Genomic DNA, 57671 nt, shown 5'->3' with positions numbered 1-57671 from the left:
CAAAATCCGCGTACCGGAAAAGGTGGCGGGCGTCCGGCGTCTTCTCGTGCAGACGGTGGCCGTCGCCCCGCCCGCGATGACAGAAATAACCGCGGTGATGACCGCAAACGTGATGACCGCAAGCGTGACGATCGTAAACGCGATGATTTCTCGCGCGAGGGTTCATCCCCCTGGCGTACCGTTTCTCGTGCCCCTGGTGAAGAGGCGCCTGAAAAAGCCGATCACGGTGGTATCAGCGGGAAAAGCTTTATTGACCCGGAAGTGCTGCGCCGTCAGCGTGCAGAAGAGACCCGAGTCTATGGCGAGAATGCCTGCCAGGCGCTGTTCCAGAGCCGTCCTGAGTGCATCGTTCGCGCATGGTTTCTCCAGAGCGTAACCCCGCGCTTTAAAGAAGCGCTGCGCTGGATGGCGGCAAACCGTAAAGCCTACCATGTGGTGGATGACGCTGAGCTGACGAAAGCATCAGGCACTGAACACCACGGTGGCGTGTGCTTCCTGATCAAAAAACGTAACGGGACTACCGTACAGCAGTGGGTTAGCCAGGCGGAAGCCGATGACTGCGTGCTGGCACTTGAAGATGTGGGCAACCCGCATAATCTGGGTGCAATGATGCGTAGCTGCGCGCACTTTGGCGTGAAAGGCGTGCTGTTACAGGATGCCGCGCTGCTGGAATCGGGTGCCGCGATCCGTACCGCAGAGGGCGGGGCAGAGCATGTTCAGCCGATCACCGGCGACAGCGTTCTGGATGCTATTGAGCAGTTCCGTAATGCGGGATATGCCATCGTCACAACCTCCAGCCATGCCGCTACGCCGCTGTTTAAAGCGACACTGCCGCGTAAAATGGTGCTGGTGCTGGGTCAGGAGCGTGATGGCCTGTCGGATGCTGCGCTTTCCAGCGCGGATCTGAGCGTCTCTATCGACGGTACAGGCAATGTTGAAAGTCTGAACGTTTCCGTTGCGACTGGCGTACTGCTGGCGGAATGGTGGCGTCAGAATAAAGCATAAGACTGTGCATCGGGTGTGCCCGCTAAAACGGGCACATTCGCTGCGTTACTCACTCTCAGCCGGTAACACTGGCAGCCAGTCAATTGGCGTTTCGCCACGTTTTTCCAGCCACTCGTTCGCCAGAACAAAATGATTACAACCAAAGAAACCACGATGCGCTGACAGCGGTGACGGATGCGGTGCCTTCAGGACATGATGACGCTGCCTGTCGATAATCGCCCCTTTCTTCTGCGCGTGGGAACCCCACAGTAAAAACACCACCCCTTCACGATGCTCGTTGATAAGGCTGATGACTTTATCGGTAAAGGTTTCCCAGCCCAGGCTGGCGTGAGAATGTGCCTGACCGGCACGTACGGTGAGTACCGTATTCAGTAACAGCACGCCCTGGCGCGCCCAGCTTTCCAAATAACCATGAGTGGGCCGGGTAAACCCGGGCACGGTCTTTTCGAGTTCTTTGTACATGTTCAGAAGCGAAGGGGGGATAGCAACCCCAGGACGTACAGAGAAAGCAAGCCCGTGAGCCTGTCCCGGTCCGTGGTAAGGATCCTGACCGAGGATAACAACTTTTACATCGCTGAGTTCGGTATAGCGAAACGCGTTGAAAACATCTTTTTGTGGCGGATAAATCGTCTGGCCAGACTGCCGCTCTGCCGCAACGGTGCTGAGGGTGTTAATAAAATAGGGCTGCTGTTTCTCTTCTGCCAGCACATCGTGCCAGGTCAACGGTGTCGTCATCTCGCTCTCCTGCGAATCACATTCTGCGCCTAGCTTAACCGCTAAAACCCGGGGTGCAAAATCCCAGGCATAAAATCACCGTAAGTCATTCAATTTATTTTGAATAGATGCGAAAGGAGTTGAGCTGGCAAAGCAATGAAATTGATCTGGAACAATAAAATCAAACCACACTCTTTGTGTGGTTGGTGTTTTTGTTGATTTAAATCAATAAATGACCGGGGTGCGAGTGATATATATACACACAAGAAACAATGGTTTTACCAATTGGCCGCGCGAGGCCGACACCAGTTAATGTAGCCTAAGGGAGGCAACACATGATTACAGGTATCCAGATTACTAAAGCTGCAAATGACGACCTGCTCAACTCTTTCTGGCTGCTGGACAGCGAGAAAAATGAAGCGCGCTGTGTAGTAGCGAAAGCGGGTTTTGCTGAAGATGAAATCGTTCCGGTGAACAAACTGGGCGAAATCGAATACCGTGAAATCCCAATGGAAGTAAAACCGGAAGTGCGCGTTGAAGGTGGTCAGCACCTGAACGTGAACGTGCTGCGCCGTGAAACGCTGGAAGATGCGGTTAAGCACCCGGAAAAATACCCACAGCTGACCATTCGTGTATCAGGTTATGCAGTACGTTTTAACTCTCTGACCCCGGAACAGCAGCGCGACGTTATTGCGCGTACCTTTACTGAAAGCCTGTAAGGTTTCAGTCTCGGGGGTGGAATAAAAAAGCCGGGTTTTTCCCCGGCTTTTTTTACTCTTCAGTTTTCGTCTCTGGTGCGGAAGAGCTTGGTTTACGGCGTTTACCAATATTCTTGGTATCGCGGTGGCGCTGCTTCACGCGCGGCTTCTCTTTTTCTTTCTCTTTTTTCTCAGCACGTTTTGCGAGCGCTTTTTTAGACGGTTTGCCCGTCATTTTTTCACTCGGTGCACGTGTGGTCGGGCGAAGCTCATCAATAACGCGTGCTTTCAGTGGCTCATCAACGTAGCGGCCAATTTTCTGCAGCAGCAGGTAGTCATGCGCTTCGACCAGAGAGATCGCGATACCTTTGCGTCCGGCACGGCCGGTACGGCCAATGCGGTGCAGATAGGTGTCGCCGCTGCGTGGCATATCGAAGTTAATGACGTGACTGACGTCCGGAATGTCGATCCCGCGTGCAGCAACGTCTGTTGCGACCAGCACGTTCACGCGACCATCAGTCAGACGTTTAATCCCTTCGGTACGCTTAACCTGCGCCATCTCGCCTTCGAGATAGCAGTTATTGATTCCGGCATTACGCAGCATTTCAGCCAGTTCATGCACACGCTCGCGCTTACGCACAAAGACGATGGTACGGGTGGCATCGTCCTGCTTCAGCAGGTGCTTAAGTAACTCAACCTTGTGTTCAAGGTTATCTGCACGGTAATACCACTGGTGGATCTTCTTGCGCTCGCGCGTGGACGGCGTCGCGGAAACTTCCACCGGATCTTCCAGCAGGCGCTCTGCGAAGTCTTTGATCGCGTCCCCTTCAAGGGTGGCAGAGAACAGCATCGTCTGGTTACGCCAGCGTGTCTCACCCGCGATATGTTCGATATCCTGCGCGAAGCCCATGTCCAGCATGCGGTCAGCTTCATCCAGAATCAGTGTTTCTACCGCGCGGCAGTCGAAGTTCTCTTCTTTAATGTACTGCAGCAGGCGACCGGTCGTCGCAACGACGATGTCCTGGTTTTCGCTGAACACTTCGGCGTGGTTCATATACGCAACGCCGCCAGTGATCGTGGCGATATCCAGATGGGTATTGGCCGCCAGCTCGCGGGCGTGATCGGCAACCTGCATCGCCAGCTCGCGCGTCGGCGTCAGGATCAAAATACGCGGCGGGCCTGATTTTTTACGTGGAAAATCGAGCAGATGCTGCAACACAGGCAGCAAGTAAGCTGCTGTCTTCCCCGTGCCGGTTGGCGCAGAACCGAGCACATCGCGGCCCTCAAGCGCAGGCGGAATGGCCGCTGCCTGAATGGCGGTCGGGCGTGTAAAGCCTTTGCTCTCAAGTGCATTGAGCAGGCTTTCATCGAGTTCAAGTTCGGAAAAAGTCGTTACAGTCATGTTCTACCTCTGTGTGGGGCGCTGATTATAGACGTTACGGCTGTAATCTTCATCTGTTTGTATGGATATCGCTTTGCGGCCACTTCGCTTTCCCCTATGCTACTCCAGTTTCACTTAGAAGGTTGCCCTGACATGTCTCAACTCAAAGCGCAGTTGCGCCGCGATGGTTTTACGTTTAAACAATTTTTTGTCGCTCACGATCGCTGTGCCATGAAAGTCGGTACAGACGGTATTTTACTGGGTGCCTGGGCACCTGTCGCAGGTGTAAAGCGTATTCTGGATATTGGGACGGGCAGCGGGCTGTTGGCGCTGATGCTGGCGCAACGTACCGAAGCACATGTCACCATAGATGCGGTGGAGCTGGATGCGCAGGCGGCAGAGCAGGCGAGTGAAAATGCGGCTGAATCTCCGTGGGCCGCCCGGATTAACGTTGGATGTGCAGATGTGCTCGACTGGACGCCGGAGCAAACCGCGCGTTACGACCTGATTGTCAGCAATCCTCCCTACTACGCGCCCGGAGTTGAGTGCGGAACGCCTGAGCGTGAACAGGCCCGTTATACCGGCTCCCTCGACCATAAGGCGCTGCTGATCAGTGCCGCAGAGCTTATTTCAGAAGAGGGGTTTTTCTGCGTGGTTCTGCCAGAAAGCACCGGCAATGCGTTTATTGGCATAGCGCAAGAGATTGGCTGGAAATTACGTTTACGCACCGATATTGCAGATACCGAAGGGCGATTGCCGCACCGTGTGCTGCTGGCGCTCTCACCCAAAGAAGGTGAATGCTTTAACGACCGAATGGTGATCCGTGGGCCAGACCAGCGTTATTCCGAAGATTACACCGCTCTGACCCAGGCGTTTTATCTGTTTATGTGAACCTGTGGGGAGAGGATCGACGGGCCGGACTCGGCCAGCTGATCGGGGTAGTCGAGGGTATAATGCAAACCGCGGCTCTCTTTGCGCATCATCGCGCAGCGAACAATCAATTCAGCAACCTGAACCAGATTGCGCAGCTCCAGCAGATTATTGGATACGCGGAAATTGGCATAATATTCATCGATTTCCTGCTGTAACATCGTGATACGGCGTAATGCGCGTTCAAGACGTTTCGTGGTCCGCACAATCCCGACGTAGTCCCACATAAACAGCCGCAGTTCGTGCCAGTTATGCTGAATAACGACCAGCTCATCCGGGTTCTCCACGCGGCTTTCATCCCAGGCAGGCAGGTTTTCAGTCTGACGGGCGTAAGGCATGCGCTTCGTGATATCTTCCGCGGCAGACCAGCCGTAAACCAGACACTCCAGCAGTGAGTTCGACGCCATCCGGTTCGCGCCATGAAGCCCGGTATAACTTACTTCACCGATAGCATACAGGCCATCCACGTCGGTGCGACCATGATCGTCAACCATTACGCCCCCGCAGGTATAGTGGGCGGCAGGCACGATGGGCACCGAATCGCGGGTTAAATCAATCCCCAGACCCAGCAGCTTTTCGTAGATCATCGGGAAATGCTGGCGGATAAACTCTGCCGGCTTATGGCTGATGTCCAGATACATGCAGTCTACGCCAAGACGCTTCATTTCATGGTCGATGGCGCGGGCAACGATATCACGCGGTGCCAGCTCGCCTCTGGGGTCAAAGTCCGGCATAAAGCGGGAGCCGTCAGGGCGTTTCAGGTATGCGCCTTCACCGCGCAGAGCTTCCGTCAGCAGGAAATTACGCGCCTGAGGATGGAACAGGGCGGTCGGGTGAAACTGGTTGAATTCAAGGTTTGCCACGCGACAACCGGCGCGCCAGGCCATGGCGATCCCGTCTCCGGAGGCAATATCGGGGTTGGTGGTATATTGATACACTTTGGATGCACCGCCAGTCGCCAGTACCACGGCCTTCGCCTGACAGGTCTCAACCTTTTCTTTATTGCGATTCCAGACCCAGGCACCCACGACACGACGCGTACCCGGAAGGCCAATCTTGTCGGAAATAATCAGGTCAACGGCATTGCTGCGCTCAAGGACCCGAATGTTAGGATGGCTGAGGGCTTTGCTGACCAGCGTGGTTTCGACTTCTTTACCGGTAGCGTCTGCGGCATGCAGGATACGGCGGTGGCTATGCCCGCCTTCGCGGGTCAGGTGGTAGCTCTCTTCACCGTTTGGCTGCACCTGTGTATCAAATAATACGCCCTGATCGATCAACCACTGCACGCAATGACGGGCATTACTGGCCACAAACTCTGCGGCATGCGCATCCACGATCCCGGCCCCGGCAATCAGCGTATCGTCGACATGCGACGCAATGCTGTCTGTCTCATCAAACACGGCGGCAATACCGCCCTGGGCATAAAACGTAGAACCTTCACTTATCGGCCCTTTGCTCAGAACGATCACGCTCTGATGTTCGGCCAGACGCAGTGCCAGGGAGAGACCGGCAGCGCCGCTACCGATGATCAGTACATCACAATGCAGTTCAGGTGTTGTGTTCATGATTTTTGTTTAATTTACTAAACAGTGTTTGGTCAGAATAGCATCCGAATGCGAGATATCGCACGTTTTTTTTGATGTGAGTTGTAACCGCTAAACTCGAGGCGGAGGATTAAAACCACGTAAAAGAAAGAAAATATTTTGCGAAGCAGATCGTTAGCGTCAGATTTTGTGGTGAAATAAAGACTGGGTTGCGTTACTCTTCTGGCGGGAAAAGAGATGTTTCTTGTCATAAAGTGGTGCGTATCGTGAACAGACTTATAATGAGAGAAAATGAACAGTCTGCGGCGCGATGAACAAAAACAAAGGCGTTACGGAACTTATTGAAGATCAGACACTCTAATTCGGTGCTTGCTCAAAGTGCGGTTTTTTAAGAGTGGCGTTTCGATAACGCGTGGAATTTAGGTTTGGGGAGACATTACCTCGGATGAGCGAGCAGTTAACGGACCAGGTCCTGGTTGAACGGGTCCAGAAGGGAGATCAGAAAGCCTTTAACTTACTGGTGGTGCGCTACCAGCATAAGGTGGCGAGCCTGGTTTCCCGCTATGTACCGTCAGGCGATGTGCCTGATGTAGTACAAGAGTCTTTTATTAAGGCCTATCGCGCGCTGGATTCATTCCGGGGAGATAGTGCTTTTTATACCTGGCTGTACCGTATTGCGGTCAATACGGCAAAGAATTATCTGGTCGCTCAGGGCCGCCGTCCGCCTTCAAGTGATGTGGACGCAATCGACGCCGAAAACTTCGAAAGTGGCGGTGCGCTGAAAGAAATTTCGAACCCTGAGAACTTAATGTTGTCAGAAGAACTGAGACAAATCGTTTTTCGCACGATCGAGTCGCTCCCGGAAGATTTACGCATGGCAATTACGTTACGGGAGTTGGATGGTCTGAGCTATGAAGAGATAGCCGCCATCATGGATTGTCCGGTCGGCACGGTACGTTCACGTATTTTCCGTGCGCGAGAAGCAATTGATAATAAAGTTCAACCGCTTATCAGGCGTTGACGATAGCGGGATACTGGAAAAGGTATTAGGCATGCAGAAAGAAAAACTTTCCGCTTTAATGGATGGTGAAACGCTGGATAGTGAGCTGCTCAACGAGCTGTCTCATTCTCCCGAAATGCAAGAGACCTGGGAGAGTTACCATCTCATCCGTGACACCCTTCGCGGTGACACCGGCGAGGTTCTCCATTTCGATATCTCAGCTCGCGTGATGGCGGCCATTGAAAATGAGCCTGTCCGTCAGACCACTCCGCTGATTCCTGAAGCTCAACCTGCGCCTCACCAGTGGCAGAAAATGCCGTTCTGGCACAAGGTGCGTCCGTGGGCCAGCCAGCTCACCCAAATGGGTGTGGCTGCATGCGTATCGCTTGCAGTTATCGTTGGCGTCCAGCACTATAATACTCAGTCTGAAACTAATCAGCAGCCAGAAGCGCCAGTGTTCAACACACTGCCGATGATGGGCAAAGCCAGCCCGGTAAGTTTGGGTGTTCCGGCTGATGCATCCGCCAGCGGCGGCCAGCAACAGCAGGTTCAGGAGCAACGCCGTCGCATTAATGCGATGTTGCAGGATTACGAGTTGCAGCGTCGTCTGCACTCTGAACAGCTTCAGTTTGAGCAGGCACAAACCCAGCAAGCGGCTGTGCAGGTGCCCGGAAACCAAACTTTAGGAACGCAATCGCAGTAATGAAGCAACTTTGGTTCGCCATGTCTCTGATGGCGGGTAGCCTGTTCTTCTCTGCCAACGCCTCGGCTGATGTTTCATCCGGGGCGTTGTTGCAGCAAATGAATCTGGCCAGCCAGTCACTCAATTACGAGTTGGCATTTATCAGTATCAATAAGCAGGGCGTCGAGTCGTTACGATACCGCCATGCCCGTCTTGATAACCAGCCGCTCGCCCAGCTTTTACAGATGGATGGCCCGCGTCGGGAAGTTGTCCAGCGTGGTAACGAAATCAGTTATTTCGAACCCGGTCTGGAGCCTTTCACGCTGAATGGCGATTATATCGTCGATTCTCTGCCATCGCTTATCTACACCGACTTCAAACGTCTTGCGCCTTACTATGATTTCATTTCAGTAGGGCGTACGCGCATTGCGGACAGACTGTGTGAGGTGATCCGCGTTGTTGCCCGTGACGGAACGCGCTACAGCTATATCGTCTGGATTGACGCCGAAACCAAGCTGCCAATGCGTGTAGACCTGCTGGACCGTGATGGTGAAACGCTGGAGCAGTTCCGCGTTATCTCCTTTAGCGTGAACAATCAGGTGGGTAATAGCATGCAGAATCTGGCGAAAGCCAGCCTGCCGCCGCTGCTTTCGGTACCGGCGGGTGATTCCGTCAACTTCAACTGGGTTCCTTCCTGGATCCCGCAAGGGTTTAGCGAAGTCTCCAGCAGCCGTCGACAACTGCCAACCATTGAAACACCGGTTGAATCGCGTCTTTATTCCGATGGTTTGTTCAGTTTCTCGGTGAACATTAACCGCGCATCGGCAAACAGTTCTGAACAAATGCTTCGTACCGGACGCAGGACGGTCAGCACCACGGTTCGCGATAACGCAGAGATCACCATTGTGGGTGAATTACCGCCACAAACGGCGAAGCGTATTTCCGACAGCATTAAATTCAGGGCTGCACAATGATTAAAGAGTGGGCTACGGTCGTATCGTGGCAGAATGGCATTGCGCTGGTGAGCTGTGATGTTAAGGCCTCATGCAATAGCTGTGCTTCCAGAGCCGGTTGCGGTAGCCGCGTGCTGAACAAGCTCGGGCCGCAAACCTCGCATACCATTTCCGTGCCAAGCGATCGGCCGCTGATGGTGGGGCAAAAGGTGGAGCTGGGAATTGCAGAAGGTAGCCTGCTCACGTCCGCCATGCTGGTTTATCTCTCTCCGCTGGTGGGGCTGTTTGTTATGGGCGGCGTATTCCAGATGCTGTTTGGTACCGATGTGGCCGCCATGTGTGGTGCGGCATTGGGCGGCGTAGGGGGATTCTGGCTGGCCAAAGCTCTTTCCCCGAAGCTTGCCGCACGCGAAGAGTGGCAGCCTGTTATTCTCAGCGTAGGGCTGGCACCCGACCAGCTTCGTGTTGAGACGCTCTCTTCTGAGGCCCGATGATCCATCGGGCTTTGTCCTTTTTTACGTCCTAAAATAGAAAACGTCATTTCTTCACGCTATACCTGGCGCTAAGTACATTTCCAGGTAACGGGGATGTAGTGTAGAATGCGGCGTTTTCGCACTGAAAAACGTCAGGCTAAGAACAGCGGCCTCCAGGAATTCGTAAGGCATAATTATTTAACTATATGAAGAACATACGTAACTTTTCGATCATTGCTCACATTGACCACGGTAAGTCGACGCTGTCTGACCGTATTATCCAGATTTGCGGTGGCCTGTCTGATCGTGAAATGGAAGCCCAGGTTCTGGACTCCATGGACCTGGAACGCGAACGCGGTATCACCATCAAAGCGCAGAGCGTTACGCTTGATTACAAAGCGGCTGATGGCGAAATCTACCAGCTGAACTTTATCGACACCCCAGGCCACGTTGACTTCTCCTATGAAGTTTCACGCTCGCTGGCGGCCTGTGAAGGCGCGCTGCTGGTTGTGGATGCCGGGCAGGGCGTTGAAGCCCAGACCCTGGCAAACTGCTATACCGCGATGGAAATGGATCTCGAGGTTGTGCCGGTTCTGAACAAAATTGACCTGCCAGCTGCCGATCCTGAGCGCGTAGCGGAAGAGATTGAAGATATTGTCGGCATCGACGCGACCGATGCGGTGCGCTGCTCCGCTAAAACGGGTGTGGGCGTAACCGACGTGCTGGAACGCCTGGTGCGTGATATCCCGGCACCAGAAGGTGACCCGGATGCCCCGCTGCAGGCGCTGATCATCGACTCCTGGTTTGATAACTACCTGGGCGTTGTCTCGCTGGTGCGTATTAAAAACGGCACCATGCGTAAAGGCGACAAAATCAAGGTAATGAGTACTGGCCAGGTTTACAACGCTGACCGTCTGGGTATCTTCACGCCAAAACAGGTTGACCGTACCGAGCTGAAATGTGGCGAAGTAGGCTGGCTGGTCTGCGCCATTAAAGACATCCTCGGCGCGCCAGTGGGCGATACCCTGACCGGTGCACGTAACCCGGCAGACAAAGCGCTGCCAGGCTTTAAAAAGGTTAAACCGCAGGTTTACGCGGGTCTGTTCCCGGTCAGCTCTGACGACTATGAAAACTTCCGTGATGCGCTCGGCAAGCTGAGCCTCAACGATGCTTCCCTGTTCTATGAACCAGAAAGCTCTACGGCGCTGGGCTTCGGCTTCCGCTGCGGCTTCCTTGGTCTGCTGCACATGGAGATCATCCAGGAGCGTCTGGAGCGTGAATACGATCTGGATCTGATCACCACGGCACCGACCGTTGTGTACGAAGTGCAGACCACCAACAAAGAGATCGTCTACGTCGATAGCCCGTCCAAGCTGCCACCGCTGAACAATATCGAAGAACTGCGCGAGCCCATTGCAGAGTGTCATATGCTGCTGCCGCAGGAGTTCCTGGGTAACGTTATTACGCTGTGTATTGAGAAGCGTGGCGTACAGACCAACATGGTCTACCACGGTAATCAGGTTGCGCTGACGTACGAAATCCCTATGGCGGAAGTGGTCCTCGACTTCTTCGATCGTCTGAAGTCTACCTCTCGTGGCTATGCGTCACTGGATTACAACTTCAAACGCTTCCAGGCGTCTAATATGGTGCGTGTGGACGTGCTGATCAATGGCGAGCGTGTGGATGCGCTGGCACTCATCACTCACAACGACAATGCGCCATACCGTGGCCGTGAGCTGGTTGAGAAGATGAAAGAGCTGATCCCGCGTCAGCAGTTTGATATCGCGATTCAGGCCGCCATCGGTAACCACATTATTGCCCGTTCTACTGTGAAACAGCTGCGTAAAAACGTTCTGGCGAAATGCTACGGCGGTGACGTCAGCCGTAAGAAAAAGCTGCTGCAGAAACAGAAAGAAGGTAAGAAGCGTATGAAGCAGGTCGGTAACGTCGAACTGCCGCAGGAAGCATTCCTTGCCATCCTTCATGTTGGTAAAGACGGCAAATAACCCTAAGGAGTTGGCATGGCGAACATGTTTGCCCTGATTCTGGTCATTGCTACCCTGGTGACAGGTTTGTTGTGGTGTCTGGATAAGTTTATTTTCGCCCCAAAACGCCATGAACGTCAGGCTGCCGCACAGGCAGCCACTGGCGATGGGCTGGACGCGAAAACCCTGAAGAAAGTCGGCCCGAAACCGGGCTGGCTGGAAACCGGGGCATCGGTATTTCCGGTGCTGGCGATTGTGCTGGTTGTCCGCTCGTTTATTTACGAGCCGTTCCAGATCCCGTCTGGTTCAATGATGCCAACGCTGCTGATTGGCGATTTTATTCTGGTTGAGAAGTTTGCCTACGGGATTAAAGATCCGATCTACCAGAAAACGCTGATCGAAACCGGTCATCCAAAACGTGGCGACATCGTGGTGTTTAAATACCCGGAAGATCCGCGTCTGGATTACATCAAGCGTGCAGTGGGTCTGCCGGGTGACAAAGTCACCTACGATCCGGTGGCGAAAGAAGTTACCGTTCAGCCTGGCTGCAGCTCCGGTACCGCGTGTGAAAACGCGCTGCCAATCACTTACTCAAACGTTGAGCCAAGTGATTTTGTGCAGACCTTTGCTCGCCGTAACGGCGGTGAAGCGACCAGCGGTTTCTTCCAGGTGCCCAAAGGCGAGACCAAAGAGGACGGTATTCGCCTGGTTGAACGTAAAGAGACGCTGGGTGATGTGACCCACCGTATCCTCACCGTGCCAATCGCGCAGGATCAAGTGGGGATGTACTACCGGCAGCCAGGCCAACAGCTGGCCAGCTGGATCGTACCACCGGGACACTACTTCATGATGGGTGATAACCGCGATAATTCCGCGGACAGCCGTTACTGGGGCTTTGTGCCGGAAGCGAATCTGGTAGGTAAAGCGACCGCTATCTGGATGAGTTTTGAGAAGCAGGAAGGCGAATGGCCGACCGGCGTTCGCCTGAATCGTATCGGCGGGATCCATTAATTCTCATTAAATGAACGCGTAGCCGCGTTAATTAGCGGCTACGTGAATTATTTCAGCGATAAATCTCTTTGGACTAACGACATCCCCTGTCGTTGTGTATAGAATATTCCCCCGAAGTTTAAGGTTGGCCCTGCAAGGGTGCCACGGCACACGAAACCGCGTTGGTCTTCTCAGGTCGGTTTCGTGTGCTGCATTTTTGACGCATTCATTTACTGGTATCGCATGAACCCCATCGTAATTAATCGGCTTCAACGGAAGCTGGGCTACACTTTTCATCATCAGGAGTTGTTGCAACAGGCATTAACCCACCGCAGTGCCAGCAGCAAGCATAATGAGCGCCTCGAGTTCCTGGGTGACTCTATTTTAAGTTTCGTGATCGCGAATGCGCTTTATCATCGTTTCCCACGTGTGGACGAAGGTGATATGAGCCGCATGCGCGCGACGCTGGTTCGGGGTAATACCCTGGCGGAAATCGCTCGTGAATTTGAACTGGGCGAATGTCTGCGACTTGGGCCGGGTGAACTGAAAAGCGGCGGCTTCCGTCGTGAATCTATTCTTGCCGACACGGTCGAAGCATTAATTGGTGGTGTGTTCCTGGACAGCGATATTCAGACCGTAGAAAAGCTGATCCTTAACTGGTATCAAACCCGTCTGGACGAAATCAGTCCGGGCGATAAACAAAAAGATCCGAAAACGCGTCTGCAGGAATATTTGCAGGGTCGCCACCTCCCGCTGCCATCCTATCTGGTGGTGCAGGTGCGGGGCGAAGCGCACGATCAGGAATTTACCATCCATTGCCAGGTCAGTGGCCTGAGTGAACCGGTGGTCGGCACAGGTTCTAGCCGTCGTAAGGCTGAACAGGCTGCCGCCGAACAGGCGTTAAAAATGCTGGAGCTGGAATGAGCCAAGAAAAAACGTATTGCGGGTTTATTGCCATCGTCGGACGTCCGAACGTTGGCAAATCTACCCTGTTGAATAATCTGCTTGGGCAGAAAATTTCCATTACTTCCCGTAAGGCGCAGACCACGCGTCACCGCATCGTCGGTATCCACACGGAAGGCGCCTATCAGGCGATCTACGTTGATACCCCGGGCCTGCACATGGAAGAGAAGCGCGCCATCAACCGCCTGATGAACAAGGCTGCGAGCAGCTCGATTGGCGACGTAGAGCTGGTGATTTTCGTGGTGGAAGGCACCCGCTGGACGCCTGACGACGAAATGGTGCTGAACAAACTGCGCGACGGTAAAACGCCGGTGATCCTTGCGGTCAACAAAGTGGACAACGTGCAGGAAAAAGCCGATCTGCTGCCGCACCTGCAGTGGCTGGGAAGCCAGATGAACTTCCTTGATATCGTCCCGCTGTCTGCCGAGACCGGTCTGAACGTCGATACCATCGCAGGCATCGTGCGCAAACATCTGCCGGAAGCGATTCATCACTTCCCGGAAGATTACATCACCGATCGTTCTCAGCGCTTTATGGCCTCTGAGATCATCCGTGAAAAACTGATGCGTTTCCTTGGCGCGGAACTGCCGTACTCCGTAACGGTTGAGATTGAACGTTTTCAGACCAACGAACGCGGCGGCTATGACATCAACGGCCTGATCCTCGTTGAGCGCGAAGGGCAGAAGAAGATGGTGATCGGCAACAAAGGTGCCAAGATCAAAACCATCGGCATTGAAGCGCGCAGAGACATGCAGGACATGTTTGAAGCCCCGGTTCACCTTGAACTGTGGGTGAAGGTGAAATCAGGCTGGGCCGATGATGAGCGTGCATTGCGCAGCCTCGGTTACGGCGACGACGTCTAAGACTGAACATCGTGGATGGATGGCAGCGTGCCTTTGTCCTCCATAGCCGTCCGTGGAGCGAGACCAGCCTTATGCTGGACGTTTTCACGGAAGAGTCGGGCCGTGTGCGCCTTGTTGCTAAAGGCGCACGTTCCAAACGCTCCGGCCTGAAGGGCGCCTTACAGCCTTTCACTCCGCTGCTGGTACGCTTCGGCGGGCGTGGGGAAGTCAAAACCCTGCGCAGTGCCGAAGCCGTCTCTCTGGCGCTCCCCCTTTCTGGTATCACGCTGTACAGCGGTCTCTATGTCAACGAACTCATCTCACGTGTTCTGGAGCATGAGACTCGCTTCTCTGAACTTTTCTTTGATTACCTGCACTGTATCCAGGCGCTGGCCGGCGCAACCGGTACGCCCGAACCTGCCCTGCGTCGTTTTGAGCTGGCGCTGCTTGGACACCTGGGCTACGGGGTCGATTTTTTGCATTGTGCAGGGAGCGGAGACGAGGTAGAGGATGCGATGACCTATCGCTACCGTGAAGAAAAAGGCTTTATCGCCAGCGTCGTGATAGATAACAGCACCTTTACCGGGCGACAGCTTAGAGCGCTGTATGCGCGCGAGTTTCCCGATCAGGATACCCTTCGCGCAGCAAAACGCTTTACCCGGATTGCGCTCAAGCCGTATCTTGGCGGCAAGCCCTTAAAGAGCCGCGAATTGTTCAGGCAGTTTATGCCGAAACGTTAACGTATCAGACCCTCGCTCCAGCCCTCTCATTGAGGGAGAGGGAGGCAGGGACACGAACTAAAATACCGAGGATTGTCATGGCTGAATTACTGTTAGGCGTCAACATTGATCACATCGCCACGCTGCGTAATGCACGCGGCACGGCTTATCCCGATCCGGTTCAGGCGGCGTTCATCGCTGAGCAGGCTGGCGCCGATGGCATTACCGTTCACCTGCGTGAAGACCGCCGTCATATTACCGACCGCGATGTGCGCATTTTGCGTCAGACGCTGGACACCCGCATGAACCTGGAGATGGCGGTCACGGAAGAGATGCTGACGATTGCCTGCGAGACGAAGCCGCATTTCTGCTGCCTGGTACCGGAAAAACGTCAGGAAGTGACCACCGAAGGGGGCCTGGACGTGGCGGGTCAACGCGACAAAATGCGTGATGCCTGCAAGCGTCTGGCTGAGGCAGGTATCCTGGTCTCTCTGTTCATCGACGCCGATGTAGCACAGATCAAAGCGGCTGCCGAAGTGGGCGCGCCCTATATTGAAATTCATACCGGCTGTTACGCTGATGCGAAAGACGAAACTACGCAGGCCAAAGAGCTGGAGCGTATCGCCAATGCGGCCACCTATGCCGCGAGCCTGGGTCTGAAAGTTAACGCCGGGCATGGCCTGACCTACCATAACGTCAAGGCTATTGCAGCCCTGCCAGAAATGCATGAGCTGAATATCGGCCACGCTATTATTGGCCGTGCGGTAATGAGTGGCCTGAAAGAGGCGGTCTCAGAAATGAAACGCCTGATGCTGGAAGCGCGTCAGTAATGGCTATTCTGGGCTTAGGCACCGATATCGTTGAAATAGCCCGCATTGAAGCGGTGATCGCCCGTAGCGGCGATCGTCTGGCACGACGCGTGTTGAGCGATAACGAATGGGCCATCTGGGAGACGCATCAGCAGCCGGTACGTTTTCTGGCCAAGCGCTTTGCCGTCAAAGAGGCGGCAGCCAAAGCCTTCGGCACCGGTATTCGTAACGGTCTGGCGTTTAACCAGTTTGAAGTGTTTAACGATGAGCTGGGTAAACCGCGCCTGCGTTTATGGGGTGAGGCGCAAACGCTGGCAGAGAAACTCGGCGTAAATCACATGCATGTTACGCTCGCCGATGAACGCCACTACGCCTGCGCGACGGTGATTATCGAAAGTTAAAGTTTGTCCGCGTGATGCAGCAGGACAAATTTATCCCAAAGCTGCTCTTCGCTCTCGACGTGTGCCGGATCTTTCAGGATGGTATTGGGGATTGGGCACACTTTCTGACAGGTCGGCGTTTCGTAGTGGCCGATGCATTCAGTGCAGCGGTCGCTGTTAATCTCATAAATGCTCTCGCCCATCGAAATCGCCTGGTTCGGGCATTCCGGTTCGCACATATCGCAATTGATGCATTTTTTGGTGATTAACAGCGCCATCAGGAAATTCTCAGAAACAACACAAACAGGGCGGGCATTATACGCTCATTACCTGTTCAAACCAGTTTTTTTACCAGCTCTTCACTGTGCCGGATACGCTCTGGCGCGTGTTCCAGATCCTGTTGCACCAGGGCCATAAACAGCAGGTCGGTCAACATCATTTGCGCACTTGTCGAGGAGATCGCCGCGCTGCGCGTGGCCTGCTCTTCCGCGATAGTATATAAACAGCGCGTAGCCCGCTGCTGCAGCGCGTTGGGAGTAAACCCGGTGATGGCCAGAATCTTACCGCCTACGCGTAAGGCTTCATCGGTAGCCATATTGATCTCGCGGCGTTCGCCGGAATAGGAGATCGCCAGCAGCAGATCGTTAGCATCCATCGCCTGCACGGTCGCCAGCAGGGCGTGCATATCCTGCTCGACAATGGCGTTGTAACCTATTTTTGTCAGCTTCCAGCCAAAGTTACGTGCCACCAGTCCGGACGCTCCTATCCCGGTCAAAATAATACGTCGCGCTGCACGCAACATCGCCACGCTTTCCAGTAATTTTTCTTCGGTATTCACATCAAGGGTGGCATGCATGGCCGCGACATTCTCTTTGATGAGCTTCTCTCCCACCAGACGCATCGGGTCATCGCCACGAATCTGATTATGCACCGGCATCGACTGCGGGTTGGGGTTACTCACCAGGGCTTCGCTAATCGCCAGCTTGAGAGCCGGGAAGCCTTTAAAGCCAATCTTCTGGGCAAATTTCACCACGCTCGACTGACTCACTCCGGCCTCACTCGCCAGCTGCTGCGAGCTGAGATGGCGGGCATGGTCGGGCTGAGAGAGCAGAAAATCCGCCAGCTTTTTATCGCTTTGAGCAAAGCCTGCATAACGCTGGCGAATGCGAATTAAACAGTTCATAGGTTCTCCTGGCGAAATTGTGATTGTCTGCGCAAATACGAATTTTGCTCGCCTGAATGAATTTTATATTCCATTATAGTGAGATTATTATGAATTAAAAATTCTTGAGGTACAAAAGATGAATCTTGGCTCACTTGTTTCTGAAACGCGTAACCCACAAACCATGGATCTGGATGCGCTCAGCACCCTGGAGCTGGTTAACCGTTTTAATCAACAGGATACGCTGGTCGCGCAGGCAGTGAAAGAGACATTACCGGAGGTGGCGAAAGCCGTCGATGCGGCGGCGGAAGCACTGAAGGCCGGTGGTCGCATTATCTACATGGGCGCCGGAACCAGCGGGCGTCTTGGTGTGCTGGATGCCTCTGAATGTCCGCCAACGTTTGGTGTGCCGCACGGTCTGGTGGTCGGGTTGATTGCTGGCGGCCCTGGCGCGCTGCTGAAAGCCGTGGAAGGGGCGGAAGACAACAAACAGCTCGGCGAGGATGACCTGAAGGGGCTAAATCTGACCGCTCAGGATCTGGTTGTTGGGCTGGCGGCATCCGGGCGCACGCCGTACGTTATCGGCGGTCTGGAGTATGCCAACAAGACGGGCTGCACCACGGTGGCGATTTCCTGCAATCCTGGCTCGCCGATTGCGCAGGTTGCTGCTATCGCTATCTCTCCGGTTGTCGGCCCGGAAGCGTTAACCGGCTCTACGCGCCTGAAATCCGGCACCGCGCAAAAGCTGGTGCTCAACATGATCTCCACTGGCGCGATGGTGAAGTTTGGCAAGGTTTATCAGAACCTGATGGTGGATATGCAAGCGACCAACGTCAAGCTGGTGGACAGAGCCTGCCGTATGGTCATGGAGGCGACGGGAGCAAGCCGCGAAGAGGCGGAAGCGGTACTGAAACAAACCGATCACGATGTTAAACCGGCCATTCTGATGATCCTGAGCGGACTGGACGCTGCGGCCGCCAGAGCAAGGCTCAATGCCCATAACGGGTTCTTACGGGCGGCATTAGAAAACTAACAGAGGCGTGTATGGACAAAACAGCAGCGCTCGCCAGCGATATCCTGCAGGGGATCGGTGGGGAAAAAAATATTCAGCGTCTGGAAAACTGCATGACGCGCGTGCGCGTCGAGGTACATAACGACGAGCAGCTTGATGTGCCGCGTCTGAAGCAGCTTTCCGGCGTGAGTGGTTACGTTAAACAGGGGCAACAGCACCAGCTGATTGTCGGGCCGGGAAAGGCGGCGCAGGTTGTGGATGCCATGCGTGCGCTGATGGTCGGCGGCGAAAGCGTGGCGATCGATGACGTCGAACGTACGAAGGCGCAGGCAAAGGCCCGATACAAAGCCCCCATGAGCGATGCGCTGCGACAACTGGCCAACGTCTTTATTCCGCTGATCCCGGCGTTTATTGCCTCTGGCTTAATCACCGGGATCATCAATATTCTTAAGCGTCCGGATATCGTAGGGGACTTCGCGACCCAGTATCCTAATTTATTAGGCATTCTCGGGATTTTCGGCAGCGCCGTGTTTGCCATTATGAACATTCTGGTGGGGGTCAACACCGCGAAGGTCTTTGGCGGCTCGCTGGCCATGGGCGGGGTGATGGCAGGTATTCTGTCCAGCCCACAACTGGCGCAGATAACCCTGTTTGGTGAGGCGCTCCAGCCTGGCCGCGGCGGGGTGATTGCCGTGCTGCTGGTGGTCATCCTGATGTGCTGGTTCGAGAAGAAACTGCGCACCCTCCTGCCTGGATCAATTGAGCTGATCCTCAATCCACTGTTAACGACGTTGATCACCGGCAGCGTGGCTATTGTGGCGTTGCAACCGCTAGGTGGCTGGATCTCTGAGGCCATCGCCCATGGCGCATCGCTGGCTATCGATCGCGGCGGTCTGTTAGTGGGTGCCGTGCTGTCAGGCACCTTCTTGCCGCTGGTACTGACCGGTCTGCATCAGGGGCTGGTGCCGATCCACGTCGAGCTGGTGCAGGCGCACGGTTACAACGCGCTGCTGCCCATCCTGTCGATGGCTGGCGTGGGGCAGGTCGGGGCGGCGATTGCCGTACTGATGAAAACCCGCAACGCGCGGCTGAAAAAAGTGATCAAAGGTGCGCTCCCGGTCGGATTACTCGGAATTGGCGAGCCGCTGATTTTCGGCGTCACGCTGCCGCTGGGGAAACCGTTCCTCGGTGCTTGCCTGGGAGGGGCGGTAGGCGGAGCGCTGATTAGCTACTGGAAAGTGGCAACGGTGATCACCTTCGGGATCTCCGGGCTGCCGCTGGCGCTCACCATCGTGACCGGAAAAGTTATGCTCTATCTGTTAGGCTATCTGGTAGCGGTGATCGCCGGGTTCCTGTTTACCTGGCTGTTAGGATTCAACGATCCAGAGGAGTAAGGTTTGGCAAATCACGAGCGTCGCGTTGTTTTTTTCGACCTGGACGGTACGCTGCATCAGCAGGATATGTTTGGTACGTTTATGCGCTACCTGCTGCGGCGTCAGCCTTTGAATGCGCTGCTCGTATTACCTCTCTTACCCGTAATTGGCATTGCGCTGCTGCTAAAAGGCCGGGCAGCGCGCTGGCCAATGAGCCTGTTGCTCTGGGGCTGTACCTTTGGACGCAGCGAAGCGCGGCTTAAACAGCTTCAGCAGGATTTTGTGCACTGGTTTCGCGGGCATGTGACCGCGTTTCCGGTTGTTCAGGCAAGGCTCACCAGCTATCTCGACGCGAACGATGCCGACATCTGGTTGATTACCGGATCCCCGCAAGCGCTGGTGGAACAGGTCTATTATGATACCCCGTGGCTGCCGCGGGTGAATCTTATCGCCACGCAAATTACCCGCGGGTACGGCGGATGGGTACTGACCATGCGCTGCCTGGGACATGAAAAGGTGGTGCAACTGGAGAAGCGAATCGGTACGCCACTGCGTCTTTACAGCGGCTACAGCGACAGCAAGCAGGACAACCCGCTGCTCTATTTTTGCCAGCATCGCTGGCGCGTCACGCCCGCAGGCGAACTTCAGCAACTCGAATAGTCTTATCTATAGCGGGTGTGTATAATGCCGCCCGCTTTTAGACTGGAGTATCAACCGTTGTGCAACCCTGAACGCGATCATGAATACTGGATGCGCCATGCGCTTACGCTTGCCCAGCGCGCCTGGGACGAGGGGGAAGTGCCCGTGGGTGCTGTGCTTGTTCACAATAACCAGGTGATAGGGGAAGGGTGGAACCGCCCGATTGGCCGTCACGATCCGACTGCGCACGCTGAAATCATGGCCCTTCGTCAGGGCGGAATGGTGCTGCAAAACTATCGTCTGCTTGATACCACACTGTATGTCACGCTTGAGCCGTGCGTTATGTGTTCCGGCGCGATGGTGCATAGCCGTATCGGCACGCTGGTCTTTGGCGCGCGGGATGAAAAAACCGGAGCGGCCGGTTCGCTGATGGACGTACTGGGACACCCGGGTATGAACCACCAGGTGCAGACTATCGGTGGGGTACTTGCACCAGAGTGTGCGGGGCTATTAAGTGATTTCTTTCGAATGCGCCGTCAGCAGAAAAAGCAACAAAAGGCAGAATTGAAGTTGTCGGGCGAGTAAGTTCGTCCGGTGCCACCACCGGATAACTCTGGGCCAGCTGATTTGCCTCTGCCGCCTCTTTTTCCTTCTCCAGCAGATAACCCACCAGGCTAATCTGATATTTACGGATATTTTCCACGTAGGCGTAGGCTTCATGCCCGCGCGCGTAACCGTAGGTCAGCTTGTTGTACCACGGCTTCTGGCTCAGCAGCGGCAGGCGCTGTTTTACGTCTGACCAGCTGTCCGGGTTACCTTTCGTTTTCGCCGTCAGCGCGCGCGCGTCAAGCATGTGCGCGTAACCCATGTTGTAGGCTGCCAGCGCAAACCAGATCCGTTCCTCTTCAGGCACCGTCTCCGGCACTTTGCCCATCATATCCTGCAGATACCGTGCGCCGCCGCTGATGCTCTGTTCTGCATCGGTGCGGTCGGTCAGCCCAAGGCTCTGAGCGGTATTTTTAGTGAGCATCATTAAGCCGCGAACGCCAGTGGGCGAGGTGGCCTGAGTATCCCAGTGGGATTCCTGATAAGAGATCGCTGCCAGTAATCGCCAGTCGATCTCCTGGGCATACTTCTCAAATAACGGCTGCAGGTCTGGCAGCACGCTATCGACCGCGCGCAAGAAGCTTCGGGTGTCGACGTAATCAAAATCGTCACCGTGGCCGAGGTATTTCTCTTCCAGACGCGCCAGCGTACCGTCTTCATTGATGGTGTTGAAGAAATCGAGCATCGCCGCAGAGAGGGTCTGATCGTCATCAAGCTGGCTAAACCAGGTCACCGGCTGTTCGTCTGTCACGTCCAGCGCCACCGCGATTTCGGGGTGCACGCGCTGGAAAAGGCTGATCGCGACCGAATCAGCGATGGTGTAGGGCAGTTTTTTATCTTTTACCTGGTCCAGCAGCTCAGTCGTACCGAGCTTAGGATCAACGGTCCAGCTCAGGTCCGGGAATTTCTTCTCCTTGAGCTCACGCAGATCGTCAATCACGACGTGACCCGGGGCGATGGTCAGCTGTTGTGCATTAATCGCGGCCAGCGTTCGCGGGCGCAGGCTCCCGACCCGGTAGACCAGCTGTTGCGAAACGGAGTAGTAGGTTGGGCCTGGCTGATAGTTCTTGCTGCGCTCGCTGTTGTACACCAGCCCGGCCGCAAGGATATCGGCATCGTTGTTATCCAGGTCATCAAACAGCTGGCTGATATTCTGACGGACGGTAATTTTGAGCTTCACGCCAAGATAGTCGGCAAACTGCTGCGCCAGTTCATAATCCAGGCCAATCGTTTTGCCGTTAATGTCGCTGTAAATCAGCGGCGAGTTGAGGGTACTGACGCGCAATTCCCCCCGCTCCTGTATGGCGGCGATACGGTTTTCGGCTTTACCGAACCAGGGGATGGAAGGCCAGAGGGCCACTGCCAGCAGCAACGTTACAATGCCGATGAGCAGATAATTAATCTTTAATTTTTTCAATTAGTTAATTCTCTGCGACGCCGGGTGCCTCAGTATGCTGTAGCCATGTTAAGAATAAGGTTTGCCATTGAATGAGCGGCATTTTGCGTAAAGTTACGCCACTTGGCAACAAATTAGAGAGAGAGGTCACATCTATTGTTAAACGTAAACGTTGATTTTATTTCGACGCAAACGGTTTCGTCGACGCTCAGGATTCTCTATAATGACGCCCGTTTTCCCCCCTTGCGCACACTGTAAGCGCCCCGGCGCTTCGAAGACGAGAGACTTATGATGGAAATTCTGCGTGGTTCGCCTGCACTGTCTGCCTTCCGTATCAATAAACTGCTGGCACGTTTTCAGGCAGCCGACCTTCCGGTAAGCAATATTTACGCTGAGTATGTCCATTTTGCTGACCTGAATGCACCCCTGAATGCAGAGGAGCGAGTACAGCTGGAACGCCTGCTCAAATATGGTCCAAGCCTGAGCAGCCATACGCCAACCGGCAAACTGATCCTTGCGACGCCTCGTCCAGGCACCATCTCCCCCTGGTCTTCCAAAGCCACCGACATCGCCCACAACTGTGGTCTGAACCAGATTAACCGTCTGGAGCGCGGCGTGGCGTACTACGTTGAAGCCTCTACCCTGACCGATGCGCAGTGGCAAACCGTTGCCGCTGAGCTGCACGACCGCATGATGGAGAGTGTCTTTGCCTCTCTGGACGATGCGCAGAAACTCTTCTCCCACCATCAGCCTGCGCCGGTACAGAGCGTCGATTTGCTGGGGCAGGGCCGTCAGGCGCTGATTGACGCCAACCTGCGTCTCGGTCTGGCACTGGCAGAAGACGAAATTGACTACCTGCAGGATGCGTTTGTTAAGCTGAACCGCAACCCGAACGACATCGAACTTTACATGTTCGCTCAGGCAAACTCTGAGCACTGCCGTCACAAGATTTTCAACGCCGACTGGATTATCGACGGTGAAGAGCAGCCGAAGTCGCTGTTCAAAATGATCAAAAACACCATGGAAAAAACGCCTGACCACGTGCTGTCTGCCTACAAAGACAACGCCGCGGTGATGGAAGGTTCTGAAGTGGGCCGCTTCTTCGCCGATCGCGAAGCAGGGCGCTATGATTTCCATCAGGAGCCGGCGCATATTCTGATGAAAGTCGAAACGCATAACCACCCGACGGCGATCTCGCCGTGGCCGGGTGCGGCGACCGGGTCTGGCGGGGAAATCCGCGACGAAGGCGCAACCGGACGGGGGGCTAAACCAAAAGCCGGTCTGGTCGGTTTCTCCGTCTCCAACCTGCGCATCCCGGGCTTTGAACAGCCGTGGGAAGAAGATTTCGGCAAGCCGGAACGTATTGTGACCGCGCTGGATATCATGACCGAAGGCCCACTGGGCGGGGCGGCGTTCAACAATGAATTTGGACGTCCTGCGCTGAACGGTTACTTCCGTACCTACGAAGAGAAAGTGGAGAGCCACAACGGCGAAGAGCTGCGCGGCTATCACAAACCGATCATGCTGGCTGGCGGGATCGGTAACATTCGCGCCGATCACGTGCAAAAAGGCGAGATCGTAGTTGGTGCGAAGCTGATCGTTCTGGGTGGCCCGGCAATGAACATCGGCCTGGGCGGTGGGGCTGCATCCTCTATGACCTCCGGTCAGTCTGATGCGGATCTCGATTTTGCATCCGTACAGCGTGATAACCCGGAGATGGAACGCCGTTGCCAGGAGGTCATTGACCGCTGCTGGCAGCTGGGTGATGCCAACCCCATCCTCTTTATTCATGACGTAGGCGCGGGCGGTCTGTCCAACGCCATGCCGGAGCTGGTCAGTGACGGTGGTCGTGGCGGTCGTTTCAACCTGCGCGACATCCTGAGTGATGAGCCAGGCATGAGCCCGCTGGAAATCTGGTGTAACGAATCCCAGGAACGTTATGTTCTGGCCGTCGCTGCCGATCAGTTGCCGCTGTTTGACGAGCTGTGCCGCCGCGAGCGTGCCCCGTATGCCGTCATCGGTGAAGCGACCGAAGCGCTGCACCTGTCCCTGAGCGACACCCATTTCGACAACCAGCCGATCGATCTGCCGCTGGACGTGCTGCTTGGCAAAACGCCGAAAATGACCCGCGACGTTGAGACCCGTAAAGCAGCTGGCAAAGCGCTGGATCGTCAGGGCATTACCGTGGCTGACGCGGTCAATCGCGTTCTGCACCTGCCGGCCGTGGCGGAGAAAACCTTCCTGGTCACCATCGGCGACCGTACCGTGACCGGTATGGTGTCGCGCGATCAGATGGTTGGCCCGTGGCAGATCCCGGTGGCTAACTGTGCCGTCACCACCGCGAGTCTCGACAGCTACTACGGTGAAGCGATGGCGCTGGGCGAACGTACCCCGGTCGCTCTGCTGGACTTCGCCGCGTCTGCTCGCCTTGCCGTTGGTGAAGCGCTGACCAACATTGCCGCAACGCAGATTGGCGACATTAAACGTATCAAACTTTCCGCGAACTGGATGGCCGCAGCGGGCCACCCGGGCGAAGATGCGGGCCTGTATGAAGCCGTGAAGGCGGTGGGGGAAGAGCTCTGCCCGGCACTTGGCCTGACCATTCCGGTGGGTAAAGACTCCATGTCGATGAAGACCCGCTGGCAGGAGGGTAACGAGCAGCGCGAGATGACCTCTCCGCTGTCGCTGATCATCTCCGCGTTTGCCCGCGTAGAAGACGTGCGCCATACCGTGACGCCACAGCTGGTGACTGAAGATAACGCCCTGCTGCTGATTGACCTGGGTAAAGGCCATAACGCGCTGGGAGCGACCGCGCTGGCGCAGGTTTATCGTCAGCTGGGTGATAAGCCGGCAGATGTGCGTGATGTGGCGCAGTTAAAAGGTTTCTACGACGCCATCCAGGCCCTGGTGGCACAGCGTAAACTGCTGGCCTACCACGACCGTTCCGACGGTGGCCTGCTGGTTACTCTGGCTGAGATGGCCTTCACCGGCCACTGCGGCGTTGAAGCGAACATCGCGACGCTGGGCGAGGATCGTCTGGCGGCGCTGTTTAACGAAGAGCTGGGCGCGGTGATTCAGGTGCGTGCCGCAGATCGTGACGCGGTTGAAAGCGTACTGGCTCAGCACGGCCTGGCAGACTGCGTGCATTATCTGGGTAAAGCCGTGCAGGGCGACCGCTTTGTCATTGAAGCGGATGGCCACGCGGTGTTCAGCGAGAGCCGTTCTACCCTGCGTATGTGGTGGGCTGAAACCACCTGGCAGATGCAGCGCCTGCGTGACAACCCGGAGTGTGCCGATCAGGAACACAACGCGAAGGCTAACGACAACGATCCTGGCCTGAACGTGAAGCTCTCCTTCGACATCAACGAAGATATCGCCGCGCCGTACATTGCGACCGGCGCGCGTCCGAAAGTGGCCGTACTGCGTGAGCAGGGCGTCAACTCCCACGTTGAGATGGCTGCTGCCTTCTACCGTGCGGGCTTTGATGCCATCGACGTTCACATGAGCGACCTGCTGGCCGGGCGTACCGGTCTGGAAGATTTCCAGGCGCTGGTCGCCTGCGGTGGTTTCTCTTACGGCGACGTGCTGGGTGCAGGTGAGGGTTGGGCGAAGTCCATCCTCTTCAACAGCCGTGTCCGCGACGAGTTTGAAACCTTCTTCCACCGTCCGCAAACGCTGGCGCTGGGCGTATGTAATGGTTGCCAGATGATGTCCAACCTGCGCGAGCTGATCCCCGGTAGCGAAGCCTGGCCGCGCTTTGTGCGTAACCAGTCTGACCGCTTTGAAGCGCGTTTCAGCCTCGTGGAAGTGACCCAAAGCCCGTCTCTGCTGCTGCAGGGCATGGTAGGGTCGCAGATGCCAATCGCCGTTTCCCATGGCGAAGGCCAGGTTGAAGTGCGCGATGCAGCTCATCTGGCTCAGCTTGAAAGCAAAGGCCTGGTGGCGCTGCGCTTTGTCGATAACTTCGGCAAGGTGACAGAATCCTACCCGGCTAACCCGAACGGTTCGGTGAACGGTATCACTGCGGTGACCAGCGAAAGTGGTCGTGCGACCATTATGATGCCGCACCCGGAACGTGTGTTCCGTACCGTGAGCAACTCCTGGCACCCGGAAAACTGGGGCGAGGACAGCCCGTGGATGCGTATCTTCCGTAATGCGCGTAAACAGCTAGGTTAAGCGTACCGCTACTCCCACAGCAGGCCCGGTGCGCGAAAACGCCACCGGGCTTTTTTGTGCCTGTCGCAAAACCGCGACAATCCGCTATTCGTGGTGTCTCCAAAAGGAGACATTTAACTCATTGAATTGTATAGAGTGTGATGGGTTGTCGTTAAGGTGTTGCTTTTTAGCGACACTTAGCCTGGAAATCATTCAGCTGGCAATTAACGGCATAATTGCATAAAATAGTTAAATATCAACAAGATAATTTATTGTTTTGCATTATGGCACGAGTGTTGCATAATATTAATCAGTGGCTCATTCACCTTCTTATGTCAGCCCCTTCGGGACGTGCTACATAAACTTCGAATGACGCACAAAAAGGTGCCTGCCGTCCAACTACTGATCATAGCGTTGCTTTATCAGGCCAGGGCGAAACGTCGAGTTAGGCACCGCCTCATTCCATGACAAAGCCGGGTTTTTACCCGGCTTTGTTGTATCTGAAGGGCAGACTCAGTTACGCTCTCCTCAAACCCCGATAAAGAGAGTAATGCGTTGAAACGCTGGCCCGTTTTTCCTCGTTCCCTGCGACAGCTTGTCATGATGGCCTTTCTGCTGATCCTGCTGCCTTTGCTGATCCTGGCATGGCAGGCGTGGCAGAGTCTCAACGCGCTGAGTGCGCAGGCGGCACTGACTAACCGCACGACGCTGATCGACGCCCGACGCAGTGAAGCGATGACTAACGCCGCGCTGGAGATGGAACGCAGCTATCGGCAGTACTGCGTGCTTGACGATCCTACTCTGGAAAAGGTCTATCAGAATCAACGTAAACGCTACAGTGAAATGCTGGACGCCCATGCAGGGGTGCTGCCGGACGATAAGCTTTATCAGGCGTTACGTCAGGATTTGAACGATCTGGCGCAACTGCAGTGTAAGAACAGCGGCCCGGATGCCGCAGCGGCTGCCCGTCTGGAAGCCTTTGCGAATGCCAATACCGAGATGGTGCAGTCTACCCGCACGGTTATCTTCTCGCGCGGGCAACAGCTGCAGCAGGAGATTGCGGAACGTGGCCAGTTCTTTGGCTGGCAGGCGCTGGTGCTGTTCCTCGTCAGCCTCGGTCTTGTTCTGCTCTTTACCCGCATGATCATCGGCCCGGTGAAGGGTATCCAGCGCATGATTAACCGCCTGGGCGAGGGGAAGTCTCTCGGGGATACGGTCGCCTTTAAAGGTCCTCGCGAGTTGCGCTCCGTTGGCCAGCGCATTATCTGGCTTTCTGAACGTCTGGCATGGCTGGAATCCCAGCGCCATCAGTTCTTGCGTCATATTTCCCATGAGCTTAAAACGCCGCTTGCCAGCATGCGCGAAGGAACGGAACTGCTGGCAGATGAAGTGGCGGGGCCGCTTACGCCCGAACAGAAAGAGATTGTCGACATCCTGGATGCCAGCAGCCGCAATCTGCAAAAGCTGATTGAGCAACTGCTGGACTACAACCGCAAGCTGGCGGATGGCGCGGTGGTGCTGGAAAACGTCGATATTGCGCCGCTGGTGGATATGGTGATCTCCGCCCATAGCTTGCCAGCAAGAGCTAAAATGATGCATACCGGGGTGGAGCTCAGTGAGCCAACCTGCCTCGCGGAACCGATGCTGTTGATGAGCGTTCTGGATAATCTTTACTCCAATGCGGTGCACTATGGTACTGAATCCGGTAACATTTATATCCGAAGTTATACGAATGGTTCACGGGTGTTTATTGACGTCGCTAACACCGGCACTCCAATCCCTGATGACGAAAAAACCATGATCTTTGAACCCTTTTTCCAGGGAAGTCATCAGCGGAAAGGGGCGGTAAAAGGAAGTGGGCTGGGCCTGAGTATTGCCCGGGACTGCATACGACGCATGCAGGGTGAGCTGAAAATTGCCACGGACGAACGGTCAGATGTTTGCTTCCGTATTGAACTGCCCCTGAGCCGGAAAAATCAATGAAATGAATCTATGCCTGGTGAGTATGTCACACGTCTTTTCCCGCGCCGTGCGCGCGGTGTTTTCCAGCAATATGTTTCGCCTGAGCCTGCCCTGTTTATTTCTGGCGGGCTGTGTTTCCCATGTGCCGCAAAGTGCGATTAGCGATAAACAACAAGATAAATGGCCAGATAATCAGCTGGCAGATTTTCTGTCGACCCGCTGTGACGACATCTGGAACCTGTCGGGGCATGACGTCGAGAGCAATCCGCTGTTCTGGCTACGTGGAATAGATTGCGCCCAGCGTCTGGCGCCGGTTGAGGCGCGCTCGCAAGCGGCGATGCTCAGTGACGATACCTGGCAGGACGCGTTCAAGCGTGGAATTTTACTCGCGGATGCGAAAATCACCCCCGTTGAGCGTCGCACCAACGTCACGCGGCTGGACACGTTTGTCGGAAATCTTCCGGCGCAGGTGCGCCCGGTATATCAGCTCTGGCGTGATGGTCAGGCGTTACAACTGCAGTTGTCTGAAGAGCGTTTTCGCTACAGCAAATTACAGCAATCCACCGACAGCGAGCTTGATACGCTGCGCCAGCAGGAGCAGCACTTGCGTGCTCAACTGGATACCACAACGCGCAAGCTTGAAAACCTGACCGACATCGAAAGACAGCTCTCGACGCGTAAACCGGCCGGAAATTATCTGCCTGACGCGCCAAAAGGGTCAGCCGCGACGCCAGACGGTGATGCGCAGAAACAAGAGGATGTGAAGCCATGACAAGCCGAAAACCTGCCCATCTCTTACTGGTGGATGACGATCCGGGGCTGTTAAAGCTGCTGGGGATGCGTCTGGTCAGTGAAGGCTACAGCGTGGTGACGGCGGAAAGCGGGCAGGAGGGGCTGAAAGTCCTGAGCCGCGAGAAGGTTGATCTGGTGATTAGCGACCTGCGAATGGATGAAATGGATGGCCTGCAGCTGTTCGCGGAGATCCAGAAGCAGCAGCCTGGCATGCCGGTGATCATCCTGACGGCGCACGGATCGATTCCGGATGCCGTTGCCGCGACGCAGCAGGGGGTATTCAGCTTTCTCACCAAGCCGGTAGATAAAGATGCCCTCTATAAGGCTATCGACAGCGCGCTTGAGCACGCGGCTCCGTCGAATGATGAAGCGTGGCGGGAGTCTATCGTCACCCGCAGCCCGATTATGCTGCGTCTGCTCGAACAGGCCCGGATGGTGGCGCAGTCAGACGTTAGCGTGCTGATTAATGGCCAGAGCGGTACCGGGAAAGAGATCCTTGCCCAGGCTATCCATAACGCTAGCCCGCGCAGCAAAAACGCCTTTATCGCGATTAACTGTGGTGCGCTCCCTGAACAACTGCTTGAGTCTGAACTGTTTGGTCATGCCCGCGGGGCGTTCACCGGGGCGGTGAGCAGCCGGGAAGGGCTTTTCCAGGCGGCAGAAGGCGGCACACTTTTCCTGGACGAGATTGGCGATATGCCGGCACCGCTGCAGGTCAAATTGCTGCGTGTTTTGCAGGAGCGAAAAGTGCGCCCCCTCGGCAGTAACCGCGATATCGATATTAACGTGCGTATCATTTCGGCCACGCACCGCGATTTACCAAAAGTCATGGCGCGCAACGAGTTTCGTGAAGATCTCTACTACCGTCTGAACGTGGTGAACCTGAAAATTCCGGCACTGGCCGAGCGGGCGGAAGATATTCCGCTGCTGGCAAACCATCTTTTGCGCCAGGCGGCCGATCGGCATAAGCCTTTTGTCCGGGCGTTTTCCACCGATGCGATGAAACGGCTGATGGCCGCAAGCTGGCCGGGCAACGTGCGCCAGCTGGTGAACGTTATTGAACAGTGCGTGGCGCTGACCTCGTCACCCGTCATTAGCGACGCGCTGGTGGAGCAGGCGCTGGAAGGGGAAAACACCGCGCTGCCGACGTTTGCAGAAGCGCGTAATCAGTTCGAACTGAACTATCTGCGCAAGCTCCTGCAGATAACCAAAGGCAACGTAACCCATGCGGCGCGTATGGCCGGGCGCAACCGTACCGAGTTCTACAAGCTGCTCTCCCGCCATGAGCTGGAAGCAAACGATTTTAAAGAGTAGTACCGCAAAATCTGAATGAGTATGATACTGTGAGCAACCGATTACGAAGCAGCTTACAGGCAAGAGTTTAAGGACCCACCATGAAAAAGATTGATGCGATTATTAAACCTTTCAAACTGGATGATGTGCGTGAAGCGCTGGCGGAAGTGGGCATCACCGGGATGACAGTGACGGAAGTGAAAGGTTTTGGTCGCCAGAAGGGCCACACCGAACTTTACCGTGGCGCAGAGTACATGGTGGACTTTCTGCCAAAAGTGAAAATTGAAATCGTGGTGAGCGACGATATCGTGGATACCTGTGTGGATACCATTATCCGTACGGCGCAGACCGGCAAAATTGGCGACGGTAAAATCTTCGTCTTTGATGTGGCACGCGTGATCCGTATCCGTACCGGTGAAGAAGACGACGCCGCGATTTAATCGTCAGTACCTGATTCCTGATTCAGCCGGGTGGCGCTATGCTTACCCGGCCTGCAAAACCTCACCGGCCGGGAAAGTGTAGCGCCATCGGGCGATTACAGTACTTTATGCGGCCCGAAACATTCGTAATGAATGTTGTCTTTATTCACACCCAACTCCACCAGCTGCTTCGCGGCATACTGCATAAACGCGACCGGTCCGCAGACGTAAAACTGCATCTCCGGCGCGCTGAATGCCCCTTCGTGCTGACTCAAATTCATCAGACCTTCGCTGTCAAAGCGTGCGGCTGCACGGTCGGCATCCGTCGGCAGACGATACCAGGTATGGGCGGTAAAGTGTGGCAGAGAGGAAGCCAGCGCATTCACTTCATCGGCAAACGCGTGCACTTCACCGTTCTCGGCGGCGTGGAACCAGTTTACCTGCGCGCTGTGGTTTGATTTAGCGAGGGTATCGAGCATCGCCAGCATTGGCGTCTGACCCACCCCGGCTGAGATCAGGGTAACCGGCGTATTCGCCTCAACCGCCATAAAGAAGTCGCCCGCAGGCGCGGCCAGATGAACCACATCACCCACGTTAGCCTCGTTATGCAGCCAGTTTGATACCTGGCCGCCATCTTCTCGTTTTACGGCAATGCGATAACGTTTACCGTCTGGTTTGCGGGTCAGGGAGTACTGGCGAATCTCCTGGTGCGGGAAACCTTCAGGCTTCAGCCACACGCCCAGATACTGCCCCGGCTGATAATCAGCGACCGGCTTGCCATCCACCGACTCGAACTCAAAACTGGTGATGAGCTGGCTGCGCGGCGTTTTCTCGACGATGCGGAAAGCGCGGGTACCTTCCCAGCCGCCTGCCTTACTGGCGTTTTCGCTGTAGATCTGTGCTTCACGGTTAATGAACACATTTGCCAGCACGCCGTAGGCTTTCCCCCACGCGTCCAGCACCTCCTGGCCCGGGCTAAACATCTCATCCAGTGTGGCCAGCAGATGGCCGCCGACGATGTTGTACTGCTCGGGTTTGATCTGGAAGCTGGTGTGCTTCTGCGCAATTTTTTCCACGGCAGGCAGCAACGCCGCCAGGTTTTCGATATTACTGGCGTAGGCTGCGATGGCGTTGAACAGGGCTTCGCGTTGATCGCCGTTACGCTGGTTGCTCATGTTGAAAATCTCTTTCAACTCCGGGTTATGCGTAAACATACGATCGTAGAAATGGGCGGTGAGTTTCGGGCCGGTTTCGACCAGCAGGGGAATAGTGGCTTTAACTGTGGCGATGGTTTGAGCGTCGAGCATAGCAGCGTCCTTCAGTGGTGTTTTTAATGATGTATTTTAAATGCATCTTATAAAAAATACCCCTGCGTTGTAAATGGTTCTTTGCAACGTGAAAAATATGCATCACAAACCTGAAAAGAAATCCGTTGAAAATGATGAGGGCTTTATTCCTCAAACCCTTGCGTGGCGGGTAGGAAAACGTTTGCGTAAAATCGTTTGTCAAGACCTGTTATCACAGAACTAATCAGTTATACTGTTGCCCGTCGTCCAACAGGACTGCCTTTTCAGGCCAAAATTTTATTGTTAGCTGAGTCAGGAGATGCGGATGTTAAAGCGTGAAATGAACATTGCCGATTATGATGCCGAACTGTGGCAGGCTATGGAGCAGGAAAAAGTACGTCAGGAAGAGCACATCGAACTGATCGCCTCCGAAAACTACACCAGCCCGCGCGTAATGCAGGCGCAGGGTTCTCAGCTGACCAACAAATACGCTGAAGGTTACCCGGGCAAACGCTACTACGGCGGTTGCGAGTACGTTGATATCGTTGAGCAACTGGCCATCGATCGCGCTAAAGAACTGTTTGGCGCCGACTACGCTAACGTACAGCCACACTCTGGCTCTCAGGCTAACTTCGCGGTCTACACCGCGCTGCTGCAACCGGGCGATACCGTTCTGGGTATGAACCTGGCGCAAGGCGGCCACCTGACTCACGGCTCTCCGGTTAACTTCTCTGGCAAACTGTACAACATCATTCCTTACGGCATTGATGAGTCCGGTAAAATTGACTACGAAGACATGGCGAAGCAGGCGCAGACCCACAAACCGAAGATGATTATCGGCGGTTTCTCTGCTTACTCCGGTATCGTTGACTGGGCAAAAATGCGTGAAATCGCAGACAGCATCGGTGCTTACCTGTTCGTTGACATGGCGCACGTTGCCGGCCTGATTGCTGCAGGCGTTTATCCGAACCCGGTTCCGCATGCTCACGTTGTGACCACCACCACGCACAAAACCCTGGCGGGCCCACGCGGTGGCTTGATCCTGGCAAAAGGTGGCGACGAAGAGCTGTACAAAAAGCTGAACTCTGCCGTATTCCCAAGCGCGCAGGGCGGCCCACTGATGCACGTTATCGCGGCGAAAGCGGTGGCGCTGAAAGAAGCGATGGAGCCAGAGTTTAAAGTTTACCAGCAGCAGGTTGCTAAAAACGCCAAAGCGATGGTGGAAGTCTTCCTGAACCGCGGTTACAAAGTGGTTTCCGGTGGTACTGAGAACCACCTGTTCCTGCTGGACCTGGTTGATAAAAACCTGACCGGTAAAGAAGCTGACGCTGCCCTTGGCCGTGCCAACATCACCGTGAACAAAAACAGCGTGCCAAACGATCCGAAGAGCCCGTTCGTGACCTCCGGTATCCGTATCGGTTCTCCGGCTGTTACTCGCCGCGGCTTTAAAGAAGCGGAAGTGAAAGAGCTGGCAGGCTGGATGTGTGACGTTCTGGACAATATCAATGACGAAGCGGTTATCGAGCGCGTTAAAGGTAAAGTTCTGGAAATCTGCGCACGCTTCCCGGTATACGCATAATCTTTCTGTTTTGCAGAAATAAAAAAGGCCGCGATTGCGGCCTTTTTTTATGGGTTAACGCCGGTCAAGGGAGAGGGCTCCCGGTCCCACTATCGCCAGTAAAATAAACGCTCCGGCAATACTGATATTCTTGAAGAAGTTAATCATATTCGGCATGACGGCATCACCGGTCATATCCCAGTAGTGGTGGCCGATAATCGCGGTACCCAGCGTGTAAAATACAAAGAGTACGGCAACAGGGCGGGTGAAAAAGCCCAGCACGATCAGGATGGCGGCAGGCACCTCCATTACCACAGCAATAATGGCCGCCAGCATGGGCATGGGTGTACCCAGCGACGTCATATATTGTACGGTCCCGCTAAACCCCGTCAGTTTTGGATAGCCGAAGATAATAAACAGTACGACAAGCGCGATACGACCTATTAACAGCAACAGGTGACGTGCCTGGCCGAAATCTAAATAGCGAAGTGAGTTCATGGCAGAAATACCTCTGCAAGTGGAGTAATTTAAACGTAATACACATTTTCATTCCCTGCCATAAGTCAGATGACTGCACAATATGTTAAATTTTCGTTAATTTATAGCAGGCTATCGACTTGCTTAATTTTTGTATTCTCGCCAGACTATGGCCTCCATTTCGGGAGGGATTCATGGTCTTGCATTCCACGCGCTGGCTGGCGCTCAGTTATTTCACCTATTTCTTTAGCTACGGTATTTTTCTGCCTTTCTGGAGCGTCTGGCTCAAGGGGATCGGCCTGACGCCCGAGACCATAGGTATCCTGCTTGGCGCTGGTCTGGTGGCACGTTTCCTGGGAAGCCTGCTGATCGCACCGCGCGTCAGCGATCCCTCCTTGCTGATTAAGGCGGTACGCATTCTGGCGCTGTTGACGTTGGTCTTTGTCGCCTGTTTCTGGGTGAGCCACCAGTTTGCATGGCTGATGGTGGTGATGGTCGGTTTTAACCTCTTTTTCTCGCCGCTGGTTCCGCTGACGGATGCCCTGGCAAACACCTGGCAAAAACAGATAACGATGGATTATGGCCGCGTGCGGCTGTGGGGCTCAATTGCCTTTGTCATCGGCTCTGCATTGGTGGGTAAACTGGTTAGCCTTTACGATTACCGTGCGATCCTTGCGCTGCTGAGTATCGGCATTGCCTCCATGCTGCTGGGGATGCTGTTGCGTCCATCGGTAATGCCGCAAGGTGAGAGCCGTCATCAGGAAAGCGCCGGCTGGCCGGCCTGGCGAAGCCTGGTGGCACAAAGCTGGCGTTTCCTGGCCTGCGTCTGTCTGCTGCAGGGCGCGCACGCGGCGTACTATGGTTTCAGCGCCATCTACTGGCAGGGGGCAGGATACTCCGCATCTGCAGTGGGTTACCTGTGGTCGCTCGGTGTGGTCGCTGAAGTGATTATCTTCGCGCTGAGCAAAAAGCTGTTCCGGCGCTTCGGCGCGCGCGATCTGCTCCTGCTTTCTGCAGTCTGTGGTGTTATACGGTGGGGCATTATGGGCTGGACGACGGAACTGCCGTGGCTGATCGTGGCGCAAATTCTGCACTGCGGCACCTTCACGGTATGTCACCTGGCGGCCATGCGCTATATCGCCGCGCGTGAAGGCGGGGATGTCATTCGGTTGCAGTCGGTTTATTCGGCGGTGGCGATGGGGGGCAGCATTGCGGTGATGACGGTCTTTGCGGGCTTCCTTTACCAGCATCTGGGACACGGGGTCTTCTGGGTCATGGCGCTTGTCGCCCTACCGGCGATGTTCGTTCGTCCTAAAGTCGCCGCGCGCGCGTAGCTACGATTCCAGCATGGCGCGAATATGTTCTTGCTGCTGCGTGTTCAGCGTCTCAACGGCGTGGATCAGCGGTGGTGAGAACAGGGGCAGGGCGGTCGGATAAGGGGTGATGACCAGCGCCGCTTCGCGCGGTGCCCCCTCTTTCTGATAGGCCTGCAGCGTCTGATATCGAATGTTGAGCGGCAGCAACGTCAATTCGCGCAGTTGCTGCTCTATCACGTCCTCACAGGATTTATCCTCTCCCGTCAATAACACCACCTGCTTCTCATGCAGATCGGTCTCCTGCATCAGCCAGGCGCCGAAAATGACCGCCACCAGGCTCATCTCTTCATCAGAAAAACGCAGCCCGAATTCCGCTTCCAGCTCAAACAACGCCTCTTTGGTGGTGCGTAACAGGCGGGGGTAGAGACGATGGATCTCTTCCGGCAGGCTATTGTCGATGCCTATCTCAAACAGCGAGCGGTCCAGCGCCTGGGCCAGATGAATATAAAGCTGATCGGTCAGCCCCTGTTCATCGCTGAAGTTCATCCCGGTTTGCGCCCGAAAACGGGCGACCATGCGCACAATCGCCCGACGCAGGCGCTGATCCTGCTGATGCTTATCAAGCACAGGGTCAGGGGTGCGCAGCATCATAAACAGCAGCGCGAGAAAAAGTTGTTCCTCGCTGTGGGTCCCTTGTGGCACACGGCGTTTCCAGTGACGAACAATCTCCTGAGCGGTGAAATATTCCCCTCTTGATTGCGTCCAGTTACGCTGCACCGATGAAAACTGCGGGGTATTCCCCAGATGATGCTGCATCAGGCAATACTGCAGATAGAGTTGCAAAAACTGTACGTCCCGGCAATCAAACGGGCGCTGAAGCTTGCGCGAGCAGAAGCTGATCAACGCCCGCAGGTTGGTATCGTCATAGAGAGGACGGGCAATGCCCTGCTGTTTAAGCGCGGTTTTCAGCGCGGGGGTAAACTGATGCGAAACGAATTGCGGACACAGCCGCATAGCCCTGCGCAGCCAGTGCAACAGGCATAAACGTTGATTCAGGGCTGAGCCTTCAATCCGGTAGCTGCCGTCATGGTACGTGACGATGTCGAGCCGGTGATAGCGCTGGATTTCATCGCGCGTCTCGGCTATATCTTGCCGTGCCATAGCGTCGTCCACGCCATTGGCAGCGATAATGCTCTGTGCGGTAACGGCAGCATCGGGCAGGTAAAGCATTAAAAGCACCTGGCAGCGGCGCTGCGAACTGGAAAGCACAGATGGAATTTCAAGCGTCGTCATCATCTGTCGGGTATCCAGTGGGAATGTTTGATAAGAATAGCTAAAGGATGGGCGCTGAAAAGCGCGCCGGCAGGCCTTTCACTCAGGATTGCTGGCGAACATCACAGAATTTATGACGTGAGGAATTGATGCAAACAGTTAAACAAAGCGCAATGGCGTTATTTTTGACGGTGATCCCCTTTGCTGTCGTCGCGCATCCTCACAGTTTTATCAGCCTGAAAACCGAGCTGGTAACGGACGGAACGCAGCTCAGTGGCCTGAAAATGCGCTGGACGATGGATGAAATCACCTCGGCTGACCTGCTGTACGATGCCGGGAATGCAAAACCCGGGGATGAAATCTGGAAAAAGCTGGCGGCGGAAGTGATGGCCAACGTGCTTGGTCAGCACTATTTCACCGAGTTCTGGCACAACGGACAAAAAGTGAAATTTATGAATCGGCCGACGGAATATGGCATGACCCGCGACGGACATCAGGCGGTACTGACGTTTGTCCTGCCGCTGGCGCATCCGCAACCGCTGGCTGGGCAGACCTATACGTTTTCCACCTTTGATCCCACTTACTATGTCGATATGCATTACGCAGAGGAGAGTGATGTGACGCTACCGGCAGCCCTGCAAAAAACCTGCAAGATGGCAATGCACACGCCAAAACCGAGCGAAGAGACGCTCAATTTTGCGGTCTCTCTCGATAAAGAAGATGCACCACCCGAAGACATGGAGCTGGGTAAACAGTTCGCACAGCAGGTGACGTTGCAATGTCAGTGATCGCGTCTCCGGCACGAAAATCACGCCGCTGGCTTCATCTCTGGCCGCTGGCGCTCTTTTTGCTGCTGGCCGTGTGCGGCGCGTTGTGGCTATGGCACGCCTGGCCGCAGGTGATGATGAAAAGCATTGTCTGGCAGCGCGAGGTCAACCAGCAGATGAGTGGCTTACTGAAGGCGGTGGCGGAAAACCCGACGAAGGCAGGCGGTTCTCTTCTGGCCTTCAGTTTTCTCTACGGTGTCCTGCATGCGCTGGGGCCGGGACACGGCAAAATCGTGATCGCGACCTGGCTTGCGACCCATCCGTCCAGGCTCAAATCAAGCATTGGGTTGACCCTCGCATCTTCGCTGCTTCAGGGCGGCATGGCGATTGCGCTGGTGGTGGTGGTCCTGTCGTTATTACGCCTTCCTGCTCGTCAGCTGCATGCCAGCAGTTTCTGGCTGGAGAAGGGCAGTTACGCGCTGGTCGGTGTGCTGGGCTTGCTCCTGTGCTGGCGGGCACTGAAAAAACTGCGGGCTTTACTGCACAAACCCCAGTTCAGGGCTTTTACGCCGCACCATGAACACACTGCGAACTGCGGCTGTGGGCATCAGCATCTGCCGACGCAGGCGCAGCTACAGAACGGTGATGACTGGCGAGCGCGGCTGATGGTTGTGCTCTCAATGGGCATGCGTCCGTGTTCAGGGGCAATCATGGTGCTGCTGTTCAGTAAGGTGATGGGTGTATTTGGCTGGGGAATGCTCTCGGCATTGGCCATGGCGGCCGGGACGTCACTCACGATTTCGTCACTGGCACTGCTGGTGCACAGTTTCCGTCAACTGGCGGTCAAACTCAGCGGCAATAAAACGCCGGTGCTGTGGCGGCAGGTCGGATGGACAACGCTCGCGCTGGCGGGCGGGATGATTCTGCTGGTGGCTGCGGTAACGATGTGGATGAGCGCGGTGCCGGTGGGAAGGGGATTAAGGCCGTTTTAGTCAGGTACAGCATGGTGCCCTTTCCCGGCGGGAGAGGGCACCGCAGGCTGGATTAACGCTTCAGCGCGTCGCTCAGCTCATCACGCATGTTTGCCAGCATGGCTTTAACAACACGTGGGTTACCTGCAACGATGTTGCCGGTCGTCAGATGGTTGTGGCCGCCGGTGAAATCGCAAACAATGGCGCCTGATTCACGCGCGATCAGCTCGCCCGCTGCAAAATCCCATGGCTTCAGTGACAACTCAAAGTAACCGTCAACGCGACCGGTAGCCACATAGGCCAGGTCCAGCGCGGCAGAACCGGTGCGACGGAAGTCCGCGCATTCGGTGAACAGTTTGCCCAGGATATTCATGTAAGTGGTTGCGTGCTGCTTCGCCTTGAACGGGAAGCCAGTTGCCAGAATGGTACCGTCGAGGTCGCGTGCATTGCTGCAGCGCAGACGGTAGCCGTTCAGCTGCGCGCCCTGACCGCGGGTCGCGGTGAACAGTTCGTTACGCATTGGATCGTAAACCACGGCGACTTCAGTACGACCTTTAATGCGTACTGCGATAGACACGGAGAAGTGTGGCAGACGTTTGACGAAGTTGGTGGTGCCATCCAGTGGATCGATAACCCATTGAACATCCTGATCGGTACCTTCAAGTTCACCGCTTTCTTCGGTGATGATGGTGTGCTGCGGGTAAGATTTGCGGATGGTATCGATAATAATCGCTTCAGCGGCTTTATCGACGTTGGTTACGAAATCATTGCTGCCTTTCTGGCTGGTTTCAACAGAATCTGGCGTTTCGTAGTGTTTGGCAATTACATTACCCGCCTTGCGCGCTGCGCGCACGGCGATGGTCAGCATCGGATGCATCGGTCTCTCTCACTGGATGTTAAAGAACGGGAAAATCGGCGCAGAGTATAGCAGCGAGATCGGAATATGTCTCTCGTTTATGATAATATGGCCGAATATTCTTCAGACACAGAATCCAGACATTAAAACTATGCTGCAAAACATTCGAATCGTGCTGGTCGAAACATCGCACACTGGCAATATGGGCTCCGTAGCCCGCGCTATGAAAACCATGGGCTTAACGAACCTGTGGCTGGTTAACCCACTGGTGAAACCCGACTCACAGGCTATCGCTCTGGCTGCGGGTGCCAGCGATGTCATTGGTAACGCGCAGATCGTGGATACCCTGGACGAAGCCCTGGCAGGGTGCAGTCTGGTGGTCGGGACCAGCGCCCGCTCCCGTACACTGCCGTGGCCGATGCTGGATCCGCGTGAATGCGGTCTGAAAAGCGTCTCTGAAGCCGAACAGGCTCCTGTAGCGCTGGTGTTTGGCCGTGAACGCGTGGGCCTGACCAACGATGAACTGCAGAAGTGCCATTACCACGTGGCCATTGCCGCTAACCCGGAATACAGCTCCCTGAACCTGGCAATGGCCGTTCAGGTGATTGCCTATGAAGTGCGTATGGCGTGGCTGGCGACGCAGGAAAAAGCAACGGCAGAGCCGCAGGAAGAGGCCGTCTACCCGCTGGTGGACGATCTGGAGCGCTTCTATGGTCACCTGGAGCAGACCCTGCTCTCTACCGGTTTCATCCGTGAAGGTCACCCGGGGCAGGTAATGAACAAGCTGCGCCGCCTGTTTACCCGTGCGCGTCCGGAAAGCCAAGAACTGAATATTCTGCGCGGGATCCTGGCGTCGATTGAGCAAAAGAATAAAGAGTAGTGCCCATCCTGGTGATACGGCACGGAAGGTTAAATACCTGACTAAAACAGTCAAGTAAATAGTTGACCATTTTAGTCAGGAATGTCAGACTTGGCCCTGCTATGCAATACCCCCATTTTACTATAAAAAACCCCGGGCAGGGGCGAGTTTGAGGTTAAGTAAGACATGAGACTGACATCTAAAGGGCGTTATGCCGTGACCGCGATGCTGGACGTTGCGCTCAACTCCGAAGCGGGCCCGGTTCCGTTGGCTGATATTTCTGAACGACAAGGGATCTCCCTCTCCTATCTGGAGCAGCTGTTCTCCAGACTGCGTAAAAATGGACTGGTTTCCAGCGTTCGTGGCCCAGGCGGCGGTTATCTGCTGGGTAAAGACGCGGGCAGTATTGCAGTTGGCGAAGTGATCAGTGCCGTTGACGAATCCGTTGATGCGACCCGTTGCCAGGGTAAAGGCGGCTGCCAGGGCGGCGATAAGTGCCTGACCCACGCGCTGTGGCGCGACCTGAGCGATCGTCTGACCGGCTTCCTGAACAACATCACCTTAGGTGAGCTGGTAAATAACCAGGAAGTTCTGGATGTCTCTGGCCGTCAGCACAGCCAGGACTCCCAACGCAGCACCCGCGGGCAGGACGCGATCGACGTCAAATTACGCGCGTAATAAAAAGATAAGTATTTCAGAATCAGGCCGGAGCGTTCGCTCGCTCCGTGTACTCGGTCGTACATCCAGCCGGTTGCCTGATTCCTTGCATTGAAGCGATGTACGGAGTTTATAGAGCAATGAAATTACCGATTTATCTCGACTACTCCGCAACCACGCCGGTGGACCCGCGTGTTGCCGAGAAAATGATGCAGTGTCTGACCCTGGACGGAAACTTTGGTAACCCAGCTTCCCGTTCACACCGTTTTGGCTGGCATGCTGAAGAGGCGGTAGATATCGCCCGTAATCAGATTGCTGACCTGGTGGGTGCCGACCCGCGTGAGATTGTATTCACCTCCGGTGCGACCGAATCCGATAACCTGGCGATCAAAGGTGCGGCCAACTTTTATCAGAAAAAAGGCAAGCACATCATCACCAGCAAAACCGAACACAAAGCCGTGCTGGATACCTGCCGTCAGCTCGAGCGTGAAGGTTTCGACGTGACTTACCTGGCACCACAGAGCAACGGTATCATCGACCTGAAAGAGCTCGAAGCGGCCATGCGTGATGACACCATTCTGGTCTCCATCATGCACGTAAACAACGAAATTGGCGTTGTGCAAGATATCGCGACCATCGGCGAAATGTGCCGTGCGCGCGGCATCATCTACCACGTAGACGCCACCCAGAGCGTGGGCAAACTGCCTATCGATCTGAGCCAGCTGAAAGTGGACCTGATGTCCTTCTCCGGCCACAAAATCTATGGCCCGAAAGGTATTGGTGCACTGTACGTTCGTCGTAAACCGCGTATCCGCATCGAAGCACAGATGCACGGTGGCGGTCACGAGCGCGGTATGCGTTCCGGTACGCTGCCTGTTCACCAGATCGTGGGTATGGGCGAAGCTTACCGTATTGCGAAAGAAGAGATGGAAACCGAGATGGCGCGCCTGCGCACGCTGCGTAACCGTCTGTGGGATGGCGTGAAAGATATGGAAGAAGTGTATCTGAACGGCGATCTCGAACAGGGCGCACCAAACATTCTCAACGTCAGCTTCAACTATGTTGAAGGTGAATCGCTGATTATGGCGCTGAAAGACCTGGCGGTTTCTTCCGGTTCTGCCTGTACGTCTGCAAGCCTGGAGCCATCCTATGTGCTGCGCGCACTGGGCATGACTGACGAGCTGGCACACAGCTCTATCCGTTTCTCTTTAGGTCGTTTCACTACCGAAGAAGAGATTGACTACACCATCAAGCTGGTTCGCAACTCCATCGGTCGTCTGCGTGACCTTTCTCCACTGTGGGAAATGTTCAAGCAGGGCGTGGATCTGAACAGCATTGAATGGTCACATCACTAATCGGTACATAAGGAGAATTCAACATGGCATACAGCGAAAAAGTTATTGATCATTACGAGAACCCGCGCAACGTCGGCTCTTTTGACAACAGCGACGAAAGCGTAGGTAGCGGTATGGTCGGTGCGCCAGCGTGTGGCGACGTGATGAAGCTGCAGATTAAAGTCAACAATGAAGGTATCATTGAAGACGCGCGCTTCAAGACCTACGGCTGCGGTTCTGCTATCGCCTCCAGCTCCCTGGTCACCGAATGGGTGAAGGGCAAGTCTCTGGACGAAGCACAGGCAATCAAGAACACGGATATTGCTGAAGAACTCGAACTGCCACCCGTGAAAATTCACTGTTCTATCCTGGCAGAAGACGCGATCAAAGCCGCCATTGCGGATTACAAAAGCAAACGTGAAGCAAAATAATTGAGGTTTGAGTATGTCGATTACCCTTAGCGACAGCGCTGCCGCGCGAGTAAGCTCTTTTCTGGCGAACCGTGGTAAAGGCTTTGGCCTGCGACTGGGCGTACGTACCTCCGGCTGTTCTGGTATGGCTTACGTACTGGAGTTTGTTGACGAACCGGCGTCTGATGACACCGTGTTTGAAGACAAGGGCGTGAAGGTGGTGGTCGATGGCAAAAGCCTGCAATTCCTCAATGGCACTCAGCTGGACTTTGTAAAAGAAGGCCTGAACGAAGGGTTCAAATTCACGAACCCGAACGTCAAAGACGAGTGTGGTTGCGGCGAAAGCTTCCACGTTTAACCGCGCGTCATCCGAAACCCCACCGCAGGACTCCTGTGCGTGGGGTTTGTTCTAACAGGCTACCCCTGAGATTGTTATGGATTACTTCACTCTCTTCGGACTACCCGCTCAATACCCGATTGATCTGCAGGCGCTGACGATCCGCTTCCAGGATCTGCAGCGTCAGTATCATCCGGATAAATTCGCCAGTGGTACTCAGTCAGAGCAATTGGCTGCGGTATCGCAATCTGCGACCATCAATCAGGCCTGGCAGACGCTGCGCCATCCACTGTCTCGCGCTGAGTATCTGCTCTCGCTTCATGGCTTTGATCTGGCGAGTGAACAGCACACCGTGCGTGATACGGCGTTTTTGATGGAACAGCTGGAACTGCGTGAAGAGCTGGATGAGATTGAACAGGCCAAAGATGAAGCGCGTCTGGAAAGCTTCATCAAGCGCGTAAAAGGCATGTTCGATACCCGCCATCAACTGATGGTGGAGCAACTGAACAACGAGACCTGGGATGTGGCGGCAGACACTGTGCGCAAACTCCGTTTTCTCGATAAACTGCGAAGCAGTGCTGAACAACTCGAAGAAAAGCTGCTCGATTTTTAATTTCGGAAGCAATTATGGCCTTATTACAAATTAGTGAGCCTGGCTTAAGTGCCGCACCGCACCAGCGTCGTCTGGCGGTAGGTATTGATCTGGGCACCACCAATTCTCTCGTGGCGACCGTGCGAAGCGGCCAGGCGGAAACGCTGGCTGACGAGCAGGGCCGTCATCTGCTGCCTTCCGTGGTCCACTACCAACAGCAGGGCCACGCGGTTGGCTATGACGCACGCGCGAACGCCGCGCGCGATCCGGCAAACACCATCAGTTCCGTAAAACGCATGATGGGCCGCTCCCTCGTCGATATTCAGACCCGTTATCCGCATCTGCCGTATCAGCTGCAGGCCAGTGAAAACGGCCTGCCAATGATTGCCACGGCAGCGGGGCTGCTGAACCCGATCCGCGTTTCTGCTGATATCCTCAAAGCGCTGGCGGCGCGTGCTACGGCAACGCTCGGCGGCGATCTCGATGGCGTGGTCATTACCGTTCCGGCCTACTTTGATGATGCACAGCGTCAGGGCACCAAAGACGCGGCGCGTCTGGCGGGACTGCACGTTCTGCGCCTGCTGAACGAACCGACGGCGGCCGCCATTGCCTACGGCCTGGACTCCGGTCAGGAAGGGGTGATTGCGGTTTACGATCTGGGGGGCGGGACCTTTGATATCTCTATCCTGCGCTTAAGCCGTGGGGTGTTTGAAGTGCTGGCTACCGGCGGTGATTCTGCGCTGGGTGGCGATGACTTCGACCATCTGCTGGCTGATTTCATTCGTGAACAGGCGGGTATTCCCGATCGCAGCGATGCACGCGTGCAGCGTGAACTGCTGGACGTGGCCATTGACGCGAAAATCGCGCTGAGCGATGCGCAGTCTGTCACCGTCAACGTGGCGGGCTGGCAGGGGGAAATTACCCGGGAACAGTTTAACGACCTGATCGCGCCTTTGGTGAAACGCACCCTGCTGGCCTGCCGTCGCGCACTAAAAGATGCGGGCGTTGAGGCTGACGAGGTGCTGGAAGTGGTCATGGTTGGCGGCTCCACGCGCGTACCGCTGGTGCGTGAACGTGTGGGCGAATTCTTTGGCCGCACGCCGCTGACGTCCATCGACCCGGATAAAGTGGTTGCCGTGGGCGCGGCTATCCAGGCGGATATTCTGGTCGGCAACAAGCCGGACAGCGAGATGTTGCTGCTGGATGTTATTCCACTCTCCCTGGGTTTAGAAACCATGGGGGGACTGGTGGAGAAAGTCATTCCGCGTAACACCACCATTCCGGTGGCGCGTGCACAGGAATTCACCACCTTCAAAGACGGCCAGACCGCGATGTCCATCCATGTGATGCAGGGCGAGCGCGAGCTGGTGCAGGACTGTCGTTCACTGGCGCGCTTTGCGCTGCGCGGTATTCCTGCGCTGCCTGCGGGCGGTGCGCATATTCGCGTTACCTTCCAGGTGGATGCGGACGGCCTGCTGAGCGTCACGGCGATGGAGAAATCCACCGGCGTTGAGTCGTCTATCCAGGTGAAGCCGTCCTACGGCCTGACCGATGGTGAGATCGCCTCCATGATTCAGGATTCAATGAGCTACGCCGAACAGGATGTGAAGGCGCGTATGCTGGCAGAACAGAAAGTTGAAGCCGCACGCGTGCTGGAAAGTCTGAACGGTGCGCTCGCTGCCGACGCCGCGCTGTTAAGCGCCGCTGAGCGTCAGGTGATTGACGAGGCTGCCGCGCGCTTAAGCGCAGTGGCCGAAGGCAATGATGCTGATGCAATAGAAGAAGCCATTAAAAACGTTGATAAACAAACCCAGGACTTTGCTGCTCGCCGCATGGACAAATCTGTCCGCGTCGCGCTGAAAGGCCAGTCCGTGGACGAGGTTTAATATGCCAAAGATTGTTATTTTGCCTCATGCGGACCTCTGTCCGGATGGTGCTGTTCTGGAAGCGAAGACCGGTGAGACCATTCTCGATGTTGCCCTGCGTAACGGTATCGAAGTGGAACACGCCTGTGAAAAATCCTGTGCCTGCACAACCTGCCACTGCATCGTGCGTGAAGGTTTTGACTCTCTGGCCGAGAGCACCGAAGATGAAGACGACATGCTGGATAAAGCATGGGGTCTGGAGCCAGACAGCCGTTTGAGCTGCCAGGCTCTGGTGACCGATGAAGATCTGGTCGTGGAATTTCCACGCTACACCATCAACCACGCACGCGAGCACTGATATGGGACTGAAGTGGACTGACAGCCGTGAAATCGGCGAAGCGCTCTACGACGCTAACCCGGATCTCGATCCTAAAACCGTACGCTTCACCGATATGCATCAGTGGATCTGCGATTTAGACGATTTTGACGACGATCCAAACGCATCCAATGAAAAAATTCTGGAGGCGATTCTGTTAGTCTGGTTAGATGAAGCAGAATAAATCACCTTACGGGCTGCCTTCAGGCGGCCCGTTTGCTAATAAGGATAAATAAAATGACCGAAGCGATGAAGATTACGATCTCGAATCAGCCTGCTGACGCGCGCTGGGGCGAGAAAGCCACCTACAGTATCAACAACGACGGTATTACCCTGCACCTGACTGGCAACGATGATTTGGGTCTGATCCAGCGCGCAGCGCGCAAAATTGATGGTCTGGGCATTAAACATGTCACCCTGGACGGCGAAGGCTGGGATATCGACCGCAGCTGGGCATTCTGGGCGGGTTACAAAGGACCGAAAGGCAGCCGTAAAATCGAGTGGGCGACGCTCGACGAAGCGGGTCAGAAAGAGCTGGAAAGCCGTCTGACCATTATCGACTGGGTGCGCGATACCATTAACGCCCCGGCAGAAGAGCTGGGTCCTGAACAACTTGCGCAGCGCGCCGTTGACCTGCTGTGCGGCGTGGCCGGCGACAAAATGTCTTACCGCATCACCAAAGGTGAAGACCTGCGCGAGCAGAACTATATGGGGATCCACACCGTGGGTCGCGGTTCCGAGCGTCCTCCGGTATTGCTGGCGCTGGATTACAACCCAACCGGTGATAAAGCAGCACCGGTATTTGCCTGCCTGGTCGGGAAAGGCATCACGTTCGATACCGGCGGTTACAGTCTGAAGCAGAGCGCGTTCATGGACTCCATGAAGTCCGATATGGGCGGTGCGGCAACCATCACTGGCGCGCTGGCGTTTGCCATTACGCGCGGTCTGAACAAGCGCGTGAAGCTTTACCTGTGCTGTGCGGACAACATGGTGAGCGGTAATGCCTTTAAGCTCGGCGACATCATTCGCTACCGTAACGGTAAAAACGTGGAAGTGATGAACACCGATGCGGAAGGTCGTCTGGTGCTGGCCGATGGTCTCATCGACGCGTCTGCGCAGAAGCCAGAGCTGATTATCGACATGGCGACCCTGACCGGTGCGGCGAAAACCGCGCTGGGCAACGACTACCATGCGCTGTTCAGCTTTGACGACAAACTGGCAGCTCGCCTGCTGGCAAGCGCGGCCGCGGAGAACGAACCGTTCTGGCGTCTGCCGCTGGCCGAATTCCACCGCAGCCAGCTGCCGTCTAACTTCGCCGAACTGAACAACACCGCGAGCGCAGCCTATCCGGCGGGTGCGAGCACGGCGGCCGGCTTCCTGTCTCACTTCGTTGAGAACTATCACGAAGGCTGGCTGCACATCGACTGCTCCGCAACCTACCGTAAAGCGGCCGTTGAGCAGTGGTCTGCAGGGGCAACGGGACTGGGCGTGCGTACTATCGCGAACCTGCTGACTGCCGAGTAATTGTTTTTGTCCGGCGGCGCTGTGCTTGTCCGGGCCTACGGTTTTGTAGGCCTGTTAGCCTTGCGCCAGCCGACATTATGTTGAAGTAGCCAAACTATGTCTGAAACGAAAAACGAATTAGAAACTCTGCTGGAACAGGCGGCGACCGAACCTGCCCACCGTCCGGCATTTTTCCGCACGTTGCTGGAGTCCACCGTCTGGGTTCCGGGTACCGCAGCGGAAGGCGAACAGGTTGTTGAAGACAGCGCGCTGGACCTGCTCCACTGGGAGAAAGACGACGGCACGTCGGTGATCCCGTTCTTCACCTCGCTGGAAGCGCTGCAGCAGGCCGTTGAAGACGAGCAGGCGTTCGTGGTGATGCCGGTGCGCACTCTGTTCGAAATGACGCTGGGCCAGACCTTGTTCCTCAACGCCAAACTGCCAACCGGGAAAGAGTTCACCCCGCGTGAAATCAACCATCTGATTGGCGAGGAGGGCAACCCGCTCAGTACGCAGGAAGTGCTGGAAGGGGGCGAAACGCTGCTGTTGTCTGAAGTAGCCGAACCCCCTGCGCAGATGATTGATTCGCTGACCACGCTGTTCAAAACCCTCAAACCCGTGAGGCGCGCGTTCCTCTGCTCTATTAAAGAGAGCACGGATGAACAGCCGGTACTGCTGATTGGCATTGAAGCAGACGGCGATATCGAGGAGATTATTCAGGCTGCGGGCAGTGTTGCCACCGATACGCTGCCGGGTGATGAGCCGATCGATATCTGTCAGGTGAAGAAGGATGAGAAGGGCATCAGCCACTTTATTACCGAGCACATCACGCCGTTTTACGAGCGTCGCTGGGGCGGATTCCTGCGCGATCTCAAAACCACCCGCATTATCTGATTACGCGGGGTGATTTTTCACCCCGTCGCTTCCAGCAGCAGTAAATCCATCAGCAGGACCAGATTCGACTCAAACGACGTCACGCCAGCGGCTTCTGCGGCGTAATGTACCGCCTCGTCATATAAGGCAAAGTGTAAATCTGCCATTCCCGCCAGCGTATTGGCCGAAGCGCGCGTAAAAGCCACGACCGTCATACCCACGTTTTTAGCGATCCGCGCTTTATCCAGCACTTGTTCGGTTTCACCGCTGCGTGAGACGGCGATAAACACCTGATACCGCGCAGCGTTGCTGAGGAAAATGTTCCGGCTATCCCCCGGCCCGGAAATAAACGCCGTTTTGCCCAGCACCTGCAATTTCTTGGTGAGGTACTCGGCGAAGAGATAAGAGAAGCCGGCGCCATAAAGAAAGAAGCTCTCTTTCTGGCGCAGTAACGTCGAAAATTGCGCGCGCTTCTCCTGCGTTACCCACTGAAAGGTTTGCTGATAGTTCGCGATAAATTGACTGAAAAGCGCCGGCAGTTCCGGGCGCTGTTGTGCCTGCGCGGCGATATACGGCGTCTCGGTTAACAGCTGTTTGCAGTGCCAGATAAATTCGCTGAAACCGCTGAAGCCTAATTTCTGACACAAACGCATAATGGTAGCGGTTGAGACGAACGTCGCCTGCGCCAGTTCGCGCACCGTAATATTGCCCACCAGCAGAGGATGATCTGTCAGGTGGGCCAGCACGCGATATTCCGCGCGGGTCAGTGACGCCCCGCGCGTTAACAGCGTGGCCAGACGGTTATCCATTATTTGGCCGGTTCAACGGGCAAATCGTCTCGTGCACCCCATTCACTCCAGGCGCCATCATAGAGCGTCACGTCGTTTACACCGAGTGTGGCGAGCGCCAGAATCACCACGCAGGCCGTGACGCCGGACCCGCAGCTGGCAATAACGGGACGATGCAAATCCACGCCCTGACGATCAAAAATGGCGCGCAGCTCATCGGTCGTTTTTAATTCACCTTCAAACACCAGATCGCCCCACGGCACATTCAACGCGCCGGGAATATGGCCGCGCTTCAGCCCCGGACGCGGTTCATCCGCCTGGGCGTTAAAGCGCGCTGCAGGGCGGGCATCGACAATTTGCGCCGTTTTTTCATGGCTGACCACCAGCACGTCGGTCAGACGTTTTACCTGATGCGCATCAAACGTCGCGTCGAACTCGCCTTCCGGCAGCGTCACGTCGCCCTGCTGTAATGGCAGTTCATCACGCTTCCAGCCCGCGAGGCCGCCTGCAAGAATTGAGACTTTCTCCACGCCAAAGTTTTTCAGCATCCACCAGGCGCGCGGTGCGGAGAAGAGGTTACCTTCATCGTAAACCACGAGGTGTTTGTCACGATTGACGCCAAGTTCGCGCATCGCCACGGAGAACGCTTCCGGTCGCGGCAGCATGTGCGGGAGAGGGGAGTTATGGTCGGACAGGGCTTCAATATCAAAAAATACCGCGCCCGGCAAATGCCCTGCGCGGTATTCTGCGACCATATCGCGAAGGTGTTCCTGCCCGGCAGGTGCCATACGCGCGTCAATAATCTGTACTTCCGGATCGTCACCGTGCTCAATCAGCCAGTCGGCGGCGACAAAATATGAGGTGGACATGGGTTGCCTCCAGTCTTTTCCGTAAAAAAGGATTGTCGGTGTTTTTTCTGACACCGACAAGCAAACCACGTTCAACTCGCGAGCACGACCCTATTTTTTCACCGCTTCACCGTTCTGCCAGGCTTTTTGCAGCGCAGGCCAGTAGTCACGGTTGGCGTCAATCATGTCATCAAGAATCGCTTTTGCGTGCTCCATGGTGGGCACGGTGCGGTTCAGGGTGAACGCCTGCAGCGCTTTTTCGTAGCTGCCTTCAATGGTCGCTTCCACCAGCAGCTGTTCAGAGGCGAGCTGCTGTTGTAGCAGCGTCTGATGGAACAGCGGGACCCGACCCACGCGGATAGGCTCTGGCCCTTCAGAGGTGATGTAGGCCGGGACTTCCACCACCGCGTCGTACGGCAGATTGGTTATCGCCCCGCGGTTTTCCACCATTACCAGATGGCGCTGACGCAGGTTAAATGCCAGCGAGCAGGCGACATCGACAATAAACTCGCCGTGGACGCCCACGTGGAAGGCATCCGGTAAAATCCCGGTACGCTTATACTCTTCTGCTGCGGCAAACAGCTTTTTCTCACGCCCGTTCATCACTTCGTTCGCGCGGGTGTAGTCCGGGTTCTGATGTTCCACAATCTGGTTAGGCATCAGGTAGTACTGCAGATAGGGGTTTGGCAGATATTCCGGGAAGTTATCCATGATGGGCTTGATGTTGCGCCAGGTTTTCACCCACGACGGATCTGAGTGCTGCGGATCCGTTTTGGCCGCATCTTCCGTCAGCAGGCCGAACCTCGCGATATGCCGACGCAGTTCCGGCAGCTTGTCCTCGCCGTCCACCCGCACGCGGGTAAACCAGCCGAAGTGGTTCAGACCAAAGTAGTCCACCTCCAGCTTGTGGCGGTCCACACCCAAAATGGCCCCCATGTTACGCATCGCCGCCACTGGCATATCGCAGATATTAAGCACGCGGGCGTCCGGTCGCAGGCGGCGCACCCCTTCCGCAACGATCGCTGCCGGGTTGGAATAGTTCACGATCCAGGCTTTTTCATGCGCGTAGCGATCCACCAGATCGATCAACTCGACCATCGGCAGGATCGTGCGCAGGCCGTATGCCAGCCCGCCAGGACCGCAGGTTTCCTGGCCCACCACGCCGTGGCGCAGCGGGATCTTCTCATCCTGCTCACGCATTCTGTACTGGCCGACACGCATCTGGGCGAAGACAAAGTGCGCCCCGCTGAACGCGACTTCCGGGTCTGTGGTCACGGTGAAGGTAATGCTCTGGCTATGGTCGCGAATGACCTTCTCCACCACCGGTGCAATGGTGTTCTGGCGTGCTTCGTCGATATCGTAGAGGCGAATCTCGGCCAGCGGGAAGTCCTGCAGGCGTACCATCAGGCTTTTCACGATACCTGGCGTATAGGTGCTGCCGCCACCGGCAATCGACAGAATAAAAGGGGGTGTAAACATCTTTAGCTCCTCTCAGAGAAACGTCTCAACGGCTTCTCGCATTTTTTTGACATGCAGCCCGTAGACCACCTGAACGTTGTTACCTTGTTTGATAATCCCTTTCGCGCCGGTCGCTTTGAGACGCGGCTCGTCGATGATGGAGACATCCTTCACCGTGACGCGTAAGCGGGTGTAGCAGTTATCCACTACCTCAATGTTTTCCCGGCCTCCCAGTCCCACCACGATGGATTCACCCAGCCCGTCATTGTTCCCCTTCGCCTGATACTCCTGTTTGCTGTACAGGCGCGTCTCCTGATCGTCATCCTCGCGTCCTGGCGTCTTCATGTTGAAGCGCAGGATCAGGAAGCGGAACACCACAAAATAGAGCGCGAACATGATGAGCCCGACCACGATGTACATCGGCCAGTTGGACTTCTCCGTGCCGAGCGGCAGGTTATAAAGAATAAAATCGATAATTCCGTTAGCGCCGATGGCATGAACACCGAACAGAGAGAAAAGCATCATGCCGATGCCGGTCAGCACCGCATGTACCACAAACAGCAGTGGAGCGACGAACAGGAACGAAAACTCAATCGGCTCGGTAACGCCCACCAGCAAAGAGGTTAATGCTGCCGGGATCAGGATGGCTTTGGCTGCCGCTTTGCGCTCCGGCCTGGCGGTCATGTACATCGCCAGTGCTGCCGCGGGCAGGCCAAACATTTTGCTGATGCCGCGCGCGTCCCACACTACCGTGCTGCTCAACTGCTTCACTTCCGGACAAGCCATTTCGGCGAAATAGATATTGCGTGCGCCCTGATAAACCGTGCCGCATACCTCTTGCGTCCCCCCAAGTTCGGTATACAGGAAGGGGGTATAGACCAGATGATGCAGGCCGGTCGGCACCAGAATGCGTTCCAGGAAGCCGTAAATGGCCACCCCAAAAGGCCCGGAACCTTTGATCGCCAGCGCCAGTGCGCTGATGCCATGCTGGGCAAATGGCCACAGTTCGCTCATCACGACGCCGAGCAGCATTGAGACAGGAAGCATGACGATGGCGACGAAACAGTGGCCGGAATAGATGGCCATCGCGCCGTTAAACTGTACGCCAGAGTACTTGTTGTACAGGTATCCGGACAGAGCCCCGGTCAGGATCCCGGCGAAAACGCCCATCTCCAGTACCTGCACGCCCAGCACCATACTTTGCCCGGCGGCTTTCATCTGGTCAGCGGGGGCCAGTTCGCCCTGGAGCTGCAGCGTAACGTTCATCGCGTTAATGAAAACAACAAAGGTCACCAGGCCGATCAGGGCCGCATAGCCTTTATCACGCGTGGCCAGGCCAATCGGTATCCCGACGGCAAACACCAGCGCCAGGTTAACCAGTACTGACACGGCCGATTTCGCGATAAGCTGACCAACATGCTGAATCAGCGGATGGCCGAGAAACGGCACATACTCTGCGAGGTTACCGTTCCCCAGGACGTTACCGAATGCGATAAACAGACCGACGATCGGTAAGATAAGTACCGGTCCGTACAACGATTTTCCGAAATTTTGTAGGGCGTTCACGGCTCGTTTCATGACTGTCTCTCTTAGTGAACCGCGCACTCGGGGTGCGTCTTGAGCTTAAAGCTAGCAGGCTAAAGGCGAGGTAATCCAGCTATCTTCTTGTTTTAAAAACAAATGACGTAAAAGGTAACATGTGACGTTTGCGACTGTGATCGGCATAGCAGTGCCTGAGTAAAGGCGTCGTCGCTCTGCGAGGTGCTTTCCAGATTCTAAAATTAGACTTTTTGTATTAATGAAACTTGCGGATAATACTTATCCGGAAGACGACCAACAGGCTCCATAGGCCAGGGACAAAGGATGACACCGTTTCGCTTAGCCGCGATTTCTCTCGCGCTGCTTACCACATTTTCGCTTGTCGGCTGTGATAACAGCGACGATAACTCTCAGGCTGCGGCTCCCGCAGCATCCACAGCAACGACACCGAAAGCACCGGAAAAGCCGGACGCTGAAAAGCTGGCAACGCTGGCGGCACAGAGTCAGGGCAAAGCGCTCACCCTGCTGGATACTTCAGAGGTGCAGCTTGATGGCGCGGCCACGCTGGTCCTGACCTTCTCTGTTCCGCTTAATCCCGATCAGGATTTCGCCAAAACAGTGCATGTGGTGGATAAAAAAAGCGGCAAGGTTGACGGGGCGTGGGAACTCGCACCTAACCTGAAAGAGCTACGCCTGCGCCATCTGGAGCCCAACCGCAATCTGGTTGTCACCGTTGAACGTGATCTGCAGGCGCTGAACAAAGCGACATTTGGTATCGATTACGAAAAAGCCCTGACTACCCGGGATGTTGAACCGACGGTCGGTTTTTCCAGCCGTGGCTCACTGCTGCCGGGCAAGGTGGTGGAAGGTTTGCCGGTAATGGCGCTCAACGTCAACAATGTTGACGTGAATTTCTACCGCGTGAAGCCTGAATCCCTGGCCTCCTTTGTCAGCCAGTGGGAGTACCGTAACTCCCTGACTAACTGGGAGTCCGATAATCTGCTCAAAATGGCGGACCTGGTGTATACCGGCCGGTTTGACCTCAATCCGGCACGCAACACCCGTGAAAAACTGCTGTTGCCGCTGCGGGATATTAAGCCGCTCCAGCAGTCAGGCGTGTACATCGCGGTCATGAATCAGGCCGGGCACTATAACTACAGCAATGCCGCAACCCTCTTTACCTTAAGTGATATTGGGTTGTCCGCTCACCGTTATCATAACCGTCTGGATATTTTCACCCAGAGCCTGGAAGATGGCGCGGCGCAATCCGGCGTTACCGTCACCCTGTTGAATGATAAAGGGCAGACGCTTGCCGAAACGAACAGCGATGCTGACGGCCACGCAAAACTTGAGACTGACAAAGAAGCCGCGCTGATTCTGGCCAGTAAAGACGGGCAGACCACGCTGCTTGACCTCAAGCTTCCGGCCCTCGATCTGGCGGAGTTTGATATCGCAGGTAGCCCAGGCTACAGCAAGCAATTCTTTATGTTTGGCCCGCGCGATCTCTATCGCCCTGGCGAAACGGTGATCCTCAATGGTTTGCTGCGCGACAGCGACGGTAAACCGCTTCCTGCCCAGCCGGTTAAACTCGACGTACTGCGCCCGGACGGACAGGTGGCGCGCACGGTTGTCGTCCAGCCTGAGAACGGCCTCTATCGCTTCAATTATTCCCTGGACGGCGGGGCGCAGACCGGTATGTGGCATATCCGCGCCAATACCGGCGATAACCAACAGCGCCTGTGGGATTTCCACGTTGAAGATTTTATGCCGGAGCGTATGGCGCTTAATCTGACGGGACAAAAAGCGCCGGTTTCCACCGAGGATAACGTCGACTTTAACATTGCGGGTTATTACCTGTATGGCGCACCTGCCAACGGAAATTCCCTGCAAGGCCAGCTTTTCCTGCGACCGCTGCGCGAAGCCGTCGCTGCACTGCCGGGCTTCCAGTTTGGTGATATCGCCGAAGAGAACCTGAGCCGCAGCCTGGATGAAGTTCAGCTAACCCTTGATGAACAGGGGCGCGGACAGGTCTCGACCGAAAGCCAGTGGAAAGAGGCGCATTCACCGCTACAGCTGATCCTGCAGGCCAGCCTTCTGGAATCGGGCGGTCGCCCGGTGACGCGCCGTGCTGAGCAGGCCATCTGGCCGGCGGCCGAGCTGCCGGGTATCCGTCCTCAGTTTGCCAGTAAGGCCGTTTATGACTACCGCACTGACACCACCGTCAACCAGCCGATCGTGGATGAAAACGGCAATGCCAGCTTTGATATCGTCTATGCCGATGCCAGCGGGGCAAAAAAGGCGGTTTCCGGGTTACAGGTTCGCCTGATCCGTGAGCGCCGTGACTACTACTGGAACTGGTCAGAGAGCGATGGCTGGCAGTCACAGTTTGATCAGAAAGACCTGGTGGAGGGCGAGCAGGCGCTGACCCTCAAGGCCGATGAAACCGGTAAAGTGACCTTCCCGGTGGAGTGGGGCTCGTACCGTCTGGAAGTCAAAGCGCCGGACGATATGGTCAGCAGCGTGCGCTTCTGGGCCGGCTACAGCTGGCAGGATAATAGCGACGGCACCGGTGCCGCTCGTCCTGACCGTGTGACCATGAAACTGGACAAGCCTTCCTATCAGCCGGGAGATACCATCCAGCTGCATATCGCTGCCCCGGCGGCGGGTAAAGGCTATGCGATGATCGAGTCCAGCGAAGGGCCGCTCTGGTGGAAAGAGATCGACGTACCGGCCAACGGACTCGATCTCTCAATCCCGGTGGATAAGGCCTGGAAACGTCACGATCTCTATCTCAGCACGCTGGTGGTACGCCCTGGCGATAAATCCAAATCAGCGACGCCGAAACGTGCCGTCGGGTTACTGCATCTGCCGATGGGCGATGAGAATCGCCGCCTGAATGTCGCGCTGGAAAATCCGCAGAAAATGCGGCCAAACCAGACGCTGTCCGTGAAGGTGAAGGCCAGCGTCAAAGAAGGCGCCGTTCCGCAAAAAGTGAATGTGCTGATCTCGGCAGTGGACAGCGGCGTGTTGAACATCACCGATTACGTTACCCCGGATCCGTGGGAAGCGTTCTTCGGTCAGAAGCGCTACGGCGCGGATATCTACGATATTTACGGTCAGGTCATTGAAGGGCAGGGCCGCATGGCTGCGCTGCGCTTTGGTGGTGACGGCGATGAGCTTAAGCGCGGCGGTAAACCACCGGTGAACCACGTGACTATCATTGCCCAGCAGGCGCAGCCGGTCGAGCTCGATGCTAACGGTGAAGGGACCGTGACGCTGCCCATTGGAGACTTCAACGGCGAGCTGCGTCTGATGGCGCAGGCCTGGACGGAAGATGATTTCGGCAGCAGCGAAGGTAAAGTGATTGTCGCCGCCCCAATCATTACCGAACTGAACACGCCGCGCTTCCTGGCAAGTGGCGATACCTCACGCCTGACGCTGGATGTGACCAACCTGACGGACCAGCCGCAAACGCTGAACGTTGCCTTTACCGCTACCGGCAAGCTGTCGCTTGAGGGCGCACAGCCGCAGCCCGTGAAGTTACCGCCGGGCGCGCGCAGCACCCTGTTTATACCGGTACGTGCGCTGGATGGCTACGGTGATGGTGAAGTGACCGCTCAGGTGACCGGCCTGCAGCTGCCGGGCGAGACTTTCGCTGCACAACAGAAGAGCTGGAAAATCGGCGTTCGTCCGGCATTCCCGGCGCAGACCGTTAACACCGGTGCCATGCTGAATCCTGGTGAGTCGTGGAGTGCACCGGCGCAGCACCTTAATGGCTTCTCTCCTGCCACGCTACAGGGACAATTGCTGCTGAGCGGGAAACCGCCTCTGAATCTGGCGCGCTATATTCGTGAGCTGCAGGCATACCCGTATGGCTGTCTGGAGCAAACCACCAGTGGTCTGTTCCCGTCGCTCTACACCAACGCGGCGCAGTTGACCGCGCTTGGCATCAAAGGGGATACGGATGACAAGCGCCGTGCGGCCATTGATATCGGAATCTCCCGTCTGCTGCAGATGCAGCGTGATGACGGAGGTTTCGCGCTTTGGGATAAAAACGGTCCGGAGGAGTACTGGCTCACCGCCTATGTCACTGACTTCCTGGTTCGTGCAGGCGAGCAGGGCTACAGCGTGCCTGCTGAGGCGGTTAACAACGCCAACAGCCGCTTGCTGCGTTACCTGCAGGACCCGGGCATGATGTCCATCCGCTACAGCGATGATACCCAGGCCAGTAAATTTGCGGTGCAGGCCTATGCCGCGCTGGTGCTGGCTCGCCAGCAAAAGGCCCCGCTTGGTGCGTTGCGTGAAATCTGGGAACGTCACGGACAGGCCGCTTCCGGGCTGCCGCTGATGCAGTTGGGGATGGCGCTTAAATTAATGGGCGACGCACCGCGCAGCCAGCAGGCGCTGGGTCTGGCCATCAAAACGCCGCGTAACGACAGCAAAAACTGGATGGCCGATTATGGCAGTGCGCTTCGTGATAATGCGCTGATGCTCTCTCTGCTTGAGGAGTACAAGCTTCTGCCGGATGCGCAAAATACGCTGCTGAACGCCTTGTCGGAACAAGCTTTCAGCCAGCGCTGGCTCTCGACCCAGGAGAGTAACGCCCTGTTCCTGGCCGGACGCTCGCTGCAAACTTTGTCCGGTGCATGGCAGGCGCAAACGTCTCTGGCGGATACCGCATCAGGCGGTGATAAAGCCCAGGTACAGAACGTGAACGGCGACCAGCTTGGCGCGCTGCAGGTGACCAATACCGGTAGCACACCGCTGTGGGTACGCCTTGATAGCACCGGTTATCCGGCATCTGCACCTCAGCCATCGTCTAACGTGCTGCAGATTGAGCGCCATATTCTGG

General features: G+C 55.6%; 53 protein-coding genes (2 of these 53 only partly in view). 39 read left to right on the top strand and 14 right to left on the bottom strand.

What is annotated here, in order from left to right:
* Positions 1-1005, top strand: the 3' portion of a protein-coding gene (locus tag AC2FAP_RS20190; RefSeq protein ID WP_449541465.1) for a tRNA/rRNA methyltransferase. 81 nt of this gene lie to the left of the window's left edge; the window shows 1005 of its 1086 coding nt (coding positions 82-1086); its start codon lies beyond the left edge, outside the window; the stop codon is at positions 1003-1005.
* A gap of 45 nt (positions 1006-1050) precedes the next feature.
* On the opposite strand, the gene ung is transcribed toward AC2FAP_RS20190, so the two are convergent.
* Entirely contained in the window at positions 1051-1740 is a 690-nt protein-coding gene (gene ung, locus AC2FAP_RS20185; RefSeq protein ID WP_044867783.1) for a uracil-DNA glycosylase, read from the bottom strand.
* Between the two features lie 314 nt (positions 1741-2054).
* Between ung and grcA the strand changes: the two genes are divergently transcribed.
* Positions 2055-2438 carry an autonomous glycyl radical cofactor GrcA gene (gene grcA, locus AC2FAP_RS20180; RefSeq protein WP_013098327.1) on the top strand — a complete coding sequence of 128 codons (384 nt, stop codon included), beginning with the start codon at positions 2055-2057 and terminating at the stop codon, positions 2436-2438.
* 52 nt (positions 2439-2490) lie between these two features.
* Here grcA and srmB read toward each other — a convergent pair whose 3' ends face one another.
* Complete coding sequence (srmB, locus tag AC2FAP_RS20175; protein WP_449541464.1) at positions 2491-3819, bottom strand: ATP-dependent RNA helicase SrmB; 1329 nt, start codon at positions 3817-3819, stop codon at positions 2491-2493.
* A 132-nt stretch (positions 3820-3951) separates the two neighbouring features.
* Here srmB and trmN point away from each other — a divergent pair, with 132 nt between their 5' ends.
* A complete protein-coding gene (gene trmN / locus AC2FAP_RS20170) occupies positions 3952-4689 on the top strand; it encodes a tRNA(1)(Val) (adenine(37)-N(6))-methyltransferase TrmN (protein ID WP_025203446.1) in 738 nt (245 codons plus the stop codon).
* Here the strand turns inward: trmN and nadB are convergent.
* A complete protein-coding gene (gene nadB / locus AC2FAP_RS20165; RefSeq protein WP_020883000.1) occupies positions 4674-6293 on the bottom strand; it encodes an L-aspartate oxidase in 1620 nt (539 codons plus the stop codon). The genes trmN and nadB overlap by 16 nt on opposite strands.
* A 424-nt stretch (positions 6294-6717) precedes the next feature.
* Here nadB and rpoE point away from each other — a divergent pair, with 424 nt between their 5' ends.
* From rpoE to acpS, 11 genes are all read left to right on the top strand, one after another.
* On the top strand, positions 6718-7293 hold the full coding sequence (gene rpoE / locus AC2FAP_RS20160) for an RNA polymerase sigma factor RpoE (RefSeq protein ID WP_006176728.1): 576 nt from the start codon (positions 6718-6720) through the stop codon (positions 7291-7293).
* Positions 7294-7324: 31 nt separating this feature from the next.
* Positions 7325-7975, top strand: coding sequence for an anti-sigma-E factor RseA (gene rseA, locus AC2FAP_RS20155; protein ID WP_025203448.1), 651 nt, complete (start codon positions 7325-7327; stop codon positions 7973-7975).
* Complete coding sequence (gene rseB / locus AC2FAP_RS20150; RefSeq protein WP_014171218.1) at positions 7975-8928, top strand: sigma-E factor regulatory protein RseB; 954 nt, start codon at positions 7975-7977, stop codon at positions 8926-8928. Before rseA ends, rseB begins: the two co-directional genes overlap by 1 nt.
* Positions 8925-9401: a SoxR-reducing system protein RseC gene (gene rseC / locus AC2FAP_RS20145; protein WP_014171217.1), complete on the top strand. Its 477-nt coding sequence runs from the start codon at positions 8925-8927 to the stop codon at positions 9399-9401. Before rseB ends, rseC begins: the two co-directional genes overlap by 4 nt.
* 185 nt (positions 9402-9586) lie before the next feature.
* On the top strand, positions 9587-11386 hold the full coding sequence (gene lepA / locus AC2FAP_RS20140) for a translation elongation factor 4 (protein ID WP_014171216.1): 1800 nt from the start codon (positions 9587-9589) through the stop codon (positions 11384-11386).
* Positions 11387-11401: 15 nt separating this feature from the next.
* The gene (gene lepB / locus AC2FAP_RS20135) at positions 11402-12376 is read left to right on the top strand and encodes a signal peptidase I (RefSeq protein ID WP_014171215.1); all 975 of its coding nucleotides are present in this window, start codon (positions 11402-11404) and stop codon (positions 12374-12376) included.
* A 222-nt stretch (positions 12377-12598) separates the two neighbouring features.
* Positions 12599-13279 carry a ribonuclease III gene (gene rnc / locus AC2FAP_RS20130; RefSeq protein WP_003860711.1) on the top strand — a complete coding sequence of 227 codons (681 nt, stop codon included), beginning with the start codon at positions 12599-12601 and terminating at the stop codon, positions 13277-13279.
* Complete coding sequence (gene era, locus AC2FAP_RS20125; RefSeq protein ID WP_485453008.1) at positions 13276-14181, top strand: GTPase Era; 906 nt, start codon at positions 13276-13278, stop codon at positions 14179-14181. The genes rnc and era overlap by 4 nt, the downstream gene beginning before the upstream one ends.
* An 11-nt stretch (positions 14182-14192) precedes the next feature.
* The gene (gene recO / locus AC2FAP_RS20120) at positions 14193-14900 is read left to right on the top strand and encodes a DNA repair protein RecO (protein WP_014171211.1); all 708 of its coding nucleotides are present in this window, start codon (positions 14193-14195) and stop codon (positions 14898-14900) included.
* 77 nt (positions 14901-14977) lie between these two features.
* Positions 14978-15709: a pyridoxine 5'-phosphate synthase gene (gene pdxJ, locus AC2FAP_RS20115; RefSeq protein ID WP_014171210.1), complete on the top strand. Its 732-nt coding sequence runs from the start codon at positions 14978-14980 to the stop codon at positions 15707-15709.
* On the top strand, positions 15709-16089 hold the full coding sequence (gene acpS, locus AC2FAP_RS20110) for a holo-ACP synthase (RefSeq protein ID WP_014171209.1): 381 nt from the start codon (positions 15709-15711) through the stop codon (positions 16087-16089). The genes pdxJ and acpS overlap by 1 nt, the downstream gene beginning before the upstream one ends.
* Here acpS and AC2FAP_RS20105 read toward each other — a convergent pair.
* The gene (locus AC2FAP_RS20105) at positions 16086-16346 is read right to left on the bottom strand and encodes a YfhL family 4Fe-4S dicluster ferredoxin (protein ID WP_020883006.1); all 261 of its coding nucleotides are present in this window, start codon (positions 16344-16346) and stop codon (positions 16086-16088) included. The genes acpS and AC2FAP_RS20105 overlap by 4 nt on opposite strands.
* A 56-nt stretch (positions 16347-16402) precedes the next feature.
* Positions 16403-17251, bottom strand: coding sequence for a MurR/RpiR family transcriptional regulator (locus AC2FAP_RS20100; RefSeq protein WP_014171207.1), 849 nt, complete (start codon positions 17249-17251; stop codon positions 16403-16405).
* Between the two features lie 118 nt (positions 17252-17369).
* Here AC2FAP_RS20100 and murQ point away from each other — a divergent pair, with 118 nt between their 5' ends.
* Genes murQ through tadA form a run of 4 tightly spaced genes read left to right on the top strand, consistent with a single transcriptional unit; the run spans position 17370 to position 20839 of the window.
* Complete coding sequence (gene murQ, locus AC2FAP_RS20095; RefSeq protein WP_014171205.1) at positions 17370-18263, top strand: N-acetylmuramic acid 6-phosphate etherase; 894 nt, start codon at positions 17370-17372, stop codon at positions 18261-18263.
* Between the two features lie 11 nt (positions 18264-18274).
* A complete protein-coding gene (locus tag AC2FAP_RS20090) occupies positions 18275-19636 on the top strand; it encodes a PTS transporter subunit EIIC (protein ID WP_449541463.1) in 1362 nt (453 codons plus the stop codon).
* 3 nt (positions 19637-19639) lie between these two features.
* The gene (gene yfhb, locus AC2FAP_RS20085) at positions 19640-20275 is read left to right on the top strand and encodes a phosphatidylglycerophosphatase C (protein ID WP_020883009.1); all 636 of its coding nucleotides are present in this window, start codon (positions 19640-19642) and stop codon (positions 20273-20275) included.
* 24 nt (positions 20276-20299) lie between these two features.
* Complete coding sequence (gene tadA, locus AC2FAP_RS20080) at positions 20300-20839, top strand: tRNA adenosine(34) deaminase TadA (RefSeq protein WP_020883010.1); 540 nt, start codon at positions 20300-20302, stop codon at positions 20837-20839.
* Here tadA and mltF read toward each other — a convergent pair.
* Complete coding sequence (mltF, locus tag AC2FAP_RS20075; RefSeq protein WP_014171200.1) at positions 20727-22277, bottom strand: membrane-bound lytic murein transglycosylase MltF; 1551 nt, start codon at positions 22275-22277, stop codon at positions 20727-20729. The two genes, tadA and mltF, sit on opposite strands and share 113 nt — an antisense overlap.
* A gap of 267 nt (positions 22278-22544) precedes the next feature.
* On the opposite strand from mltF, the gene purL reads away from it, so the two are divergent.
* The 5 genes from purL to glnB all read left to right on the top strand — a co-directional run bounded on the left by purL (position 22545) and on the right by glnB (position 30898).
* On the top strand, positions 22545-26432 hold the full coding sequence (gene purL / locus AC2FAP_RS20070; protein ID WP_196087459.1) for a phosphoribosylformylglycinamidine synthase: 3888 nt from the start codon (positions 22545-22547) through the stop codon (positions 26430-26432).
* Positions 26433-26966: 534 nt separating this feature from the next.
* A complete protein-coding gene (qseE, locus tag AC2FAP_RS20065) occupies positions 26967-28394 on the top strand; it encodes a two component system sensor histidine kinase QseE/GlrK (protein ID WP_025203453.1) in 1428 nt (475 codons plus the stop codon).
* 1 nt (position 28395) lies between these two features.
* Complete coding sequence (gene qseG, locus AC2FAP_RS20060) at positions 28396-29145, top strand: two-component system QseEF-associated lipoprotein QseG (RefSeq protein WP_014171197.1); 750 nt, start codon at positions 28396-28398, stop codon at positions 29143-29145.
* Entirely contained in the window at positions 29142-30479 is a 1338-nt protein-coding gene (glrR, locus tag AC2FAP_RS20055; protein ID WP_014171196.1) for a two-component system response regulator GlrR, read from the top strand. The genes qseG and glrR overlap by 4 nt, the downstream gene beginning before the upstream one ends.
* 80 nt (positions 30480-30559) lie before the next feature.
* Entirely contained in the window at positions 30560-30898 is a 339-nt protein-coding gene (gene glnB / locus AC2FAP_RS20050) for a nitrogen regulatory protein P-II (RefSeq protein ID WP_003860685.1), read from the top strand.
* 95 nt (positions 30899-30993) lie between these two features.
* Here glnB and hmpA read toward each other — a convergent pair whose 3' ends face one another.
* Entirely contained in the window at positions 30994-32184 is a 1191-nt protein-coding gene (gene hmpA / locus AC2FAP_RS20045) for an NO-inducible flavohemoprotein (RefSeq protein ID WP_449541462.1), read from the bottom strand.
* 304 nt (positions 32185-32488) lie between these two features.
* Between hmpA and glyA the strand changes: the two genes are divergently transcribed.
* Complete coding sequence (gene glyA / locus AC2FAP_RS20040) at positions 32489-33742, top strand: serine hydroxymethyltransferase (protein WP_020883014.1); 1254 nt, start codon at positions 32489-32491, stop codon at positions 33740-33742.
* Positions 33743-33796: 54 nt separating this feature from the next.
* Here glyA and AC2FAP_RS20035 read toward each other — a convergent pair whose 3' ends face one another.
* Positions 33797-34219: a DoxX family protein gene (locus tag AC2FAP_RS20035; protein ID WP_449541461.1), complete on the bottom strand. Its 423-nt coding sequence runs from the start codon at positions 34217-34219 to the stop codon at positions 33797-33799.
* A 173-nt stretch (positions 34220-34392) separates the two neighbouring features.
* On the opposite strand from AC2FAP_RS20035, the gene AC2FAP_RS20030 reads away from it, so the two are divergent.
* Entirely contained in the window at positions 34393-35532 is a 1140-nt protein-coding gene (locus tag AC2FAP_RS20030; protein WP_020883016.1) for a 3-phenylpropionate MFS transporter, read from the top strand.
* Here the strand turns inward: AC2FAP_RS20030 and csiE are convergent, their stop codons facing one another.
* Positions 35533-36810, bottom strand: coding sequence for a stationary phase inducible protein CsiE (gene csiE / locus AC2FAP_RS20025; protein WP_449541460.1), 1278 nt, complete (start codon positions 36808-36810; stop codon positions 35533-35535).
* Positions 36811-36935: 125 nt separating this feature from the next.
* Between csiE and AC2FAP_RS20020 the strand changes: the two genes are divergently transcribed.
* On the top strand, positions 36936-37574 hold the full coding sequence (locus tag AC2FAP_RS20020) for a DUF1007 family protein (protein WP_047743086.1): 639 nt from the start codon (positions 36936-36938) through the stop codon (positions 37572-37574).
* On the top strand, positions 37565-38545 hold the full coding sequence (locus tag AC2FAP_RS20015; protein WP_449541459.1) for a nickel/cobalt transporter: 981 nt from the start codon (positions 37565-37567) through the stop codon (positions 38543-38545). Before AC2FAP_RS20020 ends, AC2FAP_RS20015 begins: the two co-directional genes overlap by 10 nt.
* Positions 38546-38597: 52 nt before the next feature.
* Here AC2FAP_RS20015 and suhB read toward each other — a convergent pair whose 3' ends face one another.
* Positions 38598-39401, bottom strand: a complete 804-nt coding sequence (gene suhB, locus AC2FAP_RS20010) for an inositol-1-monophosphatase (RefSeq protein ID WP_020883019.1) — start codon at positions 39399-39401, stop codon at positions 38598-38600.
* A 130-nt stretch (positions 39402-39531) separates the two neighbouring features.
* Between suhB and trmJ the strand changes: the two genes are divergently transcribed.
* The 11 genes from trmJ to sseB all read left to right on the top strand — a co-directional run bounded on the left by trmJ (position 39532) and on the right by sseB (position 48207).
* Positions 39532-40260 (top strand): tRNA (cytosine(32)/uridine(32)-2'-O)-methyltransferase TrmJ, encoded by a 729-nt coding sequence (trmJ, locus tag AC2FAP_RS20005; protein WP_032669904.1) that lies wholly within the window; start codon positions 39532-39534, stop codon positions 40258-40260.
* 165 nt (positions 40261-40425) lie between these two features.
* The gene (gene iscR / locus AC2FAP_RS20000) at positions 40426-40917 is read left to right on the top strand and encodes a Fe-S cluster assembly transcriptional regulator IscR (RefSeq protein WP_020883021.1); all 492 of its coding nucleotides are present in this window, start codon (positions 40426-40428) and stop codon (positions 40915-40917) included.
* Positions 40918-41036: 119 nt separating this feature from the next.
* Positions 41037-42251 (top strand): cysteine desulfurase, encoded by a 1215-nt coding sequence (gene iscS, locus AC2FAP_RS19995; RefSeq protein ID WP_020883022.1) that lies wholly within the window; start codon positions 41037-41039, stop codon positions 42249-42251.
* Between the two features lie 23 nt (positions 42252-42274).
* Entirely contained in the window at positions 42275-42661 is a 387-nt protein-coding gene (gene iscU / locus AC2FAP_RS19990; protein WP_003860661.1) for a Fe-S cluster assembly scaffold IscU, read from the top strand.
* Positions 42662-42674: 13 nt separating this feature from the next.
* Positions 42675-42998, top strand: a complete 324-nt coding sequence (gene iscA, locus AC2FAP_RS19985; RefSeq protein WP_003860659.1) for an iron-sulfur cluster assembly protein IscA — start codon at positions 42675-42677, stop codon at positions 42996-42998.
* Positions 42999-43074: 76 nt separating this feature from the next.
* Complete coding sequence (gene hscB / locus AC2FAP_RS19980; RefSeq protein WP_014171181.1) at positions 43075-43590, top strand: co-chaperone HscB; 516 nt, start codon at positions 43075-43077, stop codon at positions 43588-43590.
* Positions 43591-43604: 14 nt separating this feature from the next.
* Positions 43605-45455, top strand: a complete 1851-nt coding sequence (gene hscA, locus AC2FAP_RS19975; RefSeq protein ID WP_138014081.1) for a Fe-S protein assembly chaperone HscA — start codon at positions 43605-43607, stop codon at positions 45453-45455.
* Position 45456: 1 nt separating this feature from the next.
* Positions 45457-45792, top strand: a complete 336-nt coding sequence (gene fdx / locus AC2FAP_RS19970) for an ISC system 2Fe-2S type ferredoxin (protein ID WP_014171179.1) — start codon at positions 45457-45459, stop codon at positions 45790-45792.
* Position 45793: 1 nt separating this feature from the next.
* Positions 45794-45994, top strand: coding sequence for a Fe-S cluster assembly protein IscX (iscX, locus tag AC2FAP_RS19965; protein ID WP_014171178.1), 201 nt, complete (start codon positions 45794-45796; stop codon positions 45992-45994).
* Positions 45995-46047: 53 nt separating this feature from the next.
* A complete protein-coding gene (pepB, locus tag AC2FAP_RS19960; protein ID WP_020883024.1) occupies positions 46048-47334 on the top strand; it encodes an aminopeptidase PepB in 1287 nt (428 codons plus the stop codon).
* 96 nt (positions 47335-47430) lie between these two features.
* Positions 47431-48207, top strand: coding sequence for an enhanced serine sensitivity protein SseB (gene sseB / locus AC2FAP_RS19955; protein WP_014171176.1), 777 nt, complete (start codon positions 47431-47433; stop codon positions 48205-48207).
* Positions 48208-48224: 17 nt separating this feature from the next.
* On the opposite strand, the gene AC2FAP_RS19950 is transcribed toward sseB, so the two are convergent.
* From AC2FAP_RS19950 to AC2FAP_RS19935, 4 genes are all read right to left on the bottom strand, one after another.
* Entirely contained in the window at positions 48225-48995 is a 771-nt protein-coding gene (locus tag AC2FAP_RS19950) for a MurR/RpiR family transcriptional regulator (RefSeq protein ID WP_121339137.1), read from the bottom strand.
* Positions 48995-49843 carry a 3-mercaptopyruvate sulfurtransferase gene (sseA, locus tag AC2FAP_RS19945; protein ID WP_032678689.1) on the bottom strand — a complete coding sequence of 283 codons (849 nt, stop codon included), beginning with the start codon at positions 49841-49843 and terminating at the stop codon, positions 48995-48997. Before sseA ends, AC2FAP_RS19950 begins: the two co-directional genes overlap by 1 nt.
* A 90-nt stretch (positions 49844-49933) precedes the next feature.
* Positions 49934-51301: a 6-phospho-alpha-glucosidase gene (locus AC2FAP_RS19940; protein ID WP_014171173.1), complete on the bottom strand. Its 1368-nt coding sequence runs from the start codon at positions 51299-51301 to the stop codon at positions 49934-49936.
* A gap of 12 nt (positions 51302-51313) precedes the next feature.
* Positions 51314-52858, bottom strand: a complete 1545-nt coding sequence (locus AC2FAP_RS19935; RefSeq protein ID WP_020883028.1) for a PTS transporter subunit EIIC — start codon at positions 52856-52858, stop codon at positions 51314-51316.
* Between the two features lie 285 nt (positions 52859-53143).
* On the opposite strand from AC2FAP_RS19935, the gene AC2FAP_RS19930 reads away from it, so the two are divergent.
* Positions 53144-57671, top strand: the 5' portion of a protein-coding gene (locus AC2FAP_RS19930; RefSeq protein WP_449541458.1) for an alpha-2-macroglobulin family protein. 425 nt of this gene lie beyond the right edge of the window; the window shows 4528 of its 4953 coding nt (coding positions 1-4528); the start codon lies at positions 53144-53146; its stop codon lies off the right edge, out of view.

This window comes from Enterobacter cloacae complex sp. 394I7, from assembly GCF_057320345.1.
This window is presented reverse-complemented; position numbering and strand designations above follow the sequence as displayed.

Excerpts from the sequence above, each read along its gene's own strand:
- glrR (WP_014171196.1), top strand. The coding sequence starts at position 29,142 with ATGACAAGCCGAAAACCTGCCCATCTCTTACTGGTGGATGACGATCCG.
- AC2FAP_RS20015 (WP_449541459.1), top strand. The coding sequence starts at position 37,565 with ATGTCAGTGATCGCGTCTCCGGCACGAAAATCACGCCGCTGGCTTCAT.
- pdxJ (WP_014171210.1), top strand. The coding sequence starts at position 14,978 with ATGGCTGAATTACTGTTAGGCGTCAACATTGATCACATCGCCACGCTG.
- AC2FAP_RS19935 (WP_020883028.1), bottom strand. The coding sequence starts at position 52,858 with ATGAAACGAGCCGTGAACGCCCTACAAAATTTCGGAAAATCGTTGTAC.
- trmN (WP_025203446.1), top strand. The coding sequence starts at position 3,952 with ATGTCTCAACTCAAAGCGCAGTTGCGCCGCGATGGTTTTACGTTTAAA.
- iscU (WP_003860661.1), top strand. The coding sequence starts at position 42,275 with ATGGCATACAGCGAAAAAGTTATTGATCATTACGAGAACCCGCGCAAC.
- hscA (WP_138014081.1), top strand. The coding sequence starts at position 43,605 with ATGGCCTTATTACAAATTAGTGAGCCTGGCTTAAGTGCCGCACCGCAC.
- rseB (WP_014171218.1), top strand. The coding sequence starts at position 7,975 with ATGAAGCAACTTTGGTTCGCCATGTCTCTGATGGCGGGTAGCCTGTTC.
- hmpA (WP_449541462.1), bottom strand. The coding sequence starts at position 32,184 with ATGCTCGACGCTCAAACCATCGCCACAGTTAAAGCCACTATTCCCCTG.
- AC2FAP_RS20090 (WP_449541463.1), top strand. The coding sequence starts at position 18,275 with ATGGACAAAACAGCAGCGCTCGCCAGCGATATCCTGCAGGGGATCGGT.
- sseB (WP_014171176.1), top strand. The coding sequence starts at position 47,431 with ATGTCTGAAACGAAAAACGAATTAGAAACTCTGCTGGAACAGGCGGCG.
- AC2FAP_RS20105 (WP_020883006.1), bottom strand. The coding sequence starts at position 16,346 with ATGGCGCTGTTAATCACCAAAAAATGCATCAATTGCGATATGTGCGAA.
- qseG (WP_014171197.1), top strand. The coding sequence starts at position 28,396 with ATGAATCTATGCCTGGTGAGTATGTCACACGTCTTTTCCCGCGCCGTG.
- rseA (WP_025203448.1), top strand. The coding sequence starts at position 7,325 with ATGCAGAAAGAAAAACTTTCCGCTTTAATGGATGGTGAAACGCTGGAT.
- glnB (WP_003860685.1), top strand. The coding sequence starts at position 30,560 with ATGAAAAAGATTGATGCGATTATTAAACCTTTCAAACTGGATGATGTG.
- hscB (WP_014171181.1), top strand. The coding sequence starts at position 43,075 with ATGGATTACTTCACTCTCTTCGGACTACCCGCTCAATACCCGATTGAT.
- AC2FAP_RS20030 (WP_020883016.1), top strand. The coding sequence starts at position 34,393 with ATGGTCTTGCATTCCACGCGCTGGCTGGCGCTCAGTTATTTCACCTAT.
- AC2FAP_RS20020 (WP_047743086.1), top strand. The coding sequence starts at position 36,936 with ATGCAAACAGTTAAACAAAGCGCAATGGCGTTATTTTTGACGGTGATC.
- lepB (WP_014171215.1), top strand. The coding sequence starts at position 11,402 with ATGGCGAACATGTTTGCCCTGATTCTGGTCATTGCTACCCTGGTGACA.
- grcA (WP_013098327.1), top strand. The coding sequence starts at position 2,055 with ATGATTACAGGTATCCAGATTACTAAAGCTGCAAATGACGACCTGCTC.
- nadB (WP_020883000.1), bottom strand. The coding sequence starts at position 6,293 with ATGAACACAACACCTGAACTGCATTGTGATGTACTGATCATCGGTAGC.
- pepB (WP_020883024.1), top strand. The coding sequence starts at position 46,048 with ATGACCGAAGCGATGAAGATTACGATCTCGAATCAGCCTGCTGACGCG.
- suhB (WP_020883019.1), bottom strand. The coding sequence starts at position 39,401 with ATGCATCCGATGCTGACCATCGCCGTGCGCGCAGCGCGCAAGGCGGGT.
- iscX (WP_014171178.1), top strand. The coding sequence starts at position 45,794 with ATGGGACTGAAGTGGACTGACAGCCGTGAAATCGGCGAAGCGCTCTAC.
- glyA (WP_020883014.1), top strand. The coding sequence starts at position 32,489 with ATGTTAAAGCGTGAAATGAACATTGCCGATTATGATGCCGAACTGTGG.
- srmB (WP_449541464.1), bottom strand. The coding sequence starts at position 3,819 with ATGACTGTAACGACTTTTTCCGAACTTGAACTCGATGAAAGCCTGCTC.
- iscR (WP_020883021.1), top strand. The coding sequence starts at position 40,426 with ATGAGACTGACATCTAAAGGGCGTTATGCCGTGACCGCGATGCTGGAC.
- rseC (WP_014171217.1), top strand. The coding sequence starts at position 8,925 with ATGATTAAAGAGTGGGCTACGGTCGTATCGTGGCAGAATGGCATTGCG.
- purL (WP_196087459.1), top strand. The coding sequence starts at position 22,545 with ATGATGGAAATTCTGCGTGGTTCGCCTGCACTGTCTGCCTTCCGTATC.
- lepA (WP_014171216.1), top strand. The coding sequence starts at position 9,587 with ATGAAGAACATACGTAACTTTTCGATCATTGCTCACATTGACCACGGT.
- AC2FAP_RS20035 (WP_449541461.1), bottom strand. The coding sequence starts at position 34,219 with ATGAACTCACTTCGCTATTTAGATTTCGGCCAGGCACGTCACCTGTTG.
- sseA (WP_032678689.1), bottom strand. The coding sequence starts at position 49,843 with ATGTCCACCTCATATTTTGTCGCCGCCGACTGGCTGATTGAGCACGGT.
- era (WP_485453008.1), top strand. The coding sequence starts at position 13,276 with ATGAGCCAAGAAAAAACGTATTGCGGGTTTATTGCCATCGTCGGACGT.
- ung (WP_044867783.1), bottom strand. The coding sequence starts at position 1,740 with ATGACGACACCGTTGACCTGGCACGATGTGCTGGCAGAAGAGAAACAG.
- rnc (WP_003860711.1), top strand. The coding sequence starts at position 12,599 with ATGAACCCCATCGTAATTAATCGGCTTCAACGGAAGCTGGGCTACACT.
- iscA (WP_003860659.1), top strand. The coding sequence starts at position 42,675 with ATGTCGATTACCCTTAGCGACAGCGCTGCCGCGCGAGTAAGCTCTTTT.
- rpoE (WP_006176728.1), top strand. The coding sequence starts at position 6,718 with ATGAGCGAGCAGTTAACGGACCAGGTCCTGGTTGAACGGGTCCAGAAG.
- iscS (WP_020883022.1), top strand. The coding sequence starts at position 41,037 with ATGAAATTACCGATTTATCTCGACTACTCCGCAACCACGCCGGTGGAC.
- AC2FAP_RS19950 (WP_121339137.1), bottom strand. The coding sequence starts at position 48,995 with ATGGATAACCGTCTGGCCACGCTGTTAACGCGCGGGGCGTCACTGACC.
- acpS (WP_014171209.1), top strand. The coding sequence starts at position 15,709 with ATGGCTATTCTGGGCTTAGGCACCGATATCGTTGAAATAGCCCGCATT.
- trmJ (WP_032669904.1), top strand. The coding sequence starts at position 39,532 with ATGCTGCAAAACATTCGAATCGTGCTGGTCGAAACATCGCACACTGGC.
- murQ (WP_014171205.1), top strand. The coding sequence starts at position 17,370 with ATGAATCTTGGCTCACTTGTTTCTGAAACGCGTAACCCACAAACCATG.
- csiE (WP_449541460.1), bottom strand. The coding sequence starts at position 36,810 with ATGATGACGACGCTTGAAATTCCATCTGTGCTTTCCAGTTCGCAGCGC.
- fdx (WP_014171179.1), top strand. The coding sequence starts at position 45,457 with ATGCCAAAGATTGTTATTTTGCCTCATGCGGACCTCTGTCCGGATGGT.
- AC2FAP_RS19940 (WP_014171173.1), bottom strand. The coding sequence starts at position 51,301 with ATGTTTACACCCCCTTTTATTCTGTCGATTGCCGGTGGCGGCAGCACC.
- tadA (WP_020883010.1), top strand. The coding sequence starts at position 20,300 with ATGCCGCCCGCTTTTAGACTGGAGTATCAACCGTTGTGCAACCCTGAA.
- AC2FAP_RS20100 (WP_014171207.1), bottom strand. The coding sequence starts at position 17,251 with ATGAACTGTTTAATTCGCATTCGCCAGCGTTATGCAGGCTTTGCTCAA.